General features: G+C 44.8%; 48 protein-coding genes and 1 pseudogene (2 of these 49 running past the window's edge). 25 read left to right on the top strand and 24 right to left on the bottom strand.

Features of this window, described 5'->3' with window-relative positions; genetic code table 11:
- Together IJ23_RS12320 and IJ23_RS12315 are read left to right on the top strand one after the other, a co-directional pair.
- A protein-coding gene (locus tag IJ23_RS12320; RefSeq protein WP_033906391.1) for a GH92 family glycosyl hydrolase crosses the window boundary here: on the top strand, window positions 1-1,396 show its 3' portion. Its footprint begins 1,061 nt before the window's first position; only the last 1,396 of its 2,457 coding nucleotides appear in the window; the start codon falls outside the window, past its left edge; its stop codon occupies window positions 1,394-1,396.
- Window positions 1,397-1,485: 89 nt separating this feature from the next.
- The gene (locus tag IJ23_RS12315; protein ID WP_033906390.1) at window positions 1,486-3,966 is read left to right on the top strand and encodes a GH92 family glycosyl hydrolase; all 2,481 of its coding nucleotides are present in this window, start codon (window positions 1,486-1,488) and stop codon (window positions 3,964-3,966) included.
- Window positions 3,967-4,330: 364 nt separating this feature from the next.
- Here the strand turns inward: IJ23_RS12315 and IJ23_RS24170 are convergent.
- The 7 genes and pseudogenes from IJ23_RS24170 to IJ23_RS12285 form a co-directional block, all read right to left on the bottom strand.
- Window positions 4,331-4,511: pseudogene (locus IJ23_RS24170) on the bottom strand (IS5/IS1182 family transposase); the annotation flags it as partial.
- A 206-nt stretch (window positions 4,512-4,717) separates the two neighbouring features.
- The gene (locus IJ23_RS25565; RefSeq protein WP_235213035.1) at window positions 4,718-5,128 is read right to left on the bottom strand and encodes a hypothetical protein; all 411 of its coding nucleotides are present in this window, start codon (window positions 5,126-5,128) and stop codon (window positions 4,718-4,720) included.
- 1,172 nt (window positions 5,129-6,300) lie between these two features.
- Complete coding sequence (locus tag IJ23_RS12305) at window positions 6,301-7,344, bottom strand: GMP reductase (RefSeq protein ID WP_005373458.1); 1,044 nt, start codon at window positions 7,342-7,344, stop codon at window positions 6,301-6,303.
- A gap of 436 nt (window positions 7,345-7,780) precedes the next feature.
- Window positions 7,781-9,322: a bifunctional ADP-dependent NAD(P)H-hydrate dehydratase/NAD(P)H-hydrate epimerase gene (locus IJ23_RS12300; protein ID WP_033906389.1), complete on the bottom strand. Its 1,542-nt coding sequence runs from the start codon at window positions 9,320-9,322 to the stop codon at window positions 7,781-7,783.
- 86 nt (window positions 9,323-9,408) lie between these two features.
- Window positions 9,409-9,846, bottom strand: coding sequence for a PAS domain-containing protein (locus IJ23_RS12295; protein ID WP_005373463.1), 438 nt, complete (start codon window positions 9,844-9,846; stop codon window positions 9,409-9,411).
- Window positions 9,846-10,850, bottom strand: coding sequence for a response regulator (locus IJ23_RS12290; protein WP_033906388.1), 1,005 nt, complete (start codon window positions 10,848-10,850; stop codon window positions 9,846-9,848). Before IJ23_RS12290 ends, IJ23_RS12295 begins: the two co-directional genes overlap by 1 nt.
- A 367-nt stretch (window positions 10,851-11,217) precedes the next feature.
- Complete coding sequence (locus IJ23_RS12285) at window positions 11,218-12,126, bottom strand: aldo/keto reductase (RefSeq protein ID WP_033906387.1); 909 nt, start codon at window positions 12,124-12,126, stop codon at window positions 11,218-11,220.
- 95 nt (window positions 12,127-12,221) lie between these two features.
- Here IJ23_RS12285 and IJ23_RS12280 point away from each other — a divergent pair, with 95 nt between their 5' ends.
- On the top strand, window positions 12,222-12,635 hold the full coding sequence (locus tag IJ23_RS12280) for a helix-turn-helix domain-containing protein (RefSeq protein WP_005387686.1): 414 nt from the start codon (window positions 12,222-12,224) through the stop codon (window positions 12,633-12,635).
- Here the strand turns inward: IJ23_RS12280 and IJ23_RS12275 are convergent.
- Complete coding sequence (locus tag IJ23_RS12275) at window positions 12,616-13,230, bottom strand: hypothetical protein (RefSeq protein ID WP_081886419.1); 615 nt, start codon at window positions 13,228-13,230, stop codon at window positions 12,616-12,618. The two genes, IJ23_RS12280 and IJ23_RS12275, sit on opposite strands and share 20 nt — an antisense overlap.
- A 470-nt stretch (window positions 13,231-13,700) precedes the next feature.
- On the opposite strand from IJ23_RS12275, the gene clcA reads away from it, so the two are divergent.
- Window positions 13,701-15,104 carry a H(+)/Cl(-) exchange transporter ClcA gene (clcA, locus tag IJ23_RS12270; protein ID WP_005373473.1) on the top strand — a complete coding sequence of 468 codons (1,404 nt, stop codon included), beginning with the start codon at window positions 13,701-13,703 and terminating at the stop codon, window positions 15,102-15,104.
- Window positions 15,105-15,365: 261 nt separating this feature from the next.
- Complete coding sequence (locus tag IJ23_RS12265; RefSeq protein WP_017819907.1) at window positions 15,366-16,313, top strand: TDT family transporter; 948 nt, start codon at window positions 15,366-15,368, stop codon at window positions 16,311-16,313.
- Window positions 16,314-16,358: 45 nt separating this feature from the next.
- Here the strand turns inward: IJ23_RS12265 and folE are convergent, their stop codons facing one another.
- Window positions 16,359-17,012, bottom strand: a complete 654-nt coding sequence (folE, locus tag IJ23_RS12260) for a GTP cyclohydrolase I FolE (RefSeq protein ID WP_005373478.1) — start codon at window positions 17,010-17,012, stop codon at window positions 16,359-16,361.
- Window positions 17,013-17,299: 287 nt separating this feature from the next.
- Here folE and moeA point away from each other — a divergent pair, with 287 nt between their 5' ends.
- The 5 genes from moeA to IJ23_RS12235 all read left to right on the top strand — a co-directional run bounded on the left by moeA (window position 17,300) and on the right by IJ23_RS12235 (window position 23,043).
- Window positions 17,300-18,535 (top strand): molybdopterin molybdotransferase MoeA, encoded by a 1,236-nt coding sequence (gene moeA, locus IJ23_RS12255; RefSeq protein WP_033906385.1) that lies wholly within the window; start codon window positions 17,300-17,302, stop codon window positions 18,533-18,535.
- A gap of 9 nt (window positions 18,536-18,544) precedes the next feature.
- Window positions 18,545-19,294 (top strand): molybdopterin-synthase adenylyltransferase MoeB, encoded by a 750-nt coding sequence (moeB, locus tag IJ23_RS12250; RefSeq protein ID WP_025767919.1) that lies wholly within the window; start codon window positions 18,545-18,547, stop codon window positions 19,292-19,294.
- 176 nt (window positions 19,295-19,470) lie between these two features.
- Window positions 19,471-21,576, top strand: a complete 2,106-nt coding sequence (locus IJ23_RS12245) for an LruC domain-containing protein (RefSeq protein WP_033906384.1) — start codon at window positions 19,471-19,473, stop codon at window positions 21,574-21,576.
- 12 nt (window positions 21,577-21,588) lie between these two features.
- Window positions 21,589-22,083, top strand: a complete 495-nt coding sequence (locus IJ23_RS12240) for a hypothetical protein (protein WP_033906383.1) — start codon at window positions 21,589-21,591, stop codon at window positions 22,081-22,083.
- A gap of 129 nt (window positions 22,084-22,212) precedes the next feature.
- A complete protein-coding gene (locus IJ23_RS12235; protein ID WP_033906382.1) occupies window positions 22,213-23,043 on the top strand; it encodes a sulfurtransferase in 831 nt (276 codons plus the stop codon).
- Window positions 23,044-23,208: 165 nt separating this feature from the next.
- On the opposite strand, the gene IJ23_RS12230 is transcribed toward IJ23_RS12235, so the two are convergent.
- Complete coding sequence (locus IJ23_RS12230; protein WP_005387670.1) at window positions 23,209-24,210, bottom strand: sugar-binding transcriptional regulator; 1,002 nt, start codon at window positions 24,208-24,210, stop codon at window positions 23,209-23,211.
- 466 nt (window positions 24,211-24,676) lie between these two features.
- Between IJ23_RS12230 and tal the strand changes: the two genes are divergently transcribed.
- On the top strand, window positions 24,677-25,627 hold the full coding sequence (gene tal, locus IJ23_RS12220; RefSeq protein ID WP_033906381.1) for a transaldolase: 951 nt from the start codon (window positions 24,677-24,679) through the stop codon (window positions 25,625-25,627).
- Window positions 25,628-25,752: 125 nt separating this feature from the next.
- Window positions 25,753-27,744 carry a transketolase gene (gene tkt, locus IJ23_RS12215; protein WP_033906380.1) on the top strand — a complete coding sequence of 664 codons (1,992 nt, stop codon included), beginning with the start codon at window positions 25,753-25,755 and terminating at the stop codon, window positions 27,742-27,744.
- A 141-nt stretch (window positions 27,745-27,885) separates the two neighbouring features.
- Here tkt and IJ23_RS12210 read toward each other — a convergent pair whose 3' ends face one another.
- The 3 genes from IJ23_RS12210 to aroG all read right to left on the bottom strand — a co-directional run bounded on the left by IJ23_RS12210 (window position 27,886) and on the right by aroG (window position 32,036).
- On the bottom strand, window positions 27,886-29,448 hold the full coding sequence (locus IJ23_RS12210; RefSeq protein WP_017819900.1) for a methyl-accepting chemotaxis protein: 1,563 nt from the start codon (window positions 29,446-29,448) through the stop codon (window positions 27,886-27,888).
- Window positions 29,449-29,657: 209 nt separating this feature from the next.
- Window positions 29,658-30,830 (bottom strand): MFS transporter, encoded by a 1,173-nt coding sequence (locus tag IJ23_RS12205; protein WP_033906379.1) that lies wholly within the window; start codon window positions 30,828-30,830, stop codon window positions 29,658-29,660.
- Between the two features lie 153 nt (window positions 30,831-30,983).
- Window positions 30,984-32,036: a 3-deoxy-7-phosphoheptulonate synthase AroG gene (gene aroG / locus IJ23_RS12200; RefSeq protein ID WP_017635200.1), complete on the bottom strand. Its 1,053-nt coding sequence runs from the start codon at window positions 32,034-32,036 to the stop codon at window positions 30,984-30,986.
- Between the two features lie 459 nt (window positions 32,037-32,495).
- Here aroG and IJ23_RS12190 point away from each other — a divergent pair, with 459 nt between their 5' ends.
- Window positions 32,496-33,488, top strand: a complete 993-nt coding sequence (locus tag IJ23_RS12190; RefSeq protein ID WP_005373499.1) for an OmpA family protein — start codon at window positions 32,496-32,498, stop codon at window positions 33,486-33,488.
- A gap of 88 nt (window positions 33,489-33,576) precedes the next feature.
- On the opposite strand, the gene IJ23_RS12185 is transcribed toward IJ23_RS12190, so the two are convergent.
- Window positions 33,577-34,179 (bottom strand): beta-phosphoglucomutase family hydrolase, encoded by a 603-nt coding sequence (locus IJ23_RS12185; protein WP_017819896.1) that lies wholly within the window; start codon window positions 34,177-34,179, stop codon window positions 33,577-33,579.
- Window positions 34,180-34,255: 76 nt separating this feature from the next.
- Here IJ23_RS12185 and arfB point away from each other — a divergent pair, with 76 nt between their 5' ends.
- Together arfB and IJ23_RS12175 are read left to right on the top strand one after the other, a co-directional pair.
- Window positions 34,256-34,669 carry an alternative ribosome rescue aminoacyl-tRNA hydrolase ArfB gene (gene arfB / locus IJ23_RS12180; protein ID WP_017635196.1) on the top strand — a complete coding sequence of 138 codons (414 nt, stop codon included), beginning with the start codon at window positions 34,256-34,258 and terminating at the stop codon, window positions 34,667-34,669.
- 100 nt (window positions 34,670-34,769) lie between these two features.
- Window positions 34,770-36,539 carry a methyl-accepting chemotaxis protein gene (locus tag IJ23_RS12175; protein WP_025767924.1) on the top strand — a complete coding sequence of 590 codons (1,770 nt, stop codon included), beginning with the start codon at window positions 34,770-34,772 and terminating at the stop codon, window positions 36,537-36,539.
- An 89-nt stretch (window positions 36,540-36,628) separates the two neighbouring features.
- Here IJ23_RS12175 and vmeZ read toward each other — a convergent pair whose 3' ends face one another.
- Together vmeZ and vmeY are read right to left on the bottom strand one after the other, a co-directional pair.
- Window positions 36,629-39,781 carry a multidrug efflux RND transporter permease subunit VmeZ gene (gene vmeZ, locus IJ23_RS12170; protein ID WP_017635194.1) on the bottom strand — a complete coding sequence of 1,051 codons (3,153 nt, stop codon included), beginning with the start codon at window positions 39,779-39,781 and terminating at the stop codon, window positions 36,629-36,631.
- An 8-nt stretch (window positions 39,782-39,789) separates the two neighbouring features.
- Window positions 39,790-40,917: a multidrug efflux RND transporter periplasmic adaptor subunit VmeY gene (gene vmeY, locus IJ23_RS12165; protein ID WP_033906378.1), complete on the bottom strand. Its 1,128-nt coding sequence runs from the start codon at window positions 40,915-40,917 to the stop codon at window positions 39,790-39,792.
- 419 nt (window positions 40,918-41,336) lie between these two features.
- On the opposite strand from vmeY, the gene IJ23_RS12160 reads away from it, so the two are divergent.
- Window positions 41,337-41,801 carry a dCMP deaminase family protein gene (locus IJ23_RS12160; protein ID WP_005373515.1) on the top strand — a complete coding sequence of 155 codons (465 nt, stop codon included), beginning with the start codon at window positions 41,337-41,339 and terminating at the stop codon, window positions 41,799-41,801.
- An 82-nt stretch (window positions 41,802-41,883) separates the two neighbouring features.
- On the opposite strand, the gene pepT is transcribed toward IJ23_RS12160, so the two are convergent.
- Window positions 41,884-43,113, bottom strand: coding sequence for a peptidase T (gene pepT, locus IJ23_RS12155; RefSeq protein ID WP_033906377.1), 1,230 nt, complete (start codon window positions 43,111-43,113; stop codon window positions 41,884-41,886).
- 170 nt (window positions 43,114-43,283) lie between these two features.
- Window positions 43,284-44,147, bottom strand: a complete 864-nt coding sequence (locus IJ23_RS12150) for a DUF6279 family lipoprotein (RefSeq protein WP_033906376.1) — start codon at window positions 44,145-44,147, stop codon at window positions 43,284-43,286.
- 261 nt (window positions 44,148-44,408) lie between these two features.
- Between IJ23_RS12150 and IJ23_RS12145 the strand changes: the two genes are divergently transcribed.
- The gene (locus tag IJ23_RS12145) at window positions 44,409-44,582 is read left to right on the top strand and encodes a hypothetical protein (RefSeq protein WP_005373524.1); all 174 of its coding nucleotides are present in this window, start codon (window positions 44,409-44,411) and stop codon (window positions 44,580-44,582) included.
- Window positions 44,583-44,672: 90 nt separating this feature from the next.
- On the opposite strand, the gene IJ23_RS12140 is transcribed toward IJ23_RS12145, so the two are convergent.
- Both IJ23_RS12140 and narQ read right to left on the bottom strand, forming a co-directional pair.
- Window positions 44,673-45,287 carry a response regulator gene (locus IJ23_RS12140; RefSeq protein ID WP_031777156.1) on the bottom strand — a complete coding sequence of 205 codons (615 nt, stop codon included), beginning with the start codon at window positions 45,285-45,287 and terminating at the stop codon, window positions 44,673-44,675.
- Between the two features lie 4 nt (window positions 45,288-45,291).
- Window positions 45,292-47,028 (bottom strand): nitrate/nitrite two-component system sensor histidine kinase NarQ, encoded by a 1,737-nt coding sequence (gene narQ / locus IJ23_RS12135; protein ID WP_025767926.1) that lies wholly within the window; start codon window positions 47,026-47,028, stop codon window positions 45,292-45,294.
- A 247-nt stretch (window positions 47,029-47,275) separates the two neighbouring features.
- Between narQ and napF the strand changes: the two genes are divergently transcribed.
- The 6 genes from napF to IJ23_RS24150 all read left to right on the top strand — a co-directional run bounded on the left by napF (window position 47,276) and on the right by IJ23_RS24150 (window position 51,890).
- Window positions 47,276-47,761: a ferredoxin-type protein NapF gene (gene napF, locus IJ23_RS24155; RefSeq protein ID WP_081107471.1), complete on the top strand. Its 486-nt coding sequence runs from the start codon at window positions 47,276-47,278 to the stop codon at window positions 47,759-47,761.
- A 47-nt stretch (window positions 47,762-47,808) separates the two neighbouring features.
- Window positions 47,809-48,117, top strand: a complete 309-nt coding sequence (locus tag IJ23_RS12130) for a chaperone NapD (RefSeq protein ID WP_005373535.1) — start codon at window positions 47,809-47,811, stop codon at window positions 48,115-48,117.
- Window positions 48,114-50,603, top strand: coding sequence for a periplasmic nitrate reductase subunit alpha (napA, locus tag IJ23_RS12125; protein WP_033906375.1), 2,490 nt, complete (start codon window positions 48,114-48,116; stop codon window positions 50,601-50,603). Before IJ23_RS12130 ends, napA begins: the two co-directional genes overlap by 4 nt.
- A 78-nt stretch (window positions 50,604-50,681) precedes the next feature.
- Window positions 50,682-51,137, top strand: a complete 456-nt coding sequence (locus tag IJ23_RS12120; protein WP_005389061.1) for a nitrate reductase cytochrome c-type subunit — start codon at window positions 50,682-50,684, stop codon at window positions 51,135-51,137.
- Window positions 51,138-51,165: 28 nt separating this feature from the next.
- Entirely contained in the window at window positions 51,166-51,744 is a 579-nt protein-coding gene (locus tag IJ23_RS12115) for a NapC/NirT family cytochrome c (RefSeq protein ID WP_005373542.1), read from the top strand.
- Window positions 51,745-51,755: 11 nt separating this feature from the next.
- Window positions 51,756-51,890, top strand: a complete 135-nt coding sequence (locus IJ23_RS24150; protein WP_005373546.1) for a TIGR02808 family protein — start codon at window positions 51,756-51,758, stop codon at window positions 51,888-51,890.
- Window positions 51,891-52,060: 170 nt separating this feature from the next.
- On the opposite strand, the gene phaC is transcribed toward IJ23_RS24150, so the two are convergent.
- From phaC to IJ23_RS12095, 4 genes are all read right to left on the bottom strand, one after another.
- Window positions 52,061-53,836 (bottom strand): class I poly(R)-hydroxyalkanoic acid synthase, encoded by a 1,776-nt coding sequence (phaC, locus tag IJ23_RS12110; protein WP_033906374.1) that lies wholly within the window; start codon window positions 53,834-53,836, stop codon window positions 52,061-52,063.
- Between the two features lie 66 nt (window positions 53,837-53,902).
- Window positions 53,903-54,250 (bottom strand): phasin family protein, encoded by a 348-nt coding sequence (locus IJ23_RS12105; protein WP_005373550.1) that lies wholly within the window; start codon window positions 54,248-54,250, stop codon window positions 53,903-53,905.
- Window positions 54,251-54,294: 44 nt separating this feature from the next.
- Entirely contained in the window at window positions 54,295-55,503 is a 1,209-nt protein-coding gene (locus tag IJ23_RS12100; RefSeq protein ID WP_033906557.1) for an acetyl-CoA C-acetyltransferase, read from the bottom strand.
- Window positions 55,504-55,515: 12 nt separating this feature from the next.
- Window positions 55,516-56,256, bottom strand: coding sequence for an SDR family oxidoreductase (locus tag IJ23_RS12095; protein WP_005373555.1), 741 nt, complete (start codon window positions 56,254-56,256; stop codon window positions 55,516-55,518).
- A 739-nt stretch (window positions 56,257-56,995) separates the two neighbouring features.
- Here IJ23_RS12095 and IJ23_RS12090 point away from each other — a divergent pair.
- Together IJ23_RS12090 and IJ23_RS12085 are read left to right on the top strand one after the other, a co-directional pair.
- Window positions 56,996-57,616, top strand: a complete 621-nt coding sequence (locus IJ23_RS12090; protein ID WP_021035942.1) for a LysE family translocator — start codon at window positions 56,996-56,998, stop codon at window positions 57,614-57,616.
- Window positions 57,617-57,631: 15 nt separating this feature from the next.
- Window positions 57,632-57,671: the start of a hypothetical protein gene (locus IJ23_RS12085; protein WP_005373566.1), read on the top strand. The gene runs 227 nt beyond the window's last position; 40 of the gene's 267 nt are visible here — the first part of the coding sequence; its start codon is at window positions 57,632-57,634; its stop codon lies off the right edge, out of view.

The raw sequence follows: 57,671 nt of genomic DNA, 5'->3' as shown, positions 1-57,671 counted from the left end.
TCGCATTCAAAAAGACGCGGGCGACACACCAAACTACTCTGTGTACTCCATGTGGGATACCTTCCGTGCAGCGCACCCACTGAAAACCATTATCGACCCAGAACGTGCCGAAGAGTTTGCCAACGACTTAATTCGTAAATACGAAGACGGTGGCATCTTGCCGAAATGGGAACTGCACAGCCATTACACGGGCACTATGATCGGCTTCCCTGCAGTTTCTATCATTGCTGACGCGATGGCGAAAGGCTTAGACATCGACCCACAACTTGCCAAAGAAGCAGCTGAGTTTACGGTGCGTTACCACGAGGCGTCTGAATTCCCAGATTGGACGGAAGACAACAACATCGGCGCAGCAAACGTTGTGCAAGTGAAGGTGTACGAAGAAAACGGCTTTGTTCATCACGGTTACTGGAACAGTGCGTCTTACACGCTTGAGTTTGCTTACGGCGACTGGGCAATGGCGGAAATCGCACGCATGGCTGGCGATGTAAAACTGCAAGAAGAGTTTATGATTCGTGCCGACAACTGGCTTAACCATTGGGATGCAGAGACAGGCTTCTTACGTCCGAAAAACCACCCGCTTAGCTCATCACCAAACAAACCACCTTTGGAGTTCAACCAACCGATTGATGAAGATCGTTTAGATGAGTGTGAAATGGTTGAGTGGCCAGAAGGCTCAGGCGTGATGAAAGAGAAATGCCCGCTGCTACCGTTTGACCCTTACTACGTGGACGAGTTTGCCTACACCGAAGGGAACGCGTGGCAATGGAAGTTCCAACCAATGCACGATTTCAACCGTCTGAAACAAGAAATCTACCAAGCAGACTTGGCACAAGGCAAAGACACCACGCCAGAGAAAGCATTCCGTGAAGACTTGGACGAGCTATTCAACGCGCGTTCTTCAAACACTGGTGAAGAGCTGCCAGACCTAACGGGTTACATCGGTCAGTACATGCACGGTAACGAGCCATCGCACCACATTCCTTACCTATACGCGCTAACGGATGAGCCATGGAAAGCGCAAGAGTACCTAGACCGCATCATGTCAGAGATGTACACCAGCGAACCAACTGGTTTGATTGGTAACGAAGACGTAGGTCAGATGAGCTCTTGGTACTTGATGTCGGCAATGGGCTTCTACCAAGTGACGCCGGCGGATCCGGTCTACACCATCGGTCGTCCTATGTTTGATGAAATCACTATTCCAGTGGAAGGCGGCGAGTTCACAGTCATCGCAGACAACAACAGTCCACACAACAAGTACGTGAAGTCCGTAACCATCAACGGCAAACCGCTGGATGCCAACTTCACCTTCAAACACAGCGAAATCAAAGCGGGTGGCGAGCTTCACTTCGTCATGACGGGTGACAAGCAAGAAGCGCTTCAAGCTCAGTAACGTTTTATTTATTTCGTGTTTAAAGAATAAGCAGATAGATTAACTCAGAGGCAGGACGTAACTCGCTTCCTGCCTAAGGAATCAAGATTATGAACTTTACGAAAACCGCTATCGCCACCGCAGTGATTGCAAGTGTTATTGGTTTGGCTGGCTGCAACGATGACGACGATAACACCTCACCAAGCGTCGATACTTCCAACCTAAAATACGTCGACCCATTCATTGGTACCGGCTTTAACGGACACACCTTCCCGGGTCCTGTTGTGCCAGAAGGTATGGTGCAACTTTCCCCAGATACCGAGCTAATCGGCTGGCACTCTTCATCAGGTTACCACTTCGATAAAAAGACCTTATTTGGCTTCTCCCACACTCACCTATCTGGCACGGGGATGGGCGGTTTAGGTGACATTTTATTCCTGCCGTTTACCGAAGATAAAGCTAAATACATCGAAGACAGCGACGACTACCGCGAAGCGATTTCAGTCAAGATGGACAAAACCTCTGAAGTGGCAGAAGCGGGTTACTACTCTGTAAAGATTGCTGAGAACGGTATCAAAGCTGAGCTTACGGCGTCTGAACGTGTCGGCTTCCATCGTTACACCTACCCGCAAGGCCAACCACAACGTTTGAAGATAGACCTCAACTCCATCCTTAACAGTGACTGGGGTTCGACCTCTCTGCGTAACAAACTGACGGTGAGCGAAGACGGTCATACCATCACGGGCGAGCGCGATGCAGCACACTTCTCTGGCTGGGCGAAAAACCAAAAAATCTTCTTCTATGCGACTTTCGATAAGAAGATCAAAGACGTCTACATCCTTGCCAATGGCGAACCTGTTGACGGCCTAACGGCAGAGCATGTTTCTGAATTAATTTACGATGACCAAGGTAATCCAGTTAAGCGTGTCAAAGCGGACGTCACTGCCTACATCGAATTTGAAGATGAAGGCTCACAAGAGCTGAATGCGCAAGTGGCGTTATCTGCGGTTGACCCACAAGGCGCAGAAAACAACTACGATGCCGAAGCGAATGTCTCTTTCGATACTGCGCGTAACAACGCACGCGAGAAATGGGCAAAAGCACTCAACTTCTCAATTGAAGGGGGCACGGAGGATCAGAAAGAGATCTTCTACACTGCGCTTTACCACACCAAAATTGCACCTATGGTGCATCAAGACGTAGATGGTCGATTCCGTGGCATGGGCAAAGGCTCGATTCGTGAAGGCGAAGGGGAATACTCCATCGCTTACGGTCAAGCAACAGAAGAGCAACCAAACTTCTCGGTTTACTCTCTATGGGATACCCAACGTGCATTACACCCACTAAAAACCATCACAGAGCCAACCCGCGCGGTGCAGTACGCGAAGAACCTAGTTCAGAAGTACACTGAAAGCGGTTTGCTGCCGAAGTGGGAACACTTAGGTGACGAGACAGGCACCATGGTCGGCTACCCAGCGGTAGCAGTGATTGCGGATGCAATGACCAAATTCCCAGAAGAGTTTACTCAGCAAGAGAAAGAGCTGGCGCTGAAAGCAGCGATCGACTCTTCGACTTACGACAACTACCCAGCACTGCAAGCCGATTGGGATCAGGGCGTATTGGATCGCACTTTAACCAAGCACATCGATTACATTGAGAAAAACGGCTTCACACCTGCCATCCAACGTGTCGATGGTGAGCCAGTATTTGAAGACTACACGGTTGAGTCTGTTTCTTACGGTCTAGAAAACGCGTTCTACGATTGGGCTATCGCGCAAATCGCCAAAGCAGCCGGTGATACTCAAGCGGAAGAGCAATACCTTGAACGCTCGAAAGGCTACAAGAAGTACTTCGATTACAACCCAACGGAATACGCAGAACATGGCGTGACGGGCTTTATGCGCCCAGTGATGATTGATGAAACCTTCATGACGCCATTCGACCCATACGGCACAGAACACGAGACAGGCAACTACACCGAAGGTAACGCATGGCAGTGGACTTGGTTTGTGCCGCATGACATCGCAGGCTTGAAGACCATCATGGGTGGCGATGCTGAGTTCCAGAAGAACCTAGAAGCAACCTTCACCGCAGAAAGCCAAGGTACAGAAACACCGGATATGTCTGGTTTGATTGGTCAAGTTGCGTTTGGTAACGAACCTTCGCACCACATTCCTTACCTATTTAACTGGACCGCAGAACCATGGAAGACACAACAAGTCGTCGACCACGTTCTTGATGACATGTACTTTGCAGCGCCAGAAGGCGTCATTGGTAACGAAGACGTAGGCGCAATGTCCGCTTGGTATGTGATGTCTGCATTAGGCTTCTACCAAGTGAACGCGGCAGAACCTATTTACACTGTGGGTCGTCCGCTATTCGACAAAGCAGTGATTCCGGTGAAAGGCGGCACGTTCACGATCACCACAGAGAACAACGCCGATGACAACATGTACATCAAGTCTGTCACCATCAATGGCAAAGCTTTGGATAACGGTTTCTTCTTCGACCATTCCGAGTTCAAACCGGGTGGTGAGTTGCACTTCGTGATGACGGGCGAGCAATCTGAAGCGATGAAAGCGCCTCAATAAGCTTCACTTGAAATGTATTCCTCAGGCTAAAATAGCTTGAGGAATACAGGGGGATTTGATGTGATGAACGTATCTCCTATCTAGCTTCGTTGCGCCAAACTAATGGCGCACTTAGTATGAGTAGAAGTAACGGACAGCGTGTTGACAAAATCGGTCGAACCTTTCCAATGCTGAATTCTGCGATTTGATCTCATATGTAGATAGTTCAAGTCTCAACTCTATCTTAATGCACTTAGTAGCTTTGATGTGATCTTCGCACCTCCCTTCTAGCACCGTTGTACCAAACTAATGGTGCAACCAGTAAGAACAGGAGTAATCATCATGTCTATTAACGTTGTCGCATCGATATAACCAAAAACCTCTTTCAAGTATGTGTGTTGAGTGCTTTGATAATGGCGTATGTCTCCCCAACTTGTGCGTGGTAATTTCGAAGCGTGAGTGAAGCGCCTAATAGTTGTTTTACGCGATACACAGCGGTCTCCGACGATGAAGGCCTGTGGTAACCATACTTTCGTTTCCACTTTTTTCGAACCATAGAGCTTTTGGTAAAAAACAACTTTTCAATGTTTCACCTGAGCATAATCGCACCGTCAGCAATATTAATTATGTGTTAGTTAAATTGGTCAAGAGCGGTTCAACTTCAGTTGCAGTCGAAATATCGGAATCAATCTTAACTGTAGGTATGGAAGTCACGGACTTAGGTTATTTATCTAATGAGTTACTGAGCAAACATCGAGATTTACTTAACCACCTAATTACAAGGTGGTTCAAACCCTAGGTAAAAACCAATAACTACTTTGCTGTAACAATCAACTAATTGAGTAAGCCAAGGCCGGCCCAATGACATGCAATGTTCTTCATGTACAACAAAGAGTTCCACCACCGTATGATCTATTTCTACCCTCTCAAAGACGTAAAAACTCAACATCTTTTTCCCCATCCGACGGAACTCTATTTTCACGACTCGCTCCGCCTTCTCAGCGGTCAGTAATTCGAAAGGGACCTTCTTTTTAACCCGTTTCCGAAGGGATTCATAAGTTGGGTATTTGTACTTCGTTCCATTGTTCAGATTATGCTGACGTAATTGCCTTCGCACGCGCTTGTTGGCCCTTCTGATACGCGCTTTTCGCCCAAAGATAACTTTTTCTACAGCTTGTTTCATCAAAGCATCAACGAATGTTGGTCCTTGACTTTACTATTACCCTTATCTTTATTCCTTGGAGCTATACAATCAGATACTCTGAAAACCAACCACCGGTGTATTGATATTGCACTTGGAATAATCCTGTCATATAACCGTTGTAGTACAACACGATGTGGTTCAATAGTCTTTGGAATGATTTTTCGCACTTACAGTGCTAAATAACGAAGAATGCTTAGACGAAAAGTAATTTGAGTGGCTATATTGTCAGGAAATGCAGATATATCTCGATATGTTTCTTCATCAACATCGCTGGTATCGACACCCTCTCATTTGGCTCAGGCTTTTCTTGCTGAAGTGCCGACTTCCGATGAAAACTCGAGAACGATTTCTTAGGCATAACAACCCAATTCAGATTCGAGAGGAGGTGAGGTCTCTAAGCTTGTTTTCAGTAGGCTTCGAGAGAGCAAATCACACAGGAATGGAAATATTTTTCTTCCATTTAGACAGAGGTGATGTCCTAAACTTTTCGCTGTTTGGGTACCATTCAGTTTTAACATCGTAAGGAGAGCTTGATGAAAGTGGTTCGGTTATCTCTTGAGGAATATCGATGCAAAAGTTTAAGGTTGCTAGAGATAACCTCATCCAGTATTTCTTCCTCTGTAACCAGTTCTAGCTCCAAACCTAACGCAAACGCGCCTTGTACTTTTGCTTCCCATTCACATTGAAATGCCGATTTTGAACTCTCCATATCGGATTTTACTTCATACAGCGTATATTCACCGGTATCAAACTGATACTAGAAAGTCTGGAACATAGGTATGGGTTTTGCTATTGAAGCAGTATGAAAGCCGTATCGGCTAGGAGCAAAAACGAACGATGCTAAGCTCGAAATCAAAATGATAACAAGCGGCACATTCTAAAATGATTCTACCGTGACTCTTTTTCCCATCTTAGCACTGACGTAACGGTGTATGTTTTTCACGTGATTTAGTTTCGAGCAGGAGTGTCAAACGCAGTTTCAAGTTAAAGCAGGCTGGCTGTAGAAGGGGAAGGTAGAGCAGACATAAAACTGCCTCTTCAAAAATGTCATAAACTTAAAAAGCAATAGACTGATGAAGAGGCAATATCAAATTATGGTTGCACCAAATATCAATATATGGTTGCTTTTACACTTGTTACATACAGTCGATTTACTCTTTACCGAACACGTTGTTCTCTTGTTCTTGAACACGGATGAATGTAGTACGCTTGGTTAGCTCTTTAAGCTTTGCTGCACCTACGTATGTACATGTTGAGCGAACGCCTCCAAGGATGTCTTGAATAGTGCCGTGAACGCTACCACGGTATGGCAATAATACGGTTTTACCTTCAGCCGCACGGTAGCCAGCGACACCACCTGAGTGCTTATCCATCGCGCTCTTCGACGACATGCCATAGAATTTCATGAACTTCTCGCCGTCTTTCTCGATCACTTCGCCGCCTGACTCTTCGTGACCCGCTAGCATCCCACCTAGCATTACGAAATCCGCGCCACCACCGAATGCTTTCGCTACGTCACCCGCACAAGAACAGCCACCGTCACCGACGATCATGCCACCAAGGCCGTGCGCTGCATCACCACACTCGATGATTGCAGAAAGCTGCGGGTAACCAACACCCGTTTTTACACGAGTTGTACATACAGAGCCTGGGCCGATACCCACTTTAACGATGTCTGCACCAGCTAGGATTAGCTCTTCACACATATCACCAGTAACCACGTTGCCTGCAGAAATGACCTTGTCTGGGAACTCTGCTCGCACGCGTTCAACATACTCGACCAAATGCTCTGAGTAACCATTTGCAATGTCGATACAAATGAAAATAAATTCATCTGAAAGTGCCATGATGTCTTTGGTTTTTTGGAAGTCTGCGTCAGATGTCCCAGTAGACACCATAACGTTATTCATGGTTACTTTATCTGCTGATTTAGCAAACTCAGCCCAATCTTCTACCGTGTAATGTTTGTGAACAGCGGTCATTACACCATGCTCAGCTAGGGCTTTAGCCATTGCAAAGCTACCAACCGAATCCATGTTTGCTGCGATTACTGGCACACCAGACCATTGACGACCACTATGCTTGAATGTAAAATCGCGGGTTAAATTTACTTGAGAACGGCTCTTAAGGGTAGAACGTTTCGGGCGAAACAGTACATCTTTAAAACCTAACTTAAGTTCTTGTTCGATACGCATTGTGTAATTCCTTGATTCATATGTATATGTGTCATTTCAGAGTGCGTAGTGATTTCGTTGGCAGACGAGTTCACTGTTCTTCGGACACAAAAAAACCGGAGCGTTGGCAGACGCTCCGGTTTTCAGCATTATAGGCTGTGATTTATTTCCTACAAGTCTGATATTTGAATTTTTTTTGTGATACCATCTTGAAAATCGCATATCAAAAACGCTCCCCAAGTCACCAAAACCTCTTATTATTTATAACTATCAACAACTTGAGAAAGCACTTAAGTTAACCCATTGCGCAAACCTTTGCGTCATATCTTAAAAATTAAAACGCATCACCTCTCAAATCTGCCTAAAACTCAATCACCTAATACTAAGATGCCCTGCTAATTCGTAAAAAAGTACTCAAAAAAATCGACCAATTTTCTCAAAAATGCATGAAATCTAATTAAACTCGATAGAGCTCTTGGGTGATAGCGGTACGAAGAGTGCTAACGACATCACTTGCCAAAAGACCAATTTGACCATTCTGACTCACGTTTATATCAGCAGCATGACTGTGAAGTACCACACCTAAACGTGCGGCAACAGAAATTGGTAAACCTTTGGCTAGTAATGCACCAATGACTCCAGATAACACATCTCCCATTCCCCCCGTCGCCATTCCGGCGTTACCCGCTAGACAGACGTACATTCTCGTTCCATCGTAAATAAGTGTCCCCGCGCCTTTTAAAACCACTACACCGCCATAACGCTCTTGCAGTTGTCTTGCAGCAGAGTATCGGTCACTTTCTATTTGTTGAATGGTTACATTTAGTAGTCGAGCAGCCTCTCCAGGATGCGGCGTGATCACTCGATGGTTGTCGCAAACCAGAGTGCCATCGCACCGCTGGCTCAGCATCGCTAGAATATTGAGGCCATCAGCATCAACAACTTTAGGTTTCTGCTCTTGAGCCAGATATTGATAGGCTTGATAAGCCCACTCATCATCTCCAAAGCCAGGACCAAACACTAATACGTCAGCCCAGCGAATGCGTTTAGTCAAGTCGTTCTCAGTATCCCTGAGTAAGTCAGCGGTGATGCTCTGGCTCATTACTTCTGGGCAACCAACCTGCAGTGGAATAAGGCTACTCGTGTGAGTAATTGCGGCAGTTAAACCCGCTCCGGCTCTAATCGCAGCGGAGGAACATAAACGAATCGCTCCAGACATCCCTTGATTGCCACCAACACAAAGCAACTTCCCGTTGTCACCTTTATGGACCGTTGGATTTGGCTTGGGCATTAATCTTGAAACAACCTGATGATCAATACCTAATGCACTTTCTACTTCGATAGTATCAAACTTAGTATTGACGCCTAAACCACAAAAGTAGAGCTCGCCAACGCGATCTCTCGCTTGTCCAGTGCATAAGCCTTGCTTAAACCCAATGAAGGTTACTGTATGCTCGGCACGAATAGCATCACCTAAAACTGCACCTGTATTAGCACACAGACCAGAAGGAACGTCGACTGCAATCACAGGGGTATGAATTTGATTAATTTGGTCAATATAGCGACGATACTCCGAACGAACCTCACCGCTTAAACCAGTACCTAACATGGCATCAATGATCACATCTGCTTCTAGCAATGCGGTATTCCATTCATCCCAATCATTGTTAACACCGTCGATTGACTGCCAATCTTGGTATGCGCGCAAAGCATCACCTTTTAGCGCAGATACATCACCAATTTGGAAAACATGTACATTGAGTTGAGCTTGTTTCGCAAGAGATGAAAATACGTAACCATCGCCACCGTTATTCCCTTTACCGCAAATCACTAAGATATTTTTTGATTTAGGATACAGATGTAAAAAGCGCTCATACACGGCCATACCAGCGCGTTGCATTAAGCTATACATAGAAACACCAGCCATTTGCGCAGCCAGCGTTTCACCGTTTTTTACTTGCTCTGCGGTGTAGAGTTTTAGGGCGAGATTAAAGTCCATATTCACGTTCTACGCATTGGGAAACACAATTATAAGTATACAAAAAAGCCAAGGCGGACCTTGGCTTTTGAGAAAGTTTTTTATCGCTATTGATTCTGAGACATCAGAGCTTCAGCCGTCGCGTCTTGTATAGACAAAAACAACGAGTTGATTTTTCCAGTCGGTGTGCGCATTGGGTTCAACGTAACATTCTGGTACATAAACTCCGCTTGCTGCGTAACTGGTCGAACATTGCGACAGCAGAATAAGTAAGGTCGTTGTCGCCATGTGATGAAGCTACGGCAGCCTAGGTCATACACTGGTTTTGTTTTTAATTTAAACCACTCCTGTGGGATTTCAGGGAAGATATCAAATATAGAACGACCAATCGCATCATGAGACTGCAAACCACTGTGATGAGTCATAAACCCATTCCAGACCTGTACATTGTAATCTCGATCAATGACCACTAAGCCCATGTCGACGTTTTGTACCATATCCACCATCCAATGGAATTGTTCAAACTCTGCTGGCATATTCAACATTAGAACTCCTCCATTAGATAAGACAGTTTGTTATCAAGCAGCGGCAAGGATTCATCCACAAACATAAACAACAAGTCACAACGAATCGACGTTCCTTCAATGTTGTAGCTCACTTCGAATGTCATCGTGCGGCTGAATGCTCCAGTTGTAGATTCAATGATCGAGTCAATTGAGATATGCTGACCAAGGAGTACTGGTGGACTTTGGAAGAATCGGACTTCAGACTGCTCGCCTAAACCATTTAAGAACGACCCCACCAAAATATTAGAAATATCCATTAGCAGCTCAAGCTCTTCTAGCTCTTCGCTGTCTGCTGGTACTTTCATCAACTTTTTGAGATCAGATACGCTTGAATCACTCAAAATCACTAGCGCTTCGCCAGCAATACCTTCGCCACAAAATCCCTGACAAACACCCGATACGTTGTCATGCGACGCCAAGTCACGTAGGGCCATGTGAAGTTCGCTCACTTCAAAGATATTGACGTTCGGCAGAGGTAGTTGCACAAACACATCAAAGTGACGCGCCAATGCATCGGCTGCTCGACCAATTGAAACGTTAGCCACTTCCATGTAAATATCGCGACGACGTAAAATCGGTAACTCAATAGAGACAGGCGTGATAATTTGAGGACGAGGTTCTGGCTCGACCAACTCTTTAAGCGCCTTCTTGAGTTCATCTTTGGCGATCGGTTTTTGAATAAACGCTTTTGCACCCAGTGCGAGCACGCGCTCTTTCGCTTTAGGTTGGATATCCCCCGACACAACAACCACCGGAGTTTTATCCCCCAACCGTTGCATGTGCTCTAGTGTTTCAAAGCCATCCATTTCTGGCATAGTCAAATCAAGAAACATCAATTTAAACTCGTTTTTTTCGAGTTCTTCTAGCGCGTTTTTTCCGTGGATAGCAAACGTAATATCGGCATTCAATGTGGCTGGTAGTGATCTCGCCATCTGTTTGCGTGCTAACGCTGAATCATCACAGATGAGTACGGGAAAAGACATTCAATCACCTTTTTATATTCCACAATCTGCGCCGGAGTCTAACAGATTGTTACAGCATGTAATACGAGAAAACTGACGAGTTTTTTATTTCTTTATTATTCAATAAGCATACGCAATATGAATGAATGAGTGAACAAAATGACTAAAAAGCAAGCATCACATTCGCTGTTTAGTGACATAAAACAAACATGGGTAAAACTCCTCCACCCAAAGTAAGCAAAAAGTTGCAGCTAACATCCAAAGCCCATTTTTGCTCGAATTTCATTCTTTCCATTTCCATAATGGGTAAACAGTAACGCGCTAAAACTAAAAAGGCACCCTGCTAGAGGATGCCTTTAATAACAATTTCATCGATAAGATATCAATTCTATGGCACACCATGACCTTTAGAAGCCACCCATACGCGATACCATTGCTCTCGAGTAAGTTCGATGTTCAATGAATTAACTGCAGTTTGCACACGCTCGATTTTACCAGAGCCAATGATTGGAATAGGGTTAGATGGCAAACGACGTACCCAGGCATAAATTACTTGGTCAATACTCGCTGCGCCCACTTCTTCACGAATTGCTTCTAATTCGTTACGGACACGAACAGCTTGCTCACTGTCACCACTAAAAATTGAACCACCACCGAGGCAAGACCAAGCCATTGGTCGCGTGCGCAACATTTGCATTTGATCAAGCGTTCCATCGTGTGCAACCTCAAAGTTAAGTGGGTTGATTTCCACTTGGTTAGTAACCAACGGCTTACCTAAGCGAGATTGCAGCAGTTCAAACTGGCGTGGAGTGAAGTTAGACACGCCAAAGTGCTTCACTTTGCCGACTTTGTGAAGCTCAGAAAATGCTTCTGCAACCTCATCTGCATCCATTAACACGTCAGGACGATGAATTAAAAGTACGTCGATTTCATCCACATTCAAACGTTCTAGCGAGTTATTCACCGATTGGTAGATATGTGCTGAGCTCGTGTCGTAGTGATTGAGCTTACGCTCTGGCGTTTTATCGCCACACAAATTGATGTCGCATTTCGTCACGATCTGAATTTGCTCACGAACACTCTTGTCTAAAGCTAACGCTTCACCAAACAACGCCTCACACTCGTAATTACCGTAGATGTCGGCGTGATCGACTGTCGTAATGCCTAACTCAATGTGTTGCTTAAGAAATGACAAACGCTCTTGAGCCGTCATTCCCCACTCAACTGCACGCCAATATCCTTGAACCAGCTCTGAGAACTCTGGGCCTTTTGGTGCAGTTACTACTTTTGCAACCATGGGTTTTCTCCTTCAATTGATCTGCATTCATCGTAGTCTTGTTTTCGTACCGGCTCAACGGGTAAACTTTCGCAATTCGAACTGGAGTACGAAATATGTCTTTTGCCCAACGCCTAGCCACCCTGATCGGAGAAGAAAGCATCAGCGGGTTCGCTCGACGCGTCGATGTGTCTGAAGCTTTAATACGCAAATACCTTAAAGGCAGTGAACCTAGCCTAACTAAAGCAAATCAAATTGCAATGCGCGCCAATTGCTCTCTTGAATGGTTAGCAACGGGATGTGGTTATTTATATCGCCGTGCTGAAGTCGTGGATATGGATGCGTACAAACTTGCCTTTCAACACGTTATGAATCAGCCGTTGTCAGACGATGCAGAAGAGCTACACCGCAAGCTAATCGCTGGCTATCAATACCTGCGCGCTCACAAAAAATCGGATGGTTTTTTGGACGAATCTGCAATGGCGACCTTCCTATCTCTCCATAAAGAATCTAAAAACGAGTCACTTTGACCTCGATAATTTCGCCATCACTGCGCAAGTGCACATTTAAGGACGGTGATGGCGTCAGAAACTCGTCCGGTTTTACCCAAAGCAAACTTCGAATCGCTTCTTGCGGATAGCGGTTCATCAACAAAATAACTTCTTTATCGACAAGTTCGGAAGATTTCTTTTCCAGCGCTTCAACGACATCATAGTGTTCTTGTCCGATAGTAACTCTGCGTAAAACTAACCCATCCTTTCTTAAGTTGAGAAGTAAGTCATTCAGACGCTGCCACTCGTATTCAGTGAGAAACGAGAACTGAGCACTTTCTCTTCTCAAAATCACTTCACCATACAAGTGCTGCCGGTAGTACGAAAAATCATCCAAACAAAATGCGCTGATAAACGTTGAATTGTCTAGCAGCTGCACTTCGCAACTATACCAGCTCCCACTTTTTTCTATACGTTCTTTTAGATTGGAATATGGCATAGCTGACAACGTGTCTTGCCACCAGCTCGGCGTTGAAAGTGCCGGAAACGTTACCGAACAAAAACATAAAGAAAGTAAGAGTCGAAGATAAAAACGCATGCACTGCTCTAGTTGGTTGACATCGAACCAAGACATTACTAACTGCAAGAAAATGTTCAAGAGAAAAATAGTGGCAGGTGGCGATGAAAGTTATGATGATGAAAGTTATAACGCAGAAATTAAGAAGGCGCACATGTGCGTGCGCCTCTACCTCGTTACTCAATCGTGAGTGTGCGAATCGGCGATGTCTATTGATGCATCCCGAACATAAAACGAGGACTTACCGTAGGGTTTGAATCCATCCAAATTGTGTGTAAAACCTCACATCCCTCCTTCTGAAGCAGTCATGTTGCTTTACATTTAAAGCATGGTTCATTTTTTTCAAAAAACAAGTTTTTTATCCTAAATTATGAGAGCAATAGCACAATCTGAGTGAATGAATAATATCGTGACACTTCGAACACTCAATAGTGAAAAGCTAAATTGCATCTTTATTGATTAGGTCTAGACTCTGCGAAGCGTATACTTTCTTTCGTACCTTCCCCCAGCAACAGGAGAGCTTGTTAATGACCAAACGCGAGAGAATTGTGAAATCTGTGTTAGCGCACGTACCGAAAGATGCGATTAACCAGTTTGTCTCTCGAGGGTCAACACCATTTTCTGTTCTCATTATGGCCGCCATTGTGGGTACGTTGGCTGGTTTTGTCGGTACGTATTTCGAGCTTGCCGTTCATTTCGTTTCTGAAACACGAACAGAATGGTTAAGAAGCGAAATTGGTAATGTTCTACCATTGTGGCTGGCAGCGGTTCTCATTAGCGCACTTTTAGCTTTTATTGGCTATTTTCTTGTGCACCGCTTTGCGCCAGAAGCGGCAGGTTCTGGTATTCCTGAAATCGAAGGGGCAATGGATAATATTCGTCCAGTGCGCTGGTGGCGAGTTCTACCAGTAAAATTCTTCGGCGGCATGGGCGCACTTGGCTCAGGTATGGTGCTGGGTCGTGAAGGCCCAACCGTTCAAATGGGGGGCGCTGTTGGTCGAATGGTGACCGATATATTCCGGGTAAAGGATGACGATACCCGCCACTCCCTGCTCGCTTCTGGTGCTGCTGGCGGTTTGGCTGCGGCTTTTAATGCCCCACTCGCAGGCATTATGTTCGTTGTGGAGGAAATGCGACCTCAGTTTCGCTACTCTTTGATCTCAATTCGCGCAGTGATCATTTCTGCCATTATGGCGAACATAGTGTTTCGCGCCATCAACGGGCAAGACGCCGTTATCACTATGCCGCAATACCAGTCGCCAGAGCTTCAAACCCTATGGCTGTTTTTATTGCTTGGCGCATTGTTTGGCGTGTTTGGCGTGATCTTCAATAAACTGATTACCGTGGCACAAGACAGTTTTGTCGCAATTCACAAAAACGATCGTAAGCGCTACTTGATTGTGGGTTCGCTACTGGGAGGCGTGTTTGGTTTGCTTCTTTTGTACGTACCCCAACTAACTGGTGGTGGTATCGGCCTTATTCCTGACATTACTAACGGTAACTACTCGGTATCTATTTTAGTTTTGCTTTTCTTTGGTCGTGTAATTACAACCCTGCTCTGTTTTGGTTCTGGTGCGCCGGGAGGCATCTTTGCACCTATGCTTGCTCTGGGAACCTTATTTGGTTATGCGTTCGGAGCAAGTGCTGATGTCTTGCTCCCTGCGCTTGATATCGAGCCTGGTGTATTTGCGATTGCGGGCATGGGTGCCCTGTTTGCAGCAACGGTACGTGCACCGATTACAGGTATTCTGTTAGTGATTGAAATGACGAATAACTACTACTTAATCCTGCCATTGATCATTACTTGTTTGGGCGCTGTGATTATTGCTCAATTGTTGGGTGGACAACCTATTTACAGCCAGCTGCTGCATCGCACAATCAAAAACGAAAAGTTACGCCAACAGGATCTACCGGAGAATCAATCAACATAACATTCTCTTTGTTATCACTTCGCTCCAGACTATCGAAGGGTTTGGAGCGATAAACTCTGCATTTTTACATCTTTTCCCAAATATTCGATACCAAACTCACAAAATTATCATTCTCTGATATTTGCTCACCACCTTTCATGAGAAACCCCTCTCCATACTTGTTAGTATTCGCTACTTAAATAGAGCATTTCATCCAAATCGTCATGTTTCGTTTCATTCAGGCAAAAATCAAATGGAGTAGATTTGAACTGGAGAAGACTTGTGCAGTTTTATAGTGTCCCGCCGTCTCAAGCCGCGTTGGCACTAGGTATGATAGGTTTAGGGCAAGCTTGGGCACTCTATGTTCCTGAGATTGGTGAACCGATACGCCCATTTTTGGCGTCACTCGGCGCACTTTTACTCGCCCCTGTACTCATAAAATATGCCGCTAATCCACGATTATTCATGGTCGACATTCGTCACCCGCTGAGTGGTAGTTTAATGGCACCAATGAGTATGGCGTTACTGATCCTTGCAGATTATCTTGCCGCTGTAGCGCCTATCATCGCTTATCCACTTTGGTTTATGGCGCTTTTGCTGCATTTTACTATGATGGTGCTGTTTTTTAGCTTTCAGCTAATGAACTTCAAAATGTCCAATATCGTACCGAGTTGGTTTCTTTATCCGGTGGGGCTGATCAGTAGTTCACTAGCCGGTTCTCAACTAGGTCACAACTTATTCTCCGAAACGTTAGCGATGATGTGCATCGGCATTTATTTCTTCATGCTGCCACTCGTGTTGTATCGTTTGGTGTTTTTCGGCTCTCTACCAAGGCGAGCAAGACCGACCCTCGCGATTATGGCCGCGCCGGTAAACTTGTCATTAGCAGCATACTTGGTGAACTTTCCCTTACCTGATCCGATACTGACAGGCGCATTGGCCGGGATCGCCATCACTATGACGTTATTGATCTACTTATGTTACTTCCGCTTACTTCGCTTGAAGTTTCAACCTTCTATCGCGGCAGTAACCTTTCCTTCCGTGATCAGCGCCATCGCAATGCATCGCTTAACCTCTTTTTTTGCCGAATCGCACCCTCACTGGCACTGGCTACACGACTTTGGTTTTCTAGAGCTCAGTATCGCGACTGTATTGGTTGTTTGGGTATCGGCAGGTTACGTCAAAATGTATTGGCCAGAAATCATGAAGTCATTTTCTAAACAAGTATAAAAAAAGGATGGCGTTTGCCATCCTCTTAGAAACTTGCTTAGTTACCTAGCGTAAACCGTGCAGAAATTCGGCACGCGTTGCTGGGTTGCTCTTGAAGATGCCACCCAATGCAGTTGTTGTCGTTTCGCTAGTTGCATCCATCACACCGCGAGATTTCACGCAGTAGTGTGTTGCGTCAATCGTCACTGCCACATCATCGGACTCAAGCAGCGTTTGAAGTGCAACAAGAATCTGCTGAGTCATACGCTCTTGTACTTGTGGACGCTGAGCAAAGAAGCGAACGATACGGTTGATCTTTGACAGGCCAATGATCTTTCCACGTGGAATGTAAGCCACAGCGGCCTTGCCATCAATGGTCACAAGGTGGTGTTCACAAGTACTGGTTACGGTGATGTCCTTCACGCGAACCATCTCGCTCACGTTCATCTTGTTCTCAATCACTGTGATTTTAGGAAAGTTGGAGTAATCCAGACCAGAGAAGATTTCGTCAACGTACATCTTAGCAATGCGGTGAGGGGTTTCTTCTAGGCTATCGTCAGTGAGGTCAAGTTGAAGCAGACCTAAGATCTCACGCATGTGGTGTTCGATCTTCTCTTTCTTCTCTTCACGACTTACGTTGTTTGGACGCATTGGCGTTTCCAAACCGCGTTGCTCTAGCGCTTCTTTTACTAACTTCGCTGACTCGCTAAGACCTGACATTCCACTTCCTCTTTTGTTTTACTTCAGCCTTCGTACAAACCCAATCAAAATTGCATTCATACTTTTCGCTTTGAGTTGCTCAGTTCGTGTCTTTACACCAAGTCACATCAGATGAAGGTACTGAGCTGATTTTATTGAGCTCCGCAGGTTTTTTACCCCTTTTGGATGGCTGACAAGGATACTCGGATTTTTGAATAATTACACCCATATTTTATAGGTGGACATTCTTACTCAGTCCCCTTTTATGGTAAAGTTGCCACAAAACAAAAGAACACAGGATTTTCTCAATGGGCTGCTGCGACGCACCTGGCTTGATGCCAATTGAAGAAGCGATGGACAAAATGCTATCGCGAATCAAACCTATCCAAACAACGCTTTCTCTTCCACTTGCTGAAGCACTCGGTTTTGTACTGGCAGAAGATATCTTGTCTCCTATCCACGTACCGCCATTCGATAACTCAGCAATGGATGGCTACGCTATTCGCATTCAAGATCTTGAGTCATCTTCTGTATTGCCTCTGGCAGGTAAATCATTTGCAGGACAACCTTTTGAAGGTGAATGGCCTCAAGGTACCTGTGTTCGCATCATGACTGGCGCAAAAATCCCACAGGGTTGTGATACCGTTATCATGCAAGAAAACACAGAAGTGACGGATGCTGGCATTCAGTTCAATCAAACTGACGTGAAGCCGCAAAACAACATCCGCCCAACAGGTGACGACATCAAGCAAGGCGACATCGTATTGGCAAAAGGTGCACGTTTAACACCTCGCGATATTCCGATGATTGCGTCTCTTGGTGTGAGCCATGTGACAGTAGTACGTAAGCCAAAAGTTGCTTTCTTCTCTACTGGCGATGAGCTTAAACCACTGGGCGAATCATTAGACGAAGGTCAGATCTACGACAGCAACCGTTACGGTATTAAACCGCTTATTGAAAACTTCGGTTGTGAAGCCGTTGATCTTGGCATTATTCCAGATTGCCCAGAGACTCTGAAAGCGACCTTTGAACAAGCGCAAACATTGGCTGATGTGGTTGTTACATCTGGTGGAGTTAGCGTCGGCGAAGCGGATTACACCAAAGACATTCTTGAAGAACTTGGTGAAATCGGTTTCTGGAAGCTAGCAATCAAGCCGGGTAAACCTTTCGCGTTTGGTAAGCTAAGTACAGCTTGGTTCTGTGGTCTACCAGGTAACCCGGTTTCCGCAGTTCTTACTATGTACGTGCTTGTTCAACCAATGCTGGCAAAACTTGCAGGCCATACAGAATGGAAAGCACCCGAGTCTATTCCAGCAACAACCAAAACTGCATTTAAGAAAGCGCCAGGTCGTACCGATTATCAACGTGGTATCTACACATTGGAAGATGGCAAGTTTGTCGTTGAAACAACGGGCAACCAAAGCTCTGGCGCATTCCGCTCAATGAGCCTAGCGAACTGTTTTGTTGTCTTGGAACGTGAACGCGGCCGAGTTGAAGTGGGCGAAACGGTTCAGATTCAACTATTCAACTCAACCCTTTACTAGGAAGTCGTTGTGGATATTCTTTCCGATCAGGAAATGCTGCGTTACAACCGCCAAATCATTCTTCGTCAGTTTGACTTTGAAGGACAAGAAGCACTCAAACAAGCATCAGTATTGATGCTTGGTGCTGGTGGTTTAGGCTGCGCATCAAGCCAATATTTGGCCACTGCTGGTGTCGGTAAAATCACACTGATTGATGATGATATCGTCGAGTTGTCTAACCTTCAGCGCCAAGTGCTACACCACGATGCGGATATTGGTCGTAAGAAGGTAGACTCGGCGGCCGATGCACTGCGTGAGTTTAACCCGCACATTATTGTAGATACCATCGCAAAACGTCTTGATGATACCGCGTTAGAGAGTCTGATTAAGCAGCACACTATTGTTGTCGATGCATCAGATAACGTCGATACGCGCAATCAACTTAACCGCCTATGTTTTGCGACCAAAACACCGCTAATTTCAGGCGCGGCCATTCGTATGGAGGGCCAAGTGAGTGTGTTTACTTACGATGATCCAGCACAACCATGTTACCAGTGCTTAAGTGCCCTCTTCGGCAGCGGTGCGTTAAGTTGTGTCGAAGCCGGAGTCATGGCGCCTGTTGTGGGTATTGTTGGCGCAGTACAAGCGATGGAAGCGATCAAAGTGATTGCTGATTACGGCCAACCAAAGAAAGGCAAAATTCTGATTTTGGACGCGCTCAGCATGTCTTGGCGAGAAATGAATCTGATGAAAATGCCAACCTGTCCGGTTTGTAGTTAGTTCTAAACCTCTAATCATTCCCAAAAAGCCCAACTCGATGTTGGGCTTTTTTCTCATTTTGACAATCAGATTTAAAACCCCTCTTCTTACAAATATTAAATCAATAAAATTCAACAACTTAAAAGTTGGCACATTCCTTTCATTGCATATATCACGAACCAATGAGAGGGCGAATTATGAAAAGGACATCACTACTACTTGGGTCTCTAATAGCGAGCGCTTACGCACAAGCGGCGCCATTTGATACGTGCCCAAGCCAAGCATACCTGTTCCAATCAACCCCGGTTCAAATCTATGGCGTCAATTTGGTTACAGGCTCTACGACTCTTTTAGAGGACGACACAGGTTTGGCTTCGGGCATCAACGGTGTAGGCTTTAACTTCACTGACCGTTATATCTACGGCTACGACACTACAAACAAAAAGATTGTTCGTCTTGGTCAAGACTTCCAAGCAGAGACACTTGATGTTTCGGGTCTTCCTACCGACCACACGTTTTACGTAGGTGACGTTTACAACCACGTCTACTACTTGTACCGCAAAGGCAAAGGACTTTTCTCCATTGACCTTTCTCCGCTCGATTCTGATCCAAATGCGACATTGAGCATCGTGAAAATCAGCTCAACAGCGACTGTGAACCTAACCGACTTTGCATTCCATCCAGGTGATGGCTCCCTTTACGGCATCGACAACAACTCTGGTGTGCTATATCAGTTCAACCCATCAAATGGTAGCGCAACTGCGATAGGTGACACAGGTGAGAAAGGCACATTTGGTGCTGGCTACTTCGATGTAAACGGCAACTACTACGTGTCACGTAACCAAGATGGCAAAATCTATCGCGTTGACCTTTCGGAAGGTAACGCAGCCAATATCGCAGCAGGTATCGTTCCTGCGGTTGAGTTTGTATCCAACGGTCCAAGCTCAAGCCAAAATGACGGTGCACGTTGTGCAAATGCTCCGGTGATTAACGAAGACGAGCCAATTGATTTTGGTGATGCTCCAGACAGCTACCACACCACGCTTGCGTCAAACGGTCCTCGCCACGAAGTGGACGGTGCAACTTGGCTTGGCTCTGTTGCTCCAGATGGTGATGCCGACGGACAGGCAAACGATAACTCTGTGGGCACAGCCGATGAAGATGGTGTTGGTTTTGTATCCGCACTTGATCCAGGCTTAAGCTCAATTGTGAATGTGACAGCTTCTACTTCTGGCTACCTATCAGCATGGTTTGACTGGAACCGCGATGGTGACTTTGATGATGAAGGTGAGCAAGTCTTTACCGACCAATTACTGTCTGCGGGTAATAATCCCCTACCGTTTGTAGTTTCAACCGCTGCAACGGAAGGGTCTAGCTGGAGCCGATTCCGCTTTAGCCAACAAACCGGATTAAACTACGATGGTGGTTCGACGTCTGGTGAGGTGGAAGATTACCCAATTACCATCACTGGTAATGGTTACTCAGTGGAGTATTTCCCGAGTGCAGAAGATTACGCCACCGTGGCTTACGAAGATAACTGGCCATACACCGCAGACTACGACATGAACGATGTGGTCGTGAAATTCCGCATCACTGAAACCAGTCTTGCTGGTCATGTTGAGAATATCCAGATTACTGGTGACCTAGCGGCCTACGGCGCAAGTTACAAAAATGGCTTCGCAATCCGACTACCGGGTGTATTGAGAAGCTCGATTGAAAACGGATTAACAACGCTATCCTTCAATGGTGTAGAACAAGCATCTAATGGCTTGGAAAGTATTTCTGATGAAGCAATTTTCATCATCAGTAAAGACTTAAGCACACACGCGGCGAGCAGCTGTAGCTACTTCCGCACAGAGTCTGGCTGTGATGATAACGTCTCACTCACCTTTACCTTGAATGTGTACTTCACTGAAGGATCTGACCGTTCAGCCATTCAAGCCATGCCATACGACCCGTTCATCTTTGCAACACCGGGCACTTACCATGGCGATGGTATTACTTTCCAACCAGGGCGTAAGTGGGAAGTTCACTTAGCAGACCAAGCACCAACAGAACAGTTTGATGACCAAAACCTCTTCGGTGTCGGCGTCGATGCAAGTGACCCTGCACAAGGTGTGTACTTCAAAACAGCAAACAACTTACCTTGGGCACTGTTAATAGTAGAAGATTGGGATTGGCCGCTAGAGCGTGTAGACATGGTCGATGCATACCCTCACTTCCAAACTTGGGCTGAGTCTGGTGGCGAACTAAGCACAGATTGGCACACCGCTCCAACACCTAACAAATGCTACATTCCATAGGGAGATAACATTATGAAAGCACTTATCACAATCATCATGGGATTAGCACTAACGGCTTGTGGCGGTGGCGGCGGAGGTGGTAACAGTACACCACCTCCACCAACCCAAACCACCGTTGCAGAGGAAGACACAACCCAACAGGAAGAAACAACCGTAGAAGAGACTACCGTAACTGTAGAAGATGCAACCATGCAGGATCTAGTAGTACCAGATGGCTTTAGCTACAACCCAGTGACGGAAGGTACGCTCAATGTAGACATCAGTGGTTTCTCTTCACAACGAGCACACCTAAGCGTGTACAAAGAGTTTGTCGAGAACAGTTCAGGTAACTACGATGCAAAATACCCAAGCAAAGTCGCATCGGTTCCACTCAACAATGGTACAGCAAATGTCGACTTTAATGTTTCTGATAGCCAAGGTAGCCTACTTGTTGAAATTTGGTTCTATGACGGTAGTGACCCAATTCAGAAAGTGATTACTTCTGGAGACAACACTTGGACCATGTAACTGGGTAAATCGAAAGCTGTCTTTCAGAACAAATCTTCAATCTTTAACTTAAAAATCGCATCGTTCTTTTGAACATGCGATTTTTTTGTTGTAAAACAGTAAGATTATCCACCTAGCAAACTAAAGACAATGCAAGCACTGATTAGTACTGATGAACTCAATAGCCTTCTCGGCCAACCTAACGTCAAGCTCCTCGACGCTAGTATTGCGTTTCAAATCCCTTCTGAAGGTAAAAAGATTCAAGATAAGTGGATTCCAAATACTTTACGCTTTGATTACGACAATGACTTTTGCTTACCCGGTTCTTCCCTGCCGCATATGATGCCAACAGAAGAAGGCTTCAACCAAAGTGCGCTACAACTCGGTTTGAACAACGAAGATTTGATTGTGGTTTACGACAACTCTGGCACTTTAGCCGCGCCAAGAGCTTGGTGGATGTTCAAAGCTATGGGACATGATAATGTTCGAGTCTTAAACGGCGGTCTTCCTGCTTGGATTGAAGCCGGATTTCCTGTCGAAAGTGCCCTATCGCAACCAAGCGAAAAAGGTAACTTTGCGGGTAAGCTCAATCAAAATGCCTTTTTGAGTGCACAAGATGTTCTTGCTCATTCCACCAATAAAAGTGCAAATATCATCGATGCCAGAGCCAAAGCACGCTTCCTTGCTGAAGTGCCTGAGCCACGAGAAGGTCTACGTAGTGGGCACATTCCAAATTCGGTTTGCTTACCGTTTCAAGAACTCTTAACCAACGGTCACATTAAACCAAATTCAGAGTTGCAACAGATATTTAGCGCACTAACGATAGATAGTGACAATTCAATTATTTTTAGTTGCGGCTCCGGTGTGACCGCATGCATTTTATTACTCGCGGCGTATCAAATTGGTCTGGACAATCTGTCGGTGTACGACGGTTCTTGGACCGAATGGGGTGCAGACCACTCTCTACCTATCGAGCGTTAAGACAAGTGTCTGTTTAACAAAGTATCTTACGTTTATCTAAAGATGATGTGTTCCAATATACTAAACGCAGCTTCTAAACCAAACTTGTCATTTCGAAATAGAAACTGGCTATGAGTGATTTGTCCCTCCTCATAGCCTGACTACATCAAAAGCCGACTATTTCCGTTAGCGTTCAGATGTCGCGTTACCGTGCATTTGCTCATCTAAGTTGAGCACGGTTAATGCGTTACTAACGCTCGTGGCGATCACGTCTATCGCTCCAGTTCTTAATGCTCCGAGTAGAGCGAGTGGCTTGCTGTTCTCAGCTGCGATCGCAATGACTTCCGAGATCGGCCGAAACTCTTCAATACCAAGTCCAATTACTCGGTCACTCATTACCGTGTTCGCTACATTACCGTGAATATCAAAGAAGTCATAACCTGCAAAATCCCCTACCACACCTTGTTGAAGTCTCGACTGAACCACTTCATCAGGCGTAAACCAACCTAAGTCGACCATGTAACTGTTTTCGCTCATGTCACCAATACCAACCAAAGCAACATCGGCTTTACGTGCTAGGTCGAGCGTTTGTTTCACGGTTGCATTTTGCATGAAGGCCAACTTCTGTTCTCTATTTTCTGCGTATGCCGGCGCATAAAGGGTTTCAGAGGTTCCCCCATATTTCTTCGCCAACTGACGACAAATATGGTCGGCGTTATACATACCGCCACGCGGGTGAATACCACCAATGCCACACACAAATTTACAGTCACGCGGCGTAATAACACCAATATGGTGAGCGACAGACGACACGTTGCGCCCTTGTCCGACCGTCACCACCATGCCGTTTTTGAGCGTGCTAGTGAGATAATTGGACACCAATCCCGATACCTGTAGTCGTTGCGCTTCTTCATTCGGTTGATCAAGAGCAACAAGCGCGCGCTTAACGCCGAATCGCTCGATCAAACGTTGTTCAATCTTGGCGCTGAACACCGGATGGTATTTAACGGTAATTTCAACAATGCCTTCATCACGCGCCTGCTTGAGCATTCGCCCGACCTTTGCGCGTGATATGGCAAATTTTCTCGATATCTCTTCCTGAGTCGCACCGTCTTGATAATACGCGACGGAAATCTCTGTCAACAAATCCGTGTTTTCAATGGAAATATCTTGATTAGAACTGCTCATGGTTTCTCTCGCCCTTTAAGAGGATCGATATTGTATGCAATAAGTGAACATATGCTCATTGACTTAGCATATGTTCTTTATCAATTTAAACGCTACATTTGCTCATCGCAATAACATTTTCTCACTACAATTTTTTACCCTCTTGGACAACGCTCAAGCTTTGAACAATAAGGGCAAACGTTTATTTGGGTTAACCACTAAACACACAGTAAAAAAACGTTGATGAAGTTCACTATAAGTCCATTTCAGCGATTGACTTTCAGCATAGATAGGATAAATATGGACACATCATTTACTCAGCTATCGATCAAATGTTCATAGCATTTGTTCGGTAACGAAATTTTCCGTAGTTGGCTGAGCAGATGTCTCATTAAATGCGATGAGACGGTTAGCTAACTCGCTTGCAAATGCACAAGCTGTGATAACAAAAATCACGCTTAAGCCCATTTAAATAGGATGATCGATTATGAGCAACAAGTTAGAGCAACTTCGTAAACTAACGACTGTAGTAGCAGACACTGGCGAGATTGATGCAATTAAAAAGTATCAGCCAGAAGACGCAACAACTAACCCTTCTCTTATCCTTAAAGCCGCTCAAATCGCAGAGTACGCACCTCTAATCGATGCTTCAATCGAATACGCTAAAGCACAGAGCAACGACAAAGCTCAACAAGTTCAAGATACTTGTGACATGCTTGCAGTAAACATCGGTAAAGAAATCCTAAAAACTATCCCAGGTCGTATCTCTACAGAAGTAGACGCTCGTCTATCTTACGATATGGAAGGCAGCGTAGCGAAAGCTCGTCAACTAGTGAAAATGTACAACGATGCTGGCATCACTAACGACCGTATCCTTATCAAACTGGCTTCAACTTGGGAAGGCATTCGCGCAGCTGAGATCCTAGAAAAAGAAGGCATCAACTGTAACCTAACGCTTCTATTCTCGTTCGCTCAAGCACGTGCTTGTGCAGAAGCGGGTGTATTCCTAATCTCGCCATTCGTTGGTCGTATCATGGACTGGTACAAAGCGAAAGAAGGCCGTGACTTCGAAGCTCAAGAAGATCCAGGCGTACTATCTGTAACTAAGATCTACAACTACTACAAAGAATACGGCTACAAAACTGTAGTTATGGGCGCAAGCTTCCGTAACATCGGTGAGATCTTAGAACTAGCTGGTTGTGACCGTCTAACTATCGCTCCTGCTCTACTTGCAGAACTAGAAGCAGCTGAAGGTGAAGTAGTTGAGAAACTAGTTGATTCTAAAGGCGCAGCTGAGCGTCCAGCACCAATGACTCACGCTGAGTTCCTATGGGAACATAACCAAGACCCAATGGCTGTTGAGAAGCTGGTTGAAGGTATCCGCAACTTCGCCGTTGACCAAGGCAAACTAGAAGCGATGATCGAAGCTAAGCTTTAATTGCTTACCAAAAGCGAGTAGCCCGTCTACTCGCTTTTACCATCAGCACTATTTTCAAAAAATTCTATTTGAACTTGTTTCGGCGAGTTCCCTCTATTTAAATCAAATATCGAGAAGTAATCACTATGGATCGTAAACATCTAGCAAATGCAATCCGTGCGCTAAGCATGGATGGTGTTCAACAAGCTAACTCTGGTCACCCAGGTGCACCTATGGGTATGGCTGACATCGCTGAAGTTCTTTGGCGCTCTCATCTAAACCACAACCCATCAAACCCTGAGTGGGCAGACCGCGACCGTTTCGTACTGTCTAACGGCCACGGCTCAATGCTGATTTACTCTCTACTGCACCTTGCAGGTTACGAGTTGTCTATCGACGATCTGAAAAACTTCCGTCAGCTTCACTCTAAAACTCCTGGTCACCCAGAGTACGGTTACGCGCCAGGAATCGAGACCACAACGGGTCCGCTAGGTCAAGGCATCACTAACGCGGTTGGTATGGCTCTAGCTGAAAAAGCGCTAGCAGCACAGTTCAACAAAGAAGGCCACGACATCGTTGACCACTTCACTTACGTGTTCATGGGCGACGGCTGTCTGATGGAAGGTATTTCGCACGAGGCATGTTCTCTTGCAGGTACTCTAGGTCTAGGCAAGCTGATCGCGTTCTGGGATGACAACGGCATCTCTATCGACGGTCACGTTGAAGGTTGGTTCTCTGACGACACACCTAACCGTTTCGAAGCTTACGGTTGGCACGTAATCCCTGCAGTCGATGGTCACGATGCTGACGCAATCAACGCAGCAATTGAAGCGGCGAAAGCGGATCCACGTCCTACACTTATCTGTACTAAGACTATCATCGGTTTTGGTTCACCAAACAAATCTGGTTCACACGATTGTCACGGTGCGCCACTAGGTGCAGAAGAAATCGCAGCAACACGCAAAGAACTAGGTTGGGAGCACGGTCCTTTTGAAATTCCGCAAGAAGTCTACGCAGAATGGTCAGCGAAAGAAACAGGCGCAGCTAAGGAAGCAGCGTGGAACGAGAAATTTGCAGCTTATGAAGCAGCGTACCCTGAGCTGGCAGCTGAATTTAAACGCCGCGTAAACGGTGAGCTTCCTGCACAGTGGGAAGAGAAAGCAAGCCAAATCATTGCTGATCTTCAAGCTAACCCAGCAAACATTGCATCACGTAAAGCGTCTCAAAATGCTCTAGAAGCATTTGGTGCTTTACTACCAGAGTTCATGGGTGGCTCTGCTGACCTAGCACCTTCTAACCTAACCATGTGGTCTGGTTCTAAGTCTCTAGAGGCAAGCGACTTCTCTGGTAACTACATCCACTACGGCGTACGTGAATTCGGTATGACAGCGATCATGAACGGTATCGCGCTACACGGTGGTTTCGTTCCTTACGGCGCAACATTCCTAATGTTCATGGAGTACGCACGTAACGCAATGCGTATGGCTGCGCTGATGAAAATTCAGAACATCCAAGTGTACACGCATGACTCTATCGGTCTTGGCGAAGATGGTCCAACTCACCAACCAGTTGAGCAAATGGCATCGCTACGCCTAACACCAAACATGAGCACATGGCGTCCATGTGACCAAGTTGAGTCCGCTGTAGCTTGGAAACTAGCGATTGAACGTAAAGATGCACCGACAGCACTTATCTTCTCTCGTCAAAACCTTGCGCAACAAGAGCGCACAGCAGAACAAGTAGCAGACATCGCGAAAGGTGCTTACATTCTGAAAGATTGCGAAGGCAAGCCAGAGCTAATCCTTATCGCAACAGGTTCTGAAGTTGAACTAGCAGTAGAAGCAGCAGCACAGCTAACTGCTGAAGGTAAGAAAGTACGCGTTGTTTCAATGCCATCAACAGATGCATTTGACAAACAAGACGCCGCTTACCGTGAAGCTGTACTGCCATCAGACGTAACAGCACGTATCGCAATTGAAGCAGGTATTGCTGACTTCTGGTACAAGTACGTAGGCTTCGACGGTCGCATCATCGGTATGACTTCATTCGGTGAATCTGCACCAGCTGGCGAACTATTCAAAATGTTTGGTTTCACGACTGAAAACGTAGTGAACACAGCAAAAGAGCTACTCGCGTAATTGCAGTAAAAAGATAGTCAGTTTTCTCTATTGCGAATGTGAAAACTGAAAAGCCCCACCAGCAATGGCGGGGCTTTCTTTTATCTGGCTCCTATTCGTATAAACGCAGCCAGGACATAAACATCACAACTTTCGTTAGGACTATTTGTCTTCAAATCGAAGTGCGAGCTGATAGAAATCTTGTACTTGGTCTTTCAACTGTCGGCTGTTTTGTTCAACTGAATGTGTTGCTGCCAAGTTTTGTTCTGCGGTCGAAGCGATAGAATGAATGTGCTGGTTTACATCACTAGATAGCTTTAACTGGTTATTCGCCGCTTCTGCTACATCAACCATCAGCCCACTCATGGTTTGCATCATCTGTTCAACTTCAGACAAACGCAACGCACTTTGTTCTGCTACTTGAGAACAGGCATCGGTTTGCTCTTTGTTTGCCAGAATATCTTTCTGCCAACTTTGAATCGTTGCCAACATAGTGGAGATAGAGGCTTGGATTTGTTCAGTTGCATTGGATGTACGCCCAGAAAGCGCGCGGACCTCATCAGCTACAACAGCAAAACCACGACCTTGCTCCCCTGCCCTTGCTGCTTCAATCGCCGCGTTGAGTGCCAGTAAATTGGTTTGCTCTGCGATCCCACCAATCTCTTCCATCAAATGGTTCACCTTCTGTGCCTGATCACTCAGTTGATACGTCGTTTCCGTCGCTTTTTCAGCTTGAAGGCTTAACTTCGCTAGATTGGTGTGCGTTTGATCGATGGTCTCCTTCGCCATCAAGCATGACTTCAATGTATCATCAATCAACATATGGGCATCATTGGTACTCGAAGAAACCGAATTTGCCGACGACTCCACCTCTTGGGTAGCATCTCGCACACGATGAATATCGGTATTTTGCTGATTTAATGCAGCCGAGACTTCTGCCGTTGTTTGACTAAGCTCTTCGGCGCAATGCTGCAAAGGCAATGCGGAGTCAGTCATTCTTCCTAACACGGTTCGAATTCTTGCGGATAGCATTTTGATATGGAAATCGGCAATCGAAAATGCCGTGTTACCGGAATAGATCAAGCGACTTACGCTGTCATATTGCTTTTGTAACTTTTTAAGTTGCTGAGGTGTATCAATTAACTCTTGGCGGAATAACAGAGCCAGAACACTTGCAGGTAACGCACTTGCAAGCCAAGCCAACGGCCCTTCAACAGACAACGCATATGCGGTTGCAGGTGCGGTTAGTGCACCAAGTAGAATCGCATAGCGAATGGTTTCATTGATTTTCAACGACCAAGTTCGGCCAGACTTCTCTGCAGCACGCATGCTTTTGTAGGCTTTTGTCGCAATATCAACCCACTCTCGCTTTGGTTTCACGCGCACTGATTGATACCCAACAACATGGTTGTCTTCGTAGATAGGGGTGACATAAGCATCAACCCAATAGTAACCGCCAGACTTAGTGGCATTCTTAACCATTCCACGCCAGGCTTTACCTTGTTTAAGGCGTGCCCACATGTCACCGAAAGCGGCTTTAGGCATATCATTATGACGAACTATATTGTGGTTCTGACCGACAAGTTCTTCGTGAGTGTATTCAGCAACGCGGCAAAAGGCTTCATTACAATATGTAATAACACCTTGTAAGTTCGTTGTTGAGACGAGTTCCTCAGACTCCCTCACGAGAGTTTCTTGAGCTTTATGAGAAATATTGGCTGACATAGACGAAACTTCTTTAGTTTTTATTGATTTTCGGCAAGATATATACAGGATTTTTATTTTTATTACAAAAAGTTAGATAAAAAGTCTTATCAAATCGACATTTTTATTGTGGGAATTCACATTATCGATAAAAACATAAAGAAGAGATTGTTGATTTGAGCTAATAAACAAACCCGACACGATCGGCCGGGTTATATATTAAGCCTTAACTAAGCGATTTGTGATTCTGGCTTTTTATTCGTTTTTAACGCAAACATCGCGATAACGAGTAACACAAATGGAAGAACATACAAATTAAGATTCTGCCAACCTACGGTAGACTCAAGCCAACCAGATAGTAATGCGGTGATGGTGACACAACTGAACACGAAGAATTCATTAAACGCTTGAGCCTTGCTTCTGTTTTTCGCTTCATAGCTTTGACTAAACAGCCCGGTTGCTGCGATAAACATAAAGTTCCACCCTATTCCTAACAGGATTAAAGCAAGACTAAAATGCCAGATAGACACTCCATGTATATTAATTCCAATACAAGCAACAAATAGCAATCCACCCGCCAAAATCATATTCTTAGCGCCAAACCGCTCTATCAGACGGCCCGTGACAAACGCAGGTGCAAACATACCCAACACGTGCCATTCGATCACTCCCGCCGCTTTATCAAAATCAAAGCCACAACCAATCATCGCTAAAGGAGTTGCTGTCATTAAAATGTTCATCACCGCGTACGCAACCATTGCCGCGATAACTGCCAGCATGAAATTAGGTCGACGAATAATCAGTCTCAGCTTATCCGCCTTAGCGTGTAGCGCCTGCGTGTGTGCAGGTGGAAAACGAATGGTTTGTAGCACAACCAACGCGGTTATATAAAGCACGACAAGCACAGCAAATGCACTAATGTATAAGCCATCATCTGACCACTGCTGCGAGTACACGGCCAGATTAGGCCCAAGGATCGCCGCTAACACCCCACCCGCCATAGATATCGAAATCGCCCTATGCCTTGCCGACTCTTCACACACTTCAATGGCAGCAAACCTGTATAGAGTACCGAAACCTATACCAACACCAAGCAAAAACGTAGACATGCAGAACAGATAGAAGTTTTGTTGACTTAATGCATACGTCGCTAGACTAGCACCCAAAATGCCAATGACATTACCAAGGCTAAAACCAAGGCGACGCCCTAACTTGCCCATAATTAGCGACGCAGGAATTGTCGCGGCCATCAGTCCCAAAAACTGCAGTGCAACTGGTAATGTGATAAAACTTGATGACGGCGCAAGTGTTTTGCCAATAAGGGCAATAACAGATATGAGTAAAATATTCCCTGTCATTAATAAGGCTTGGCAGAGGGATAGAAGCCATACATTACGATTCAATTCCAAATTCCTTTTGGTTACGACGTATACAGATAACATATAGGAAAGCAGAAACAATAGAAAGATATGAGAGTAATTCTCAACAAAAAGAGCCAGAGGCATAGTACCTCTGGCTCTTCACTATTCGCTTTTAAAAAAGTTTTTCTGTTGAGCTTACTTGTTGCGGCGCGCTTTTACTGCATCAGAAAGCTGACGAAGTACCGTTTCCGTGTCTTCCCAACCAATACATGCATCAGTGATCGACTGACCATAAGTGGCTGCTTTGCCATCCACTAAGTCTTGGCGACCTTCAACTAAATGAGACTCGATCATCACACCAAAAATGGCTTCTTCGCCAGCAGAGATTTGCTCGGATACATCATCAGACACCAGCATTTGACGCTTGAACTGCTTCGAGCTGTTAGCATGGCTAAAATCAATCATCACTTTTTTCGGCAGACCTGCGGTGTCCAGCTCATCTTTAATTTGAGCTACATGTGCTGCACTGTAGTTTGGTTCTTTACCGCCACGTAGAATAATATGGCAGTCTGGATTACCAGCGGTTTCTACGATCGCGGAATGACCGTATTTTGTTACTGAAAGGAAGTGATGGGAAGCGCTTGCAGAACGAATCGCGTCGCTCGCTATTTTAATATTCCCGTCTGTACCGTTTTTGAAACCTACAGGACAAGAAAGACCAGAAGCTAGCTCGCGGTGAACCTGAGATTCTGTCGTACGAGCACCGATAGCGCCCCAACTGATCAAATCCGCCACGTACTGAGGTGTGATCATATCTAAGAATTCACTTGCCGTTGGCAAGCCCATATCGGTTAGATCAAGAAGAAGTTTACGTCCGATACGTAGACCATCATTTAGCTTATAGGTGTCATTTAAGTAAGGGTCATTGATAAGGCCTTTCCAACCAACGGTCGTACGCGGCTTTTCAAAATAAACTCGCATAACAACCTCAAGCTGCTCGCCCAGTTCATCACGTAGTACTTTTAGCTTTTTACCGTACTCAACCGCGGCAGCCGGATCGTGAATAGAACACGGGCCAACGATCACGAGTAATCGATCGTCTTTTCCTTCAAGAATATTGTGAATGGCGTTACGGCAATCAAAAGTGGTCGAAGAAGCGGTTTCAGTCGCTGGGAACTTCTCTAATACTGCAACAGGTGGCAATAACTCTTTTACTCTATTTATTCTTACATCATCAGTTTGAAACATTACTTCTACTTCCTGGTTTTATTTCCGACCCCATTTTTACCAACTGAACTCATTGCAACATTGTTCACAAAGCGAGCAGCATCAAGGGCTGTGGTCATTTTCTGTCTAGCGTTTAAGTAACTTATCGGCTTAGGCGTAGACTTGCAATCAGTTTTTGCAAATAAATGCAAATAAAAACCACCTGTTAACCACCGCGCACAATGTAAAGTAAAGTTTACGAAAAAAAGTTCAAAATAATCATCAATTTTCTTATGCACCAAAAAATCTTTACTACAATGTAAGAAATATCAGAAGTTTGTGAGGTATTTTTGGGTAGTAAATGTTGATCAAGTTCAAATATATTGTTGCTTGATATGAAATGATTAGAATATTAAACTAATTTCTTATAAACGCTGGTTTTTTCTAATTTTTTGATAAAACGAAGTAGAAGTTAATATGCAATCAATACAAGGAAACATTATGAACAAAGTAGCAATTGCAGTAGCAGCAGTGGTAGCTGGTAGTAGCGCGCTTTTAAACTCTGCTCAAGCTGAAATGTACATCGGGGGCAAAGTGGGCATGACTACACTTGACGACGCTTGCTATCTAAATAGCCCTTGTGATGATGAAGCGTTCGGTGCAGGACTACATATCGGTTATGACTTTACCGATATCATCGGGCTAGAGTACGGCGTAGACTTCTTAGGCGACTATGAAGGAAACTCTAGGTCAGGGGCTAATACGATTAATACGATTGACGGCAATCTAACGGCTTTAACACTTGCACCTAAATTCAACTGGCACTTAAACGACTCTTGGAATCTGTTTGCTAAGATCGGTGGTGCTTACATGATGTCTGATGACGAAACAGACTTTGTCCCAACAGGTTCTTTGGGTGCTGAATACTCGATCGATAGAAACTGGAGTGTTCGCGCTGAATACCAACGTTACCAAGATATGTCTGACGACGTGTGGGACGACATGGATGCTAACTTCTTTGGTATCGGTGTTAACTACAAATTCGCAGCAGCTCCAGTTGTTGCAGCAGTTGTAACGGAAGAAGTGATCGAGCCAGATCCAGAACCAGTGATGATGAGCAAGGTGCACAAAGAAGAGTACGGTACAGGTACGTTTGAATTCGATAGTGCTAAGTTAACAGAGTCCGTTTCTGAACGTCTGGACAACTTTGTTTCATTCTTGAACGAATATCCTCAAGCTCAAGTAGAGATTACTGGTTACACGGATAGCTCAGGCCCTGCGGCATACAACCAAAAACTGTCTGAGCGTCGTGCTCAATCTGTTGCTGATTACCTAACCGCAGCTGGCATTGGTTCAGATCGTTTGACAGTTAAAGGTATGGGTGAAGAAAACCCAGTTGCTGACAACAGCACTCGCGAAGGTCGTGAGAAAAACCGTCGCGTAGAAGTTGTGGTACCTTCATTTGAATACCAAGAGCTAGTTCAACCAGAATAAGCATCTATGATTCATGATCGATGATGTGGTAAAAATTAATGGGGTGCATTTGCACCCCATTTTGATCTCATATTAAGGGATATTGCCACTATGGTTTGGGGAAAAAGATCAACTCATTATCTTGCACCATAACACAATCCATACCAGCTGCATGCGCCGCTCGCTTCCCCAGCTCAGTATCCTCAAACACAAGACACTGTGACGCCTCCAAGTCGAGTTGTTCCGCGGCCACCAAAAAAGTATCTGGAAAGGGTTTATGGTTCTCTACATCACTCGCGGTTACTACAACATCCAACTTGTCTAATAAACCTGCATGGCTTAATAAGCGCATGGCACTTTCTCGTTGGCTGCCAGTCCCGACTGCAATTTTCTTATGGCCTAAATATTCCTCTAACACGATGTTCGTGCAAGGAATAACGTCACCATGAAGCTCCATAGCAGCGAATGTTTCCATTTTAAATGTCGCGACAGTTTTAGGATCTAATGAAAGCTCATGCACACGATTTAGTTCCTCAACAATTTTAAAGCTCGGCATCCCTCCTAAACTGTGAAACCACTCCTGACAAAACGGAAAATCAAAACGCTCAGCAGTTGCTTGCCAAGCTGCCAAGTGGGCTGGCATGGTATCGATTAGAGTACCATCCATATCAAATATGAATCCCTCATAGGGTCTAAAATCAATCGTGCTCATGTCTTTTCTTCTATTTGTGCATCTGTAATGTTAATTTATCAGCTCTTTCAATCGTCCTTACCGGCATTTACTTATCATGCTCAAAATTTCGAACTCCGTCACAATTCAAGAGTGGGAAATTCAATTATCCCCAATTAGAGCTCAAGGAAATGGTGGCCAGAACGTTAACAAGGTAGCGTCCGCTATACACCTGCGCTTTGATATCCGGCATTCAAGCTTACCTGACTTTTACAAAGAGCGATTACTTGCACTTTCTGATAGTCGTATAAGTAAAGATGGCGTGATCATCATCAAAGCGCAACAATTTCGGACACAAGAACAAAATAAGGAAGACGCCCTAAATCGGCTTCAAGCATTGATAAAAGCTGCCGCTTTACAGGAGAAGAAGCGTATTAAAACGAAACCAACCCGCGCTTCTCAACGCCGACGACTTGATACAAAAAACAAGCACGGAGCGAAAAAACAGCAACGTAAAAAAGTGCTGTATTAGTGCATGTCGTTTTCTCGACATGTTAGTTGAACAACGTTTGCTAGCCCTTGGAAATCTCATTGGATTTCTCTTTTTAGTTACTTATTCAGGAAACAACAATATGACTATTAGGCAAAAACTCTACTTCCTCGGAGTTATCGCCATTTTAGGCATCGTGGCCCTTTTGGGTACGTCATCCCATTTTGAAAATAAGAGCAATGATCTTAATCACGCCATCAAACTCGTTGGTGATCTAGAAATACGCTTACTCAACTTACGCAGAAATGAAAAAGATTTCCTACTGCGTAGTAATGACAAATATCTAAATAAGTTTGACGCCAATGTTGACAAGTTTATAGACACAGAAAAAGAGCTTGCGAACATACTCAAGAGTAATGAATTACCTTCCAGTCAACAATTTAAGCAAGACTTGCTCGCATACCAAAGGGGCTTTCAGAATCTGGTCAGCGCTTACCAACGATACGGGCTTGATTCAAAGAGTGGGCTTCTCGCCGGTTACGAACAAGCACTATTAGAAGCTAAACAACGTTCAGACCACCAGCAGTTATTGGCATTAGTCCGTTTTGACTCTGCGGTAAAAGCAGGACTATTCAATAGTGACTTGCTTGAGGGGCAATATGCTCCGGAGCTTATCAAAACAGGTAAGCAATTGGCGGCCCAAAAGCAAGTTGTTGGGGTTGCTTATGACAAAGGCCTACTCGGTGAAACTCGCGCATTATCCCATGCCGTAGAAGAGCAATTTGAAACCTTTTCCACAGCCCTTAGCTCTGCTGCCGCACAACGTGATGAACAAATGTCGACCATCAAGCAGGTCATTACAGCTCTGATCTTAGTCGTTATTTTCGCATTGATTTGGCAAATTTCACGTTCAATCAATACGCGAGTGAATAGCTTACTTGGCACCATTCGAAGTATCAGCGAAACGAACAACATGGGACTTCGATCTGATTTGAAAGGTCAAGACGAGCTATTTGATATCAGTCATCACCTCAATGACCTATTGGATAAGCTTGAGCATCTAATTAGTAGTACCCAAGAAAAATCGGCGCAACTCACTGCAAGTACCGATAATATGCATCGTGAGTTAGAAGGCGTTATGGAGCAATTCCACACGCAAACTGACCACACAGCATCAATGGCGACGGCAGTTCAGCAAATGGTTGCCACAATAGGTGAAATCTCTGAAAGCACATCAGTTGCGGTAGAAGGCGTACATCAGGCAGCGAATAATGCCGAACAAGGTCGAGGAGTTGTTGAGGCGACGGTAACCAACATCGGTCAACTAACCACGATTTTATCAAACAGCCAGCAGTCGATTGGCTCGCTGAATCAGCATGTAGATAAAATTGGTGGTGCCGTGAACATCATCCAAGAAATTGCAGAGCAAACCAACCTACTAGCTCTCAACGCAGCAATTGAAGCCGCGCGAGCAGGCGAACAAGGCCGCGGGTTTGCAGTTGTCGCCGATGAAGTACGCGCCCTAGCTAGCCGAACTCATCAATCCACAGAGGAAATCACGCGGGTCGTTGCAGACATTCAAACTCAAATGTCTACAGTTGTTGCTGATATTGATCAATGTAACGATCAAGGGCAACAAACACTTAATGCTTCTGAAAAACTGGATTCTAGCCTACAGCAGATCATCACTGACATGCATTCAATTCAAGGTAATTCGGAGCGCATAGCTTCAGCAATTGAAGAACAAGGTATCGTTATGAACCAAGTTAGCGGTTCAATCACCGAGCTAAACGCAATATCTGAGAATAACATGCAATCCGCTCAGGAATGCTTGCATGAAGTGAACTCTGTCTCTGCTCAAGCTCATGATATGGATGAAGCCGTTGCACAATTCAAAACTGCGCTAAAATAACCCTTTTTCAAAATAGAAAGCCCGAGGCAATCATTGCTTCGGGCTTTTTTCAATTGTCACTTCGTGCTTACTGCGCACTTCGGATGTGATTATTCATCATCAAGAGGAACCAGCTTGGTGTTGCCACCATGAACTTTCTCACGCTGTCTTTGCACCAGAGCGTAGAAGCCTGGGATCAAGAATGTACCTGCTAGAAGCACACACAATAGACCACCAATCAGCGACACGCCGAGTGAGTTTTGACTCACGTGCCCCGCGCCAGCGGCAAAGATAAGCGGGAAGATACCCAAAATAAATGACCAAGATGTCATATTCACAGCGCGGAAACGTAAAGTGCCTCCTTTAACCGCTGCACTATCGATATCAGCATCTTTTTCTTCTCGCTCTTGCTTGGCGAACTCCACAATCAAAATTGCGTTTTTCGCCGCCAAGGCTATGAGCAAGACAAGACCAATTTGGGCATACAAGTTAAGCGGCGTGCCAGTTAGATTCAACGCAAGGAAGGAACCTAACGTTGCTACTGGGACCACCAAAATAATAGCCAGTGGAATACTCCAACTCTCATACTGAGCCACCATAAACAAGTAAATGAAGATCAAAGCCAGCGCAAACGCATAAATGGCTTGGTTACCCGCGAGCACTTCCTGATAAGCCATACCTGTCCATTCATACGTGTACCCTTGCGGAAGAACTTCAGCAGCAACGCGTTCCATTGCTGCAATCGCATCACCACTAGAGTAACCCGGAGCTGGTTGGCCTTGAATGATAGCACTGCGGTACATGTTGTAACGCCACGCCACATCAGGCTCAAACACTTGCTCGTAGCTCACTAGCGTACTTAACGGGACCATATCACCGTTCGAAGAACGAACATGGAAACGCTCTAGATCTTCCATGCTGCTACGGTGCTGGCTATCAGCTTGCATGGTTACGCGGAAGTTCTTACCAAACATGGTGAAGTCATTCACATAAAGCGAACCTAAGTTGCCTTGCAAGGTTTGGAAAATAGACGACAGCGAAATACCTAATTGCTGCGCTTTCTCACGATCGATATCAACGTAGTAGTGCGGAACATTCGCGCGGAACGTGCTAAACGTGTAGGCAATTTCAGGCGCTTGGTTAGCCGCTTGGATCATTTCTCCCATGACCATCGACAAGTCGGTACGACTTCGCCCTAGCGTGTCTTCAAGCACAAACTCAAAACCAGACGCAGCGCCCATACCTGGAACCGCCGGTGGTCCCATCGCAAAAACAACCGCTTGAGGTAACTCTGTCGCCGCTCGCCCGTTAATACGTGCCGCGATAGCATTAGCAGAGTGCTCTCCTTGCAGCGAGTTACGAGTATCCCAGTCATGCAATTTGATAAATACAGAAGCACCGTTTGATGCTGCTGCGCCTGTCATAAACGAGTAACCGTTCGCAACCGTCACACCATCCACACCAGGTTCTTCACCGATCATTTTCATTAAATCATTGGTGACTTCTTCAGTACGTGATAAAGAGGCTGAATCTGGTAGCTGTACGTTAACCAGCAAAATGCCTTTATCTTCTTGAGGAACAAACGCTGTAGAGGTGGTTTTCGCAAAGAAAGTGACCGCTGCGATAGCAACTATAAAGAACGTCACGAGCAGTAAAGACTTCTTCACCAAGAAACCAGCGATCTGGCCATAACGCGTAGTAATGCGCTCTAAGCCTCGGTTGAAAGCCTGGAACCAGTTAGCGGTATTGCCCCCACCCTGCTTCAATACCAGGGAACAAAGTGCTGGAGACAGCGTCAATGCATTGATGGATGAAATCACAACCGAAATACAGATGGTCAAAGCGAACTGGCGATACATGATACCGGTGATACCTGGCAGCATGGCAACAGGTATGAATACCGCAAGTAGGACCAAGGTCGACGTGATGATTGGGCCCGTTACTTCTTTCATCGCTAGCAACGTCGCTTTACGCGGTGAAATAGTTGGGTCTTTCGCCATGGTAGTATCGACGTTTTCGATAACCAGAATCGCATCATCCACCACGATACCAATCGCAAGGATCAAGCCAAACAAAGTAACCGTATTAATGGTGAAGCCCGTTGCCTGCATGATGGCAAACGTACCAATCAGAGAAACGGGGATCGCGACAACAGGAATCAACGTTGCACGCGCACTACCCAAGAACAAGTAAGTTACAGCAATCACCAATAGAATCGCTTCAATCAGTGTTTTTACTACCCCTTTGATCGATTCAGATACGAACACGGTTGTATCGTAGCTGGTCTCGTATTCCATTCCCTCTGGGAAGTTTTTGCTCAAGCCCTCAAGGAGCTCCATGACGGCCTGACCACTTTCTAACGCATTCGCATCCGATTGAAGAGACAACGCAACGATTGACGCGTCCTGGCCACGGAACTTACCGTTACCATCGTAGAACTTTTTGCCTAGTTCAACGCGAGCAACATCTTTCAGATAAACCGTAGAGCCATTGGGATTAGCTCGAAGGACTACGTTCTCAAACTCACTCACGCTTTCCAAGCGACCTTTGGTCACAAGGTTAAACTGAACTTCTTGCGGGTTGTTGTATGGTGCTGCACCTACACGCCCTGCCGCAACTTGAACGTTCTGTTCAGCCAAAGCGGCGTATACGTCTGACGTGGTTAGCTTAAGGTTGGCCATTTTTTCAGGATCTAACCAAACACGCATTGCGTATTCGCCACCACCAATCACGTTAACTTCACTGATACCTTTCGCACGAGCCAACTGATCTTTTACATTCAAGTTAATGTAGTTAATCAAGAACTGATCATCGTATTTGCCATCAGGTGAATAGAAGTTAAGTACCATCAGCAGGTCAGGTGAACGCTTTTTCACCGTCACACCAACCATGCGAACTTCTTGAGGCAGTTTTGACTCAATCTGTGACACGCGGTTTTGCACGTTAACTTGCGCCATATCTGGATCGGTGCCGACATCGAACGTGACGTTTAGGCTGTAAGAGCCATCGTTCGCGCTCTTTGAAGACATGTATATCATATCCTCAACGCCGTTGACTGAGGTCTCTATGGGGTCAGCAATGGCCTGCTCGACAACTTCCGCACTCGCGCCAGTGTAGTAAGCCGAAACGCTGACTGATGGCGGGCTTATCTGTGGGTACTCAGCCACTGGCAAAATCGCCAGTGAGATCGCGCCGGCTAGCGTTAATATGATCGAAATAACCAGCGCGAATTTAGGTCTCTGAATAAAGAAACGACTTAACATAGTGCCCCCTACTGCTTATCTTCAGCAGGTGCTTGAAGGCGCACTTCTACACCATTACGCACACGTTGTAGGCCTTGTGTAATAACCGTATCTTCCTGATCGAGCCCTTCTCGAATGATAATGCCTTGTTCAACCTGAGGGCCAAGCTCGACGTTACGACGCTCTGCGACATTTCCCTCAGTCATCACCATCACAAAGTCACCTTCTAAGTCAGTTTGAACGGCACGTCGTGGAATAACAATAACGTCCTTCGTATTCTTATCTCTCAAGTTCACTTTGATGTGCTGACCAGGAAGTAGCTTCTGATCTGGGTTTGGAACGAGCGCGCGCATAGCAATCGTACCCGTTTTGGTGTCAATACGATTACCTAAGAAATCAAGCTTACCGAGATGCTCAAAAAACTGTCCATTTTCCAGTTCAAGCTGAACTTCAACGCGGTTTGATTCAGCCGAGCCATCACCTTTTACTTGATCCATACCCATAGCTAAACGCTCACGCTCACTCACACTAAATGAGGTATGAACTGGATCTAAACTCACCAGAGTTGTCAGCACGCCAGATGACGGAGAAACCAGATCACCCGTACTCACTTTGGTATCACTAATACGTCCGCTAAAAGGTGCTCGGATTTGAGTATAGGAAAGGTTAACTTCAGCAAGTTTAAGTTGAGCATTTGCCGCTTCTAGCTCTGCTCTCGCACCAAGAAGTGCCGCAGTTAAAGCATCAAACTCAGATTGAGAGATACTACCGCGAGGCAACAAGTTTTTACCTCGAGTATGATCTAATTCGGCTTTTTTTAGCGCCGCTTTAGCTTGTGCAAGTGCGGCTTTAGCACTCGCGACTTGGGCTTCAAAAGAAGATGGCTCGATAGAGTAAAGGAGCTGCCCTTTTTCTACCATTTGCCCCTCTTCAAAGTGACGAGCTTTTAAGTAGCCAGAAATCTGCGCGGTAATATTGGTATCTTCTACTGCTTCAATGCGACCGATATAAGACTTGCTCGGTTGGTAGTCGATAACCGTGACATCCTGAGTCACTACGAGAGGCGCTTGACCTTTCGTTTGGGCATTATTAGCTTCCCCGCATCCAGCGAGGATTGCTGTAGCCGCCATTAGTGCGACAAGTGGTTTCTTTTGCATGTATTTACCGTCTTTATAGAACAGGATATTGTTGAATTCCTATCAACCTTACTCCTTGCTGCCACTGAAAACTTCACTGAAAAGCGCCCAAGGTGTTTCTAAATGTAAACATGAGAAACAAAAGGAAAATAAAGTAATTTAGTTAACAGTGGTATTCAATGAGCAATATACATACAACTCAATCATAACTATTTAATATACGCCTTAGGAGATCGCGAATTTTAGCGTGTGCTTGGAAACACTAACGGGAGTATTGTATTCGGGCGTAAAGTGAGATTCAGTGCTCAAGATAAGAACGTTTTGTGGCTAAAAAGGTAAAAAGTGACGCCTTCATACTCAAGACCCCGATTTTGACTATTTTTTTAATATAAATGGGTTATCATTCAATTAATTCAACGCCTTCGACAGAGAGGATGACTATGATTTCTAAATGGGCGAAACGCTTTTACCAGATGGCAGAACTAGTGGCGTCTTGGAGTAAGGACCCATCAACACAAGTCGGTGCCGTTATTACTAAACAGAATCGCATTGTATCTGTTGGATTTAATGGCTATCCGCATGGTGTTTCTGACAGTGTCGACACCGATGAGCGCGAGTTGAAATACCTTAAAACACTGCACGCGGAAGAGAACGCAATTTTGTTCTCAAAACGTGACTTAGACGGATGTGATATTTGGGTAACGCATTTTCCTTGCCCTAACTGCGCGGCAAAGATCATTCAAACAGGGATCTCACACGTACACTGCCCTGAGCAGTCTGAAGACTTTTTATCTCGCTGGGGAGATAAAATCCAAGTCAGTCAAGATATGTTCGACCAAGCGGGTGTGAAAGTCGACTGGTTACCGCTAGAAGACATTGAAATTGAAGACAAAGACGTGCGCTAGTATTCCATCTTAATATTTAAATAGCCCAGAGAGATCTGGGCTATTTTGTTATTAAATCTGCAAGAGGTCTCGACGTAGTCTTTTAACTGTGTTTTTTCGCTGTGAGCTCAGCAATTTTGACAATAACGAGTACTGATTTTTCCATCATTTCAACAGAAATAAACTCATGAATTCCGTGGAAGTTAAAACCACCGGTGAAGATATTCGGGCACGGCAAACCCATAAAAGATAAACGAGCACCATCTGTACCACCACGAATAGGTTTTATAATCGGTTCCACATCACACGCTTCCATCGCTTGCTTTGCCAGCTCAATGATATGAGGGTAAGGCTCAACCATTTCTCTCATATTGTAATAGCTGTCTTTTATTTTTAGCTCTACAGAACCATGGCGTAAACCCGTGTTCATTTCATCGACGAGTTTCTGCATAAAGGCTTTTCGATCCTCAAGTCTTTGACGGTCAAAGTCTCTAATAATGTAACCTAGCTCGCTTCGTGCAACGCCCATTTCTGCCGATTTTAGATGGAAGAACCCTTCGTAACCTTCGGTTGTTTCCGGAGTTTGATCTTGGGGCATTTGAACTTGAAATTTCGCAGCCAAGTTCATCGCATTGACCATTTTGCCTTTTGCAGTACCTGGATGAACGCTAACACCATGAAAAATTACATCAGCGTTTGCTGCATTAAAGTTTTCGTATTCCAACTCACCTTGCGGGCCACCATCTATAGTGTATGCCCATTTCGCGCCAAATTTTTTAACATTAAACAAATCTGCACCACGACCGATTTCTTCATCCGGAGTAAAACCGATACAAATGTCGCCGTGTGGAATGTCTGGGTTTTCCAGTAGCAGAGCTACCGCGGAAAGAATCTCTGCGATACCGGCTTTGTTATCCGCGCCAAGTAATGTAGTGCCATCGGTAGTAATAAGATTGTGGCCATGTAGGTGATGTAAATCGGGGTATTGCACGGGAGATAACACTTCATCCCCCAACCCTAATGCAATATCGCCACCTTGGTAATCTTCGATGAATTGCGGCTTTACGTTTTTGCCAGATGCATCCGGCGCGGTATCCATATGGGCAATGAAGCCGATAGGAGGAACCTCATAATCAATATTGGCTGGCAGTTTAGCCATCAAGTAGCCATTTTTATCCAAAGTCACGTCACTTAAGCCAAGTTCGATCATCTCTTTTTTAAGTAACTCAGCAAACACAAGCTGACCAGGTGAACTTGGGCAAAGCGTCACATGTGGATTGGATTGGGTATCAAACGTGACGTATCGAAGAAATCTTTCAACTAAATGTTTCATATTTATTCTCATTGTTTTGTACGATGAGGCCTTATCACGCATTGATAAGCTGACGTTGCCTCATCAAACCTCACGCTATGTTACGCTCTTAGTTCAATAAGAATTTGCTTTGAATCATTTTTTGATAAGAAAGGCTTTTGCGCTTTGCTTCCGCTCATTGAAGCATGAATTTAATCTAAAAGTTCCTCAGCCAGTACTCGCCACTCTTTAACCTTTTCACGAAAATGACGCCATTGCTTATCGGTCATCGAACGAGAAACATCTAATGTCAGTTGATCAACCAATGCAAAGTTAGAATCAATATTCAGAGAAAGCTGCTCACTATAATAACTCTCTGGCTCGAACAAGAGTCGCATAAATATATCTTGATAAGTCACAACATTAGATTTGTTGTCGAACAAGTATTCGAGCTCTTGATATACCGTGGCTCGATAATCTCTCCATAAAGGGCTGTTTAAAATAACTTGCTGAGAAAATCTTTGAGCTAATTGACGCTGATTTCCTGATAGATTCCCCAGCCATTCTTCCATCCACTCTTCAGTGTTATCCAGAATAATTTCACGCACTTCGTCTTCTGTCTTATCGGCATATTTTGCGTTTCGCTCTTGATAATGTTCTTGTACATTACTCAAAAACTCGCGTTCTTGCTCTTTCGTTAATTGCAAACTTAACGCAAAAAGATCTGGTGCTGCTTTGCTGACCACTCTATCGTAATGCGCTCGCATTCTATCTCGATTTTGTTGTAAGTAATTTAAGGTGATATCGCTCGCTTTTAATCTCTCAAGGTCTTTTAAATGTTCGATATATAATGGTAACTCCTCTTTCTTGTGCCAGTCTGCCAACAATAATAAGCGCTCTTCCACCAGGACTTCTTGTTCCCCTTGCAACGAGACATAGTCCTCTAAGTAATCGAGCACGAACCAATCGATATTGCTGTATAAAAACTTTTTCGCACAACCGGCAAGCAGATATACGAAGCAAAATAGAAGGCCATAACGAAGCGCCTTATTAGATACACCCTTTAATTTAGTCACTTATTCGTATTCCCTTTTCTGTTGATTAAGTTCTATACTCAACCTGTATCACTTAGTATTGCGGCAAACTTACACCAGTGTGACAAATATTGATTGCCACCTTAATAATATATAGAGTTTGAAATTAACTTTTTGATCACAGCTATCCGCAAAAAAGTGAGTTAGAGCGCAATTATCGGCTAAAAAACGTACCGAACGACGCTCCCTATAACGGCATATAATTTGCATGGATGTTTTTGGGATGGTTTATGGAGGCGAAGTATGGCAGCCGCTGAGCAACTTGATACCAGTGTAGAATATGAGATTCGATATTTTGAACAGGGGAAAATGCACTGCATGAGAGTCATTGCTGAAAGCAAAAAAGTGGCTTATCAGTACTATTTGGAGTGTGGTAAGCACAACAGTGACTTGTACTCTATTCGCCCAGACAAGTAAAAAAACCGCCTGTTAGGCGGTTTTTTTATTCGTCAGAATCAATATAAGCATTTGATTTTATTTATTATTACAGATTCAAATCCAACAATGTTATTTGATGTCGCCAAAGCGCTCAAGATAAAGGACGGTTGCTGCAGTACGAGAAGGAACTTGAAGCTTTTTAAGTAAACTCTTCATATGTACTTTAACCGTAGACTCAGAGATAAAAAGACGATCGGCAATTTGCTTGTTGCGGAAACCTCTTGCCACCTCTCTTAAGATCTGAGATTCACGATCGGTCAGTGTATCAAACACGTCCTCTTGCTCTGAACGTTCACTCAAATACTTAGAAACTTCTTGGCTGTATGCCTTGTCCCCTTGGTGCGCTTGTTTTAGCAACTCAACCAACTCATCAGGCTCAGTGTCTTTCAATAAATAGCCATCGGCACCACTTCGAACTATTGCTTCTATATCTGCTGGACTATCTGAAACGGTTAGAATGACAATTCTGGCTTCACAGCCATCTGCACGCAGTGCTTGCAAAGTATCAAGGCCAGACATGCCTTTCATATTAAGATCAAGAAGTACAAGATCCAGTTCTAGCTCATGCGCTTTCGCTACTGCATCCGCGCCATTACTTGCTTCTGCAATGACCTCAAACTCAGGCTCAAAGCTTAAAAGCTGGTGGATACCTCTTCGCATGAGTGGATGATCATCCACCAGCATTACTTTACACACTGTCACTGTTTACTTCCTTACTATGTTGGAATTCTAATTTTACGGTACAACCTTTGTTTATCGATGCTTCGATGTGCAGATCGGCATGCAGTCTAGCGGCCCGCTCTTGCATGATACTCATACCGTAATGATTTAATTTTTCGTCTTGATGTTCAAAGCCTATTCCATCGTCGCTAACGGTTACTGTGACTTTTCCATCATTATCGAGACATTGAATGTGAATATTATCTGCTTGCGCATGTTTGATAGCATTAATTGCCGCTTCTCTTATCAACTGTAGTAAATGAACCTGCTGATGTGCGTCCAGTTCAGTTGATGAAAGTCTATTTTTTAGCGTAATGTCCGCAGCAGTTTGTTCACTGAGCGTTTCAACCATGTCTTGCAATGCTTGGCCAAAACTACCCTCTTTAATCGTAAGACGAAACGTCGTCAGTAATTCGCGTAACTGCGTATAAGCCGCAGATAAGCCCGTATCTAGCTCGGCAATAACTTGATTAGCCTGCGCGATCGCCTTTTCGTCAGGCAAGTTCTTTACGCTTCTCTTCAACAAAGCGACCTGAATTTTTAAGTAAGAGAGTGCTTGAGCCAATGAATCATGCAACTCCCGAGCAATAGTGGCTCGCTCTTCCATCAGCAGAATTTGTTCTGCTTGGCGCTGCGCCCGATTGTAATACACAGCGCGTGATAAAATCTGCACGAAGTTGTCAATAAGAGCCTCGTTCGGACAAGGTAACCCTGCTTTCCAATATAAATAGCCCAAGTGCTCACCATCTAGCATCAGGGCTTTACCGTGGCAATCTTCATCACAATCTTGGCAGCATTCTTCTCCTTCCATCAATATCCAGCTCGGTTCTCCCAACTGCTCGATTTCAAGTTTGACCGCTTTAATGCCCTCAAGACTGACGATATGCTGCAAAATCGCCTGGAAATTGTCTTGATTAATACGCGACGCCGTGAGTTCTTTTGACGAGTCATACAGCACTTCTAAAGACTGGTTGGCATGCTGCAATTTACGTGTTTTCTCATCAACCGCTTGCTCTAATCCTCGGTACAACTTACCAAGGTCTGTCGCCATCCGGTTAAAGGTTCGAGTCAGTATTCCCATTTCATTATCGCTAGATACATTGAGCGATATATTGAATGAGCGATTTTTAATTTGCTCGCTAGCAAAAACTAAGGCACGCAGAGGTCGAACAACTTCGAGGCGCACAAAATGAACGACAAACATACTGACACAAAGGATGCCACCCAACCCTAACCCGCCGATCCAGGCTAAGTTAATCAGTTTTTGCTCCGAAAAGCTTTGCAGCTTAAATACAAACTCATCGATTTGTTCAACAAAACCGGCCACTAGGAGTTGATATTCTGCCGGGTTGTCTCCTCTAAGCACCGCCTTGAGTTCATGCCATCTGATAATAAGACGGTAGTAATCGTGAGTGATGTCTTCTGGCACAGACCAATGCTGAAGCGCTTTCATTGAAGGTGAATATATCGAATGTTCAAATGCGTCAATATGTGAAGAATAGTCAACAGATTTAACCTGAATATCATTCGCCAGACGGTAGCTTTGCATTCGCATCGAGCCAGCAACATTGACGGCTTCAGCATCGTTCAAACTGGACGCTAACGTAAAAATTGCAAAACCAGTCGTAGCAACTGAGAGCAGCAAAATAAGAAGCATTGCGGACGCAATCGTGCGCGTCACCGACTTTTTCACATTTTTAAACAATCTGAGTTCCTCGCCCATTAACAATCCTATTTGTACGTGCAATGAACCCATTACCTTTCAACTTTATCAATATGTGATCACCTGCGACGGAATTTATTGATCCAAAACAATATTGCATACCATTTACCCCCTAAGAGGTATTTATACAAATATGTCAAAAACTACAATTTCGTTAGTTTAAATGACAGTTTATTAATGAAAATTGTGGACTATGCTTAGTTTGGGTTCCAAGTTTCGAGGTGACTAAGTGGTAGACCTTTCCAGAAGAAGACTCTTTGCAAGAAAAGCGCACCCCGACAACGTCGTACGTTTGCCTTGGTTAACTAAACCGCAACAGTTTACGGACGATTGCACTCGCTGCGGTAAATGCATTGAGGCCTGTGAAACAAAGATTATAACCAAAAGTGATGGCGGATTCCCCTCGGTCGATTTTTCCATCGATGAATGCACATTTTGCTATCAATGTGCAAACGCCTGTCCTGAGCCCCTTTTCTTGCCAGAAACAGAACAACCTTGGCAAGCAAAAGCAAGTATCAACGATAACTGCTTAGCAAAACAAAATGTCGAATGCCGAAGCTGTGGGGATATGTGCGACCCGATGGCGATTCAGTTCAAATTAGAACTGGGGAAAGTAGCACAACCCAATTTAGACCTTGATGAGTGTAACGGCTGCGGCGCCTGTGTTTCAGTGTGCCCGACTTCATCCATCAATGTGAGCAATACAACAGCCTAAGCCGAATGTCGTCGGCCAAAGGCAATAAAAATAAATGAGAGAGCTATATGTCACTAAATGAAGTGCATATTTCAAGTTTGGTAGTACATGTGCTGCCGGAACATTTGGACGAAATCAAACAAAAGATAGAAGCACACGAAAATGCGGAAATCTATGGTGACAGTCCTGAAGGCAAGATTATCGTCGTACTTGAAACTGAGAACCAAGGTTTCATCACAGACACTATCGATGCCATTAACAATTTACCGAACGTCTTAAGCACGGTATTGGTTTATCACCAAATCGAAACTGGGCTTGAAGAAACGGATGAAGAAGACACTGGAACACAACATTCCCAAATCGAGGGTGAAGTATGAAAATGACAAGACGTGCGTTTGTGAAAGCAAACGCGGCTGCATCAGCTGCTGCTGTCGCAGGTGTGACACTACCAGCATCTGCAGCCAACCTGATTGCAAGCTCTGATCAAACCAAAATCACATGGGACAAAGCACCTTGTCGTTTCTGTGGTACAGGCTGTTCTGTTCTTGTTGGCACTCAAAACGGCAAAGTGGTAGCAACACAGGGTGACCCAGAAGCACCAGTAAACAAAGGTCTGAACTGTATCAAAGGTTACTTCCTTTCTAAGATCATGTACGGTCAAGACCGTCTAACTCAACCGATGCTACGAATGAAAGATGGCAAATTCCACAAAGATGGTGAATTTACACCTATCTCTTGGGATGACGCTTTCGACATCATGGCTGAGAAATGGAAAGCTTCCCTCGAGAAAAAAGGCCCAACAAGCGTAGGTATGTTTGGCTCAGGCCAATGGACAGTAATGGAAGGCTACGCTGCGTCAAAGTTAATGAAAGCAGGCTTCCGATCAAACAACATTGATCCAAACGCTCGTCACTGTATGGCTTCTGCCGTTGTAGGTTTCATGCGCGCATTCGGTATCGATGAGCCAATGGGTTGTTACGATGACTTCGAGAACACAGACGCTTTCGTTCTTTGGGGCTCAAACATGGCAGAGATGCACCCGGTTCTATGGACTCGCATTACTGACCGCCGCCTAAGCCACCCTCACGTTAAAGTGAACGTGCTTTCTACTTACTACCATCGTTCATTTGAGTTGGCTGACCACGGCTACATTTTCAATCCTCAGTCTGACCTTGCAATTGCTAACTTCATCGCAAACTACATCATCGAAAACGATGCAGTAAACTGGGACTTCGTGAACAAACACACGAACTTCACTCAAGCAGACACTGACATCGGCTACGGTCTACGTGACGACGATCCGCTACAAAAAGCAGCGAAGAACCCGAACTCTGGCAAACTCACTTCTATCTCATTCGAAGAGTACAAGAAATCAGTAGCGCCATACACAGTAGAGAAAGCATCTGAAATCTCTGGTGTTGAGAAAGAGAAGCTTATCGAGCTTGCGAAGCAATACGCGGATCCAAACACGAAAGTGATGTCTCTATGGACGATGGGTATGAACCAGCATACTCGTGGTGTATGGATGAATAACTTGGTTTACAACATCCACCTACTAACCGGTAAGATCTCGACTCCGGGGAACAGCCCATTCTCACTAACGGGCCAACCATCAGCATGTGGTACCGCTCGTGAGGTTGGTACGTTTGCTCACCGCCTACCAGCGGATATGGTGGTTGCTAACCCTAAACACCGTAAGATTGCAGAAGACATCTGGAAACTGCCAGAAGGTACGATTCCACCAAAACCTGGCTTCCACGCCGTATTGCAAGACCGTATGCTGAATGACGGCGTTCTGAACTGTTACTGGGTTCAATGTAACAACAACATGCAAGCCGGTCCAAACATCAACACAGAACGTCTTCCAGGTTACCGCAACCCAGAAAACTTCATCGTTGTGTCTGACCCATACCCGACAGCAACAGCACAAGCAGCAGACCTTATTCTTCCTACCGCAATGTGGATTGAAAAAGAAGGTGCTTACGGTAACGCAGAGCGTCGTACCCAAGCTTGGTACCAACAAGTGGGCACAGTCGGTCAAGCAAAATCGGACCTTTGGCAACTAATGGAGTTCTCGAAACGCTTCAAAATGGAAGAAGTGTGGCCTGAAGAGCTTCTAGCGAAAGCGCCTCAATACCGTGGTAAAACAATGTACGACGTACTTTACCGCAATGGTAACGTCGACAAATTCCCTATCGAAGAAGCTCGTGAACTGAATGACGATGCTCACCACTTCGGTTTCTATGTTCAAAAAGGTCTGTTTGAGGAATACGCAACATTTGGCCGTGGTCACGGGCATGATTTGGCTCCATACGACCGCTACCACCAAGTACGTGGTCTACGTTGGCCTGTTGTTGATGGTAAGGAAACACAGTGGCGCTTTAAAGAAGGTTCAGACCCATACGCGAAAGAAGGTTCTGGTTGGGACTTCTACGGCAATGCTGACGGCAAAGCGAAGATCATTTCCGCGCCATACGAAGCGCCACCAGAAGTACCGAACGATGAATTTGATATGTGGTTATGTACTGGTCGTGTTCTTGAACATTGGCACACAGGCACCATGACTCGTCGTGTACCTGAATTATACAAAGCAGTACCAGACGCAGTGTGTTACATGCACCCAGAAGACGCAAAAGCACGCAATGTTCGTCGTGGTGAAGAAGTACTCATGGCAAACAAACGCGGTGAAGTACGCGTTCGTGTTGAAACTCGCGGTCGTAACCGTCCGCCAAAAGGCTTGGTATTCGTACCGTTCTTTGATGCACGTATTTTGATTAACAAGCTTATCCTAGATGCGACTGATCCACTGTCTAAACAGACAGACTTTAAGAAGTGCCCAGTCAAAATCACTAAGATTGCTTAACCTTCAGATACTGAATGCTACGGCCGTCATTATGGCGGCCTAATAAAGAATTTAAGCCATAAAGGCGGAGATGAAATGATGAAAAAATTACTTGTCGCAGTTTTATCTGTAGGTGCGTTAGTGACAGGCATTGCGCAAGCTGAGTTGGATAATCCAGGTGGTATTGGAGGTCTAGAATCTTTACGTGGAATGTCTCAATTGGAAGATACACGTCCAGCAGACGAGTTCAAAGACTTCCCTAAAGATCAAATTGTTGAAGACAGCTATGTTTATCAACCACCGTTGATCCCACACAGCATTCGTCACTACGAAATTTCGTTAAATGCTAACAAGTGTCTTGCATGCCATAGCTGGAAAAATGCAAAAGAGTCAGGTGCGACTAAAATTAGCGTAACGCACTATGTAAACAGAGAAGATGCGGTACTGGCAGATATGTCTCCTCGTCGTTACTTCTGTTTGCAATGTCACGTTCCACAAACGGATGCAAAACCACTAGTGGAAAACGAGTTTAAGGCAGTCGATTCGCTTCAGTAATTGAAACGCGAGTACTAAGAGGTTACTTATGAAAATACTTAAAGCGTTTTGGAAGAGACTGTCGAGCCCGAGTAAAGCTGCCGCTGGTGTGGTTTTATTTCTAGGCTTCGCTGGTGGCCTTCTATTTTGGGGCGCATTCAACACAGGTATGGAAGCAACCAACACAGAAGAATTCTGTTCTGGCTGTCACGCGCCGATCGTTGCTGAAATTCAAGAAACAATTCACTACTCCAACCGTTCTGGTGTTCGTGCGATTTGTTCAGACTGTCACGTTCCTCATGAATGGACGGATAAGATCGTTCGTAAAGTACAGGCATCTAAAGAGCTATTTGCACACTTCGTAACGAAGACGATCGATACGCCAGAGAAGTTCCAAGAGCGTCGTGGACACCTCGCAGAGCGAGAGTGGGCACGTATGAAAAAGAATGACTCTCTTGAATGTCGTAACTGTCATGAGTTTGATTTCATGGATTACTCTCAGCAAGGATCACGTGCGGCAGAACAACACTCCACCGCTCTCGCTTCAGGCGAGAAAACATGTGTAGACTGTCACAAAGGTATTGCGCACAAACTACCAGACATGAGCGGCGTTGAAGGCTGGCACTAAGGAGACTTACCATGAGTACATTAGAATCTGTAATTTGGCATATCCTTGGCTACAGTGCTATGCCAGTGATTATTCTTTCCGGCTTTGTGGCGGTAGCAGCAATCTCTCTCTGGCTGCTGTCATTTGGTAAGGATAAAGAGGTGTAACGTAACGCATCTCTACTCGTCAACTAGCCTATTTGTTGACACTGAGCGCCGAGCAAATGCTCGGCGCTTTTTATTTATTAATCAATGGTACTTGCCAACAACAAACAAGCAATCATACATAAAAAAAGCGACCATAAAGGCCGCTAAGATTTACTGCTATAGGGAGTCGTTTAAGATTCTTTTACTGGCAGAACCTGTTTGACGTATTGTCCTGGCGCCTCATCAATAACCGGATGGTTTTCTGAGCCAATAGGGAAAGGCTCAACTTGCTCTTTAGGGTTGAATTGGAGTAACCACTCGTTCCAGTGTGTCCACCACGATCCCTCTTTGTGTTCCGCGTTATTCAACCACTTATCAGCAGAGTCATCCAAATTATCGTTCAACCAATAACCATACTTATTTTTAGCTGGAGGGTTCACGATGCCCGCAATATGACCAGATTCACCGAGGACAAACGTTTTGTTACCACCCGTGTTCAGCGCACCACGGTAAGTTCCCTGCCATAACGCAATGTGGTCTTCTTTCGTTGACACAAAATAGCTAGGAATTTTGATCTTATTTAGATCAATCCATACTCCACCAATTTTGACGCCTTTATCTTGCACCAGCTTGTTCTCTAAATAGAGCTCGCGAAGCAAGAAATTGTGAGATGCAGCGCTGACGTTGGTGCTATCGCTATTCCAGTACAACAAGTCGAAATCAACCGGACTGTTACCCTTCAAGTAATTGTCGACGTAGTAGTTCCAGTACAAGCTGTTTTCACGCAGTAAACTAAACGTCACGCTTAAGGAACGGCCGTCCATATACCCTTTTGTGTTATTTTGCGCTTCAATTGCACTAACAATGGTGTCATTGATATACGCGCCGACTTCACCTGGTTGAGAGAAGTCGAGCAACGTGGTGAAGAAAGTGGCAGACTTAATGCGCTTCTTCATACGTTTTGCAGCGTAGTAGGCAACCGTGCTTGCTAAAACAGTACCACCGATACAATAACCAGCAGCATTGATTTGCTCTTGTCCTGTTATATCTTCAATTGCAGCGACGGCTTTCACTACGCCTTCTGTCACGTAGTCACCAAACTCTATGTGCGCTTGTGCCTTGCCTGGATTGCGCCAAGACATCATAAATACACTATGCCCCTGCTCTAACAACCATCGAACCATTGAGTTCTTTGCTGTTAAATCAAGGATGTAGTATTTATTGATGAAAGGTGGGACGATGAGCAGCGGCGTCGCATTCACTTTCTCTGTTAGAGGTCGATATTGAATCAACTCAAACAATTCGTTTTGAAAAACCACATTGCCCTGTGTCGTCGCAACGTCATCTCCCACGCGGAATGCATTGTTATTCGTCATACGAATTTTTAAAATGTCTGCGCTCGACTCAACGTCTTCTTTCAACTGCTCTAAGCCTGCCAGTAAGTTTTGACCGTTTTGCTCAAGTGTCAGCTTCAAAAGCTCTGGGTTAGTGGCGATGAAGTTGGAAGGAGAAAGGGCGTTAATGGCTTGGCGAGAGAAAAAAATAATACGTTCTTTCGTCTTTTCATCTAAGCCTTCCAAAGACTCGATGGTGTCCAGATAGGTCTTACTAAATAAAAGGTAGGATTGTTTGATGAAGCTATACATGGCTTCATTTTGCCACGCTTCGTTTGAGAAACGCTTATCCCCTTTTTCAGCTTCGACGATTTGTGCTTGGTTCCCTGCCAATGCAACATTCTGCCAAATTTGCAGCTGCTGTTCCCACCACTGTGCTTGCAGCTTTAAAATCGCAGCAGGCTGATTCGCAGCTTGTTCGAACAGTTTGGCAGTATCCTCAAAGTTCACTTCTTGCATGGCCTTGTTTAAAGGAGAGTTCACGACTGCCTTGTTCACTTCGAAATCATGCCACCACTGATGATTGGTTTCCTGAAGCTTCACAAGATAGTCCGAAAAGAAGTGTTGAAACATAGTCTTACTCCTATATTCGGAAAAAACAACGCCGCCCAAATCTAGGGGCGGCGAGAATCGGACAAATTACGCTGGAGTAACAGTCTTTAGATTTTCCGAAGTCATTTTCTCAACGTCTTCTTTGAACTCTTTTGCAATCGCTTGAAGCTTGTTGCTGTCATCCATCATTTGTTGAGAAAGTTTAGTAAGTACGCTTAGTTGCTGACTGTTGAAAGCAGTCAATGACGTTACGTCTTTGATTTCTGTCGCTGCTTTCATCTGGTTTAGACCCACTTCACTGTATGTGCGAATGGCGTTCAATTGAAGCTCGGTCAACACTTCTACGTTTTTTGTCACTAGCTTGTTGAACTTCAAGTAAGGTTCTAGATTTTTTTCAGTTTGATCGCTAAATGTTTTGAAGAAATCTGTGTACATGGTTTGTCTCCTAGAGAAAGAATTAAAAATGTCCGTTTAAATAATTACTTAACTGTCTTTACAACCACAGCCGTGCCCATGCCGCCGCCCACACAAAGTGAAGCAACGCCATATTGACCATTTTGCTTATGAAGCTCGTGAACCAGCGTGACTAAGATTCGGTTTCCAGATGCACCAAGCGGGTGTCCTAGCGCGATAGCACCACCGTTAAAGTTCGCTTTATCTTGAATCGCGTTAACTGGAACTTGGTTTGTTTCCGCCAACTGATGAATCACGCCAAGTGCTTGCGCTGCAAATGCTTCGTTTAACTCGTAAACGTCGATATCATTTACTGTGAGTTCTGCGTTTTCGAGTGCTTTATTGACCGACTCAACAGGACCTAGGCCCATGATCTTCGGATCAAGACCCGATTGCGCATAGCTTACGATTTCAGCAAGCGGCGTTAATCCATGCGCTTTAACTGCGCTTTCAGACGCCACGATAATCGCACTCGCTCCATCGTTAATGCCTGATGCATTACCCGCAGTCACAGTGCCTTCGCGGTCAAAAGCAGGACGTAGCTTGCTTAAGGCTTCCATTGTCGCGTTCGCTTTTGGGTATTCATCCGTATCAAACATCACGGTTTCACGGCGTTGCTTTACTTCCACTGGCACAATTTCGTCTTGAAATTTGCCAGCTTCGATAGCGGCTACCGCTTTCTGTTGGCTAGACAGCGCGTATTCGTCTTGCTGCTGGCGAGTTAAGCCGATTTGTTTTGCTACGTTTTCTGCCGTCACACCCATGTGATATTGGTTGTAAACATCGGTTAAACCGTCCGCTATGAGCAGATCTTTTAGCTCCAGATTGCCCATTTTGTTGCCATCACGAATGCTGCTTGGTGCAGCAAACGGAATCTGAGACATGACTTCAACACCCGCTGCAACAACGATCTCAGCATCGCCACTACGGATATGGGACACGGCATCCATGACCGTTTTCATGCCACTACCGCAAACCATGTTTACGCCATATGCAGGAACAGATTCAGGAATCCCCGCAAACAGTGCCGCTTGGCGGCCAACACCCATTCCTTGACCTGCACCAACAACGTTGCCAACAATCACTTCGTCAACCTTGTCGCCAGGCAACTTTGCCGCTTCCAACGCGCCCTTAATCGCTACTGCTGCCAGATCGCCAGCAGAAGTATTTTTCAGGCTACCACCAAAAGCACCAATTGGAGTACGCTTCGCCGCTACGATAAATACTTTTTCCATCATCTTCTCTCCTTAGTGCATGTATAAGCCGCCGTTCACCGACAAAGTCTCTCCGGTGATGTAGGCGCCCGCATCGCTGACCAAGAAGCTCACTGATGCTGCAATTTCCTCTGGTGTCGCAAGACGTTTCATTGGAATTTGGTTCGTAATGGATTCCAGCACTTCTGGCTTCATTTGCTCAACCATTGGCGTACCCGTGTAACCCGGAGCGATAACATTAACTGTCACACCCGAGCGAGCACCTTCGTATGCTAAGGCTTTAGAGAAACCGATCATCCCAGCTTTCGCCGCCGAGTAGTTTGCTTGACCAAACTGCCCTTTAAGACCATTGACTGAAGAGATATTGATGACACGACCACCGCCTTTTTCGCACATTGCAGCGAAGAGGGGTTGCGTAACGTTGAATAAACTATTGAGGTTGGTATTGATGACATCATTCCAAGCTTGCGCAGTCATCTTTTTAAACACGCCATCACGTGTGATTCCTGCGTTGTTGACAACAACATCAATGGTTCCCTCCTCCCCAAGCAATTGCGCCAATTTCTCTGCACACTCTGTCGTGTTTGTTACATCCAACTCAAAAAGGCGAACCTGATCTTTGGTAAACCCTTTGCTGTTGAACCACTCCAGCGCACATTCGTAGTTACCTGTGAAATAAGTAGCGATTACACGGTAACCGTCATTGACTAATTGAGAGGAAATAGCAGAACCAATTCCGCCTTTTGATCCAGTGATCAAAGCGACTTTCTTCATTGAAGACTCCATTCTTAACGGCATTTAAAAAGCAAACTTAATACACTGATGAAATAGTTCACCAACTGACGTGTTTATTTATTCTTTTGACAACCAATCCCGTGCTGCCTTTATTTTAAGTTAACCTAGAAATATTACATTTCAAATAAAAAACTCACCCAATTGCATAAGATTGATTTAGATCTCATTACCCGTGAAATGTTATAAAATGGTTAATTTTACATAAGTCATTGTTTTAAATCACACTTCCACAAAAGCCACACCAACAGAAATAGAAACATAATTATTAAATATCATGAACTTACATACAGAATGGTAGAAGTTACATTATGTCATGATTTAAGATCTGAATTTTAAGCCTATATGATTACAACAAACTTGAGATTAGAATAATAATTCAATTATCGGTAAAAATAATTATCAAACATATCATTTAATTACTGCATTTAATGATAATTTAGTTATCAATTCGATTATTTTAATACAATGATGATTAATACCGATAAAATATAATAAATTGAATATATTTAATCTAAAAATGATATAAGAGCTTGTCTCATACTGGTGCAATACGCACTATTATGACGCATAGATTAAAATATAATTTCATTTTAAATTTATATATTCGAAGAACATCAACTAGCTACTAGTGAAAGTAATCGCTCGCTTTGTAGTAGCATCCTTTTCCACTTTGCACTATCTTTGTGGCTTCTCTTTAATCACTAAATCATCAACAGATATGAATCTTGCATTGCTCAGTATGTTCATCCCTACTTTCTTTTTTGTCTCAATCACGCCTGGTATGTGCATGACTCTCGCCCTAACGTTAGGTATGAGTATCGGTTATCGTCGCACGTTATGGATGATGATAGGAGAGCTTCTCGGTGTTGCGCTGGTGTCAGTCTCTGCGGTGTTAGGTATCGCTGCGATTATGCTCAATTATCCTTGGATGTTTATCGCGTTAAAGTTCATTGGTGGCGGTTATTTACTCTATCTTGGAGTTGAAATGTGGCGATCGCGAGGGAAACTTGCGATTAATGTCGACAACTTAGAAACACCAAAGAGTGACAATATCGCACTGATCATGCAAGGCTTCGTTACCGCAATCGCAAACCCAAAAGGCTGGGCATTTATGATTTCTCTTTTACCGCCTTTTATAGACCAAAACGCAGCGCTTGCACCGCAACTGATCATACTTGTCTCCATTATTTTACTGTTTGAGTTCATTTGCATGTCTCTGTACGCTACTGGTGGTAAAGGGTTGAAACACGTATTAGGTCAGTCTAAGAATGTACGTCTAATGAACCGTATCGCAGGCACTTTAATGATGGGAGTTGGTGTCTGGTTGCTACTAAGCTAAGGCAAACTGGAAACAATGAAAAATATTCTGAATAAAATAGCTAAAGTCATGGGTG

This window comes from Vibrio sp. OY15, from assembly GCF_000742455.1.
Taxonomy (GTDB): Bacteria; Pseudomonadota; Gammaproteobacteria; order Enterobacterales; family Vibrionaceae; genus Vibrio; species Vibrio alginolyticus.
This window is presented reverse-complemented; position numbering and strand designations above follow the sequence as displayed.

What these genes read in the sequence shown, in the direction of transcription:
- IJ23_RS12315 (WP_033906390.1), top strand. Translation starts at nt 1,486, where the DNA reads ATGAACTTTACGAAAACCGCTATCGCCACCGCAGTGATTGCAAGTGTT.
- IJ23_RS25565 (WP_235213035.1), bottom strand. Translation starts at nt 5,128, where the DNA reads ATGAAACAAGCTGTAGAAAAAGTTATCTTTGGGCGAAAAGCGCGTATC.
- IJ23_RS12305 (WP_005373458.1), bottom strand. Translation starts at nt 7,344, where the DNA reads ATGCGTATCGAACAAGAACTTAAGTTAGGTTTTAAAGATGTACTGTTT.
- IJ23_RS12300 (WP_033906389.1), bottom strand. Translation starts at nt 9,322, where the DNA reads ATGGACTTTAATCTCGCCCTAAAACTCTACACCGCAGAGCAAGTAAAA.
- IJ23_RS12295 (WP_005373463.1), bottom strand. Translation starts at nt 9,846, where the DNA reads ATGTTGAATATGCCAGCAGAGTTTGAACAATTCCATTGGATGGTGGAT.
- IJ23_RS12290 (WP_033906388.1), bottom strand. Translation starts at nt 10,850, where the DNA reads ATGTCTTTTCCCGTACTCATCTGTGATGATTCAGCGTTAGCACGCAAA.
- IJ23_RS12285 (WP_033906387.1), bottom strand. Translation starts at nt 12,126, where the DNA reads ATGGTTGCAAAAGTAGTAACTGCACCAAAAGGCCCAGAGTTCTCAGAG.
- IJ23_RS12280 (WP_005387686.1), top strand. Translation starts at nt 12,222, where the DNA reads ATGTCTTTTGCCCAACGCCTAGCCACCCTGATCGGAGAAGAAAGCATC.
- IJ23_RS12275 (WP_081886419.1), bottom strand. Translation starts at nt 13,230, where the DNA reads ATGTCTTGGTTCGATGTCAACCAACTAGAGCAGTGCATGCGTTTTTAT.
- clcA (WP_005373473.1), top strand. Translation starts at nt 13,701, where the DNA reads ATGACCAAACGCGAGAGAATTGTGAAATCTGTGTTAGCGCACGTACCG.
- folE (WP_005373478.1), bottom strand. Translation starts at nt 17,012, where the DNA reads ATGTCAGGTCTTAGCGAGTCAGCGAAGTTAGTAAAAGAAGCGCTAGAG.
- moeA (WP_033906385.1), top strand. Translation starts at nt 17,300, where the DNA reads ATGGGCTGCTGCGACGCACCTGGCTTGATGCCAATTGAAGAAGCGATG.
- IJ23_RS12245 (WP_033906384.1), top strand. Translation starts at nt 19,471, where the DNA reads ATGAAAAGGACATCACTACTACTTGGGTCTCTAATAGCGAGCGCTTAC.
- IJ23_RS12240 (WP_033906383.1), top strand. Translation starts at nt 21,589, where the DNA reads ATGAAAGCACTTATCACAATCATCATGGGATTAGCACTAACGGCTTGT.
- IJ23_RS12235 (WP_033906382.1), top strand. Translation starts at nt 22,213, where the DNA reads ATGCAAGCACTGATTAGTACTGATGAACTCAATAGCCTTCTCGGCCAA.
- IJ23_RS12230 (WP_005387670.1), bottom strand. Translation starts at nt 24,210, where the DNA reads ATGAGCAGTTCTAATCAAGATATTTCCATTGAAAACACGGATTTGTTG.
- tal (WP_033906381.1), top strand. Translation starts at nt 24,677, where the DNA reads ATGAGCAACAAGTTAGAGCAACTTCGTAAACTAACGACTGTAGTAGCA.
- tkt (WP_033906380.1), top strand. Translation starts at nt 25,753, where the DNA reads ATGGATCGTAAACATCTAGCAAATGCAATCCGTGCGCTAAGCATGGAT.
- IJ23_RS12210 (WP_017819900.1), bottom strand. Translation starts at nt 29,448, where the DNA reads ATGTCAGCCAATATTTCTCATAAAGCTCAAGAAACTCTCGTGAGGGAG.
- aroG (WP_017635200.1), bottom strand. Translation starts at nt 32,036, where the DNA reads ATGTTTCAAACTGATGATGTAAGAATAAATAGAGTAAAAGAGTTATTG.
- IJ23_RS12190 (WP_005373499.1), top strand. Translation starts at nt 32,496, where the DNA reads ATGAACAAAGTAGCAATTGCAGTAGCAGCAGTGGTAGCTGGTAGTAGC.
- IJ23_RS12185 (WP_017819896.1), bottom strand. Translation starts at nt 34,179, where the DNA reads ATGAGCACGATTGATTTTAGACCCTATGAGGGATTCATATTTGATATG.
- arfB (WP_017635196.1), top strand. Translation starts at nt 34,256, where the DNA reads ATGCTCAAAATTTCGAACTCCGTCACAATTCAAGAGTGGGAAATTCAA.
- IJ23_RS12175 (WP_025767924.1), top strand. Translation starts at nt 34,770, where the DNA reads ATGACTATTAGGCAAAAACTCTACTTCCTCGGAGTTATCGCCATTTTA.
- vmeZ (WP_017635194.1), bottom strand. Translation starts at nt 39,781, where the DNA reads ATGTTAAGTCGTTTCTTTATTCAGAGACCTAAATTCGCGCTGGTTATT.
- vmeY (WP_033906378.1), bottom strand. Translation starts at nt 40,917, where the DNA reads ATGCAAAAGAAACCACTTGTCGCACTAATGGCGGCTACAGCAATCCTC.
- IJ23_RS12160 (WP_005373515.1), top strand. Translation starts at nt 41,337, where the DNA reads ATGATTTCTAAATGGGCGAAACGCTTTTACCAGATGGCAGAACTAGTG.
- pepT (WP_033906377.1), bottom strand. Translation starts at nt 43,113, where the DNA reads ATGAAACATTTAGTTGAAAGATTTCTTCGATACGTCACGTTTGATACC.
- IJ23_RS12145 (WP_005373524.1), top strand. Translation starts at nt 44,409, where the DNA reads ATGGCAGCCGCTGAGCAACTTGATACCAGTGTAGAATATGAGATTCGA.
- IJ23_RS12140 (WP_031777156.1), bottom strand. Translation starts at nt 45,287, where the DNA reads ATGCTGGTGGATGATCATCCACTCATGCGAAGAGGTATCCACCAGCTT.
- IJ23_RS12130 (WP_005373535.1), top strand. Translation starts at nt 47,809, where the DNA reads ATGTCACTAAATGAAGTGCATATTTCAAGTTTGGTAGTACATGTGCTG.
- napA (WP_033906375.1), top strand. Translation starts at nt 48,114, where the DNA reads ATGAAAATGACAAGACGTGCGTTTGTGAAAGCAAACGCGGCTGCATCA.
- IJ23_RS12120 (WP_005389061.1), top strand. Translation starts at nt 50,682, where the DNA reads ATGAAAAAATTACTTGTCGCAGTTTTATCTGTAGGTGCGTTAGTGACA.
- IJ23_RS12115 (WP_005373542.1), top strand. Translation starts at nt 51,166, where the DNA reads ATGAAAATACTTAAAGCGTTTTGGAAGAGACTGTCGAGCCCGAGTAAA.
- IJ23_RS24150 (WP_005373546.1), top strand. Translation starts at nt 51,756, where the DNA reads ATGAGTACATTAGAATCTGTAATTTGGCATATCCTTGGCTACAGTGCT.
- phaC (WP_033906374.1), bottom strand. Translation starts at nt 53,836, where the DNA reads ATGTTTCAACACTTCTTTTCGGACTATCTTGTGAAGCTTCAGGAAACC.
- IJ23_RS12105 (WP_005373550.1), bottom strand. Translation starts at nt 54,250, where the DNA reads ATGTACACAGATTTCTTCAAAACATTTAGCGATCAAACTGAAAAAAAT.
- IJ23_RS12100 (WP_033906557.1), bottom strand. Translation starts at nt 55,503, where the DNA reads ATGGAAAAAGTATTTATCGTAGCGGCGAAGCGTACTCCAATTGGTGCT.
- IJ23_RS12095 (WP_005373555.1), bottom strand. Translation starts at nt 56,256, where the DNA reads ATGAAGAAAGTCGCTTTGATCACTGGATCAAAAGGCGGAATTGGTTCT.
- IJ23_RS12090 (WP_021035942.1), top strand. Translation starts at nt 56,996, where the DNA reads ATGAATCTTGCATTGCTCAGTATGTTCATCCCTACTTTCTTTTTTGTC.